This is a genomic window from Streptomyces sp. NPDC054770, assembly GCF_053611985.1.
Genome location: NZ_JBSHBL010000071.1, coordinates 1 through 52,375, shown reverse-complemented (window position 1 = coordinate 52,375; position 52,375 = coordinate 1). Strand labels below are relative to the sequence as shown.

Sequence of the window (52,375 nt, the reverse complement as noted above, 5' to 3'; positions counted from 1 at the left end):
ACCGCCGACGGCTGACGGCGGCTGGCCCCTGACAGTTGACGCCCGACGCCCGACGGCTGCCCCCCCCTGGCCCCTGACAGTTGACGGCGGCTGACGGCTGGCCCCTGACGGCTGACGCGGACGGCTGGCGGCCAGCCGTCCCTGGCGCGCCGCAAGCCGCCGACGGCGGGCACCCCCGCAGGTCGCTCGACCTCTCTGCCTACTGGGACGGGCGGTGCGCGGGTGGGAGGACTCCCCGGGTGGTGCAAACCACGCCGCACGGCGTACGCATATGCCCATACGCCCCTACACCGTGACCAGCGGAGCGCCCACGCGTTGGTCAAGAGAGAGTTGACCACAACGGGCCGCAACGCGGCCCATTCCTTTCAACGCCGGTTCGAGAGGCTTGTTCATGGCCGACCACGCAACCCACGACGCCCAGGCCCGGGCCAGCCTGCACTTGCTGGTGCGGGACATCGAGCGGGTCCGCCGCCAGGTGGACGCACTACGCACGCTCACCGCCCAGTTGGGCAACGTCTACCGCCCGCGCCGCTCCGGCCCGTCCACGGGCTTCGTCGTCTACGGGCGCGCCCCCGCCCCGACGGTCCGTCTCGCCCAGGAACTCCGGGACAGTGTCGAAACCCTGGTCACGGCCGCCGTGGACTTCGACCGTTCACTCGGCTTCTCGTGGGACGCGGTGGGCTCCGCCCTCGGAGTGACCAAGCAGGCGGTGCACCGCCGTTACGGCGCCCGCCGCGCCACCGCTCAGACCACGACCACGACCACGGTCACCGCCGATCCCGACCGGCCCACGGAACCGTCGGGCACCCGCACGATCAACGTGGCCACCGGCCTGCCCGCCGTGCCCACGGTCCCGGCCGCCCGCTCCATGCCGACCCAGCCGACCGCGGGCAGCCCCACCCTCCGCGACGAGGCCAGGCCGACAGCCTTCCCCGGCCCACGCAACGGCTGACGCACGCAGCGCCTGACACAGCGTCTGACGCAGCAACCGACGCAACGGCTGACCTCAAGGGCTGACCCGCCCGCCCCTGCCCTCCCGGCAAGCATCCGGGAGGGCAGCCGTCTGTCAGGTCACCCGATGTCCGGCGGATCGATCCGCACCCGAACCGCCTCCCCACTCCCACTCCCGCCGCTCCCACTCCCCCGCGCCATCCGCGCCGCCTGAGCCGACTTCAGCGCGGAGGCGAGCGCTGCCCCGCTCCCCGGCGGCACCCGTACCAGCGCGCGCTCCCAGTGCTCCCCCGGCGGCGGCGCACCCGCCCGCCGAGGCGCCCCGGCCCGCACCACGGGCACCGGCACCGGCCCCAACACCTCGGCATCCGAGGGAAGTTCGGCCGTACCGAGGAATTCCGCGAGCGCCTCCGCCGGCCCCGCGACCGCCGCCATCCGCGACACCGGCGGAAACCCCAGCTCCGCCCGCTCGGCCAGCTCCCGTACCGCATGCCCGACGGGATCCCACCGCACCAGCGCCTGCACGGGCCGCAGTGTCGGCTCCGCGACGACGACCACGGTCCCGCCGTCCCCCTGCGGCCGCACCAGCGCACCCGCCGCGATCCACCGGCGCAGCGCGTCCTCACCGGCCCGCAGATCAGGCCGCCCGAGCATGGCCCAGCCGTCCAGCAGCAGGGCCGCCGCATAGCCACCCTCGGCGACCGGCTCGGCGCCCGGGGTGCTCACGACCAGCGCGGGCGTCCCGGGCACGGTGTCCAGCACCTGTTCGCGGCCCGAGGTCCGTACGGGTACCGCGGGAAAGGCCCGCCCCAGCTCCTCGGCGGTCCGCCGGGCCCCGACCACCTGGGCACGCAGCCGGAATCCCCCGCACTCGGGGCAGTGCCAGTCGCTCTCCGCACGCCCGCACCACGCGCATCCCAGCGCCCCGGCGTCCCGCCCCTCCAACGGACCGGCGCAGTGCCGGCAGCGCGCCGGCGCCCGGCACTGTGCGCAGGCCATCCGCGGCACATAGCCCCGCCGGGGCACCTGCACCAGCACCGGCCCGTGCCGCAGTCCGTCCCGGACGGCCTGCCAGGCGAGCGTCGGCAGCCGCGCGGCGCGCGCCGCCTCGTCCCGCGCGAGGTCGCCGTCCCCGACCGTCCGCACCAGGGGCGCACTCCGCCGCACCTGCTCCCGCCCCGCCACCAGGGGCCGCGCCCAGCCGTTCTCCACGAGCTGTGCGGCCTCCACCGTGCAGCTCCAGCTCCCGAGCAGAAACCCGCACTTGTCGAGTGCCGCCCGCAGCAGCAGCACATCCCGCGCATGCGGCTGCGGCGCGTGCTGTTCGCTGTGGCTGTCGTCCCCGTCGTCCCAGATCGCGACGAGCCCGAGATCCCGCACGGGCGCGAACATGGCCGCCCGGGTCCCCACCACCGCCCGCACCGAGCCGCGGTTGACGGCGAGCCACTGCGCGTACCGCTTCTCGGGCCCGGCCTCGGCCGTGAGCAGCGCGTGCCGTCCTTCGCCCAGCACACCGGCCAGCGCGGCATCGACCCGCGCGGCCGCCCGTCCGTCCGGTACGACGACGAGCGCACCGCGTCCCGAGGCGAGCGTGGCGGCGACGGCCCGGGCGATCTCCTCGCTCCACTCGGGCCCCGGCAGGGCGTTCCACACCGCACGCGGCGCACCGCCGGAGGCCAGCGACTCGACGAAGGCGGCCCCGTGCTCGTACCGCGACCAGCTTCCGGGGGCCGGCACGGGCGGGGGCGGCAGCGGCTCGGGCGAAGGCCTCTTCTCGGCTCTCGCGCTGCGTGGCGGCACGGCCAGTTGCAGCACATCCGCGAGGCTTCCCGCGTACCGGTCGGCGACCGCCCGTGCGAGCCGCAGCAGTTCCTCACTCAGGACCGGCTCGGGCGACACCACCTGGGCCAGCGCGGCCAGCGGCCCCGAGTAGTCGGACTCGGCGAGCCGCTCCACCAGGAACCCGTCGATGAGCCCCCCGCCCTCCCGGCGCCCGTCCCGCACCCGGTGCCGTCCGGCCCCGAACCGCACCCGGACCCGCACCCCCGGCTGCGCGTCGGCGTCCAGCTCGGCGGGGACGGCATAGTCGAAGTACCGATCCAGATGCAGCACGCCCTTGTCCACGAGCACCCGCGCGACCGGCAACCGCTCGGCCAGCGCGGCCCCCCGCCAGGTCCGCGGCTTGGCCCGGGGCGCCTTGGCCCCGCGCACGCTCTCCCGAATGAGCGCGAGCTGCTCCGGCGGCGCCCCTCCGGCGCCCCCGCCCCCCTGCTCGTTCTCGCTGCTCACCCTTGCATTCTTACCAAACGCCACTGACAACCGGCGCCGCCCGAGATCACTCCGGCCACGGAACGCCGTACGGCGGTCTTCTGCCTTGGACCACTCGGCCATACCGGTCCGAAAACCGGCAGCAGGATTCGAACCTGCGAGGGAAACACCCGGAAGGAAGGATCCGAGACCCGCACACCGGACGACACCGGCCTCCCGAGATCAGTCCGGCAGCGGTCGAAACACACCAGCTTCACCGCGCGCCCATGGGCGCACTCCACGGAAGTAACCGCGGCCATCGCACCGGGAGGACACCACCGTACTGATCACCCCGTCTCGGCAGCCAGCCGATTTCCACGGCGCCGGGACACGGCGAAGGCCCGGCTTCCCCGAGGGGAGACCGGGCCTTCATCGTGGTGGCTCGGGTTACAGGCCCGCGGCCTTGCGCAGGGCATCCACGCGGTCCGTCTTCTCCCAGGTGAAGTCGGGGAGCTCGCGGCCGAAGTGGCCGTACGCGGCGGTCTGGGCGTAGATCGGGCGGAGCAGGTCGAGGTCGCGGATGATGGCGGCCGGGCGCAGGTCGAAGACCTCGTCGATCGCCTTCTCGATCTTCTCGTGGTCGATCTTGGCGGTGCCGAACGTCTCGACAAAGAGGCCGACGGGCTCGGCCTTGCCGATGGCGTAGGCGACCTGGACCTCGCAGCGGGCGGCCAGGCCGGCCGCGACGACGTTCTTGGCGACCCAGCGCATCGCGTAGGCGGCCGAGCGGTCGACCTTGGACGGGTCCTTGCCGGAGAAGGCACCGCCACCGTGGCGGGCCATGCCGCCGTAGGTGTCGATGATGATCTTGCGGCCGGTCAGGCCCGCGTCACCCATCGGACCGCCGATCTCGAAGCGGCCGGTCGGGTTGACCAGGAGGCGGTAGTTCTCCGTGTCCAGCTTGATGCCGTCGTCCAGGAGGGCCTTCAACTCCGGCTCCACCACGAACTCGCGGATGTCGGGGGCGAGCAGCGACTCCAGGTCGATGTCCGAGGCGTGCTGGCTGGAGACGACCACCGTGTCGAGGCGGACGGCCTTGTCGCCGTCGTACTCGATGGTGACCTGCGTCTTGCCGTCCGGGCGCAGGTAGGGGATGGTGCCGTTCTTGCGGACCTCGGAGAGGCGCTTGGACAGGCGGTGCGCCAGGAAGATCGGCAGCGGCATCAGGGTCGGCGTCTCGTCGGTCGCGTAACCGAACATCAGGCCCTGGTCGCCCGCGCCCTGCTTGTCGAGCTCGTCCTCGTCGCCCTCGACCCGGTTCTCGTAGGCCGTGTCCACGCCCTGGGCGATGTCCGGGGACTGCGCGCCGATCGACACCGACACGCCACAGGAGGCTCCGTCGAAGCCCTTCTTCGAGGAGTCGTAACCGATCTCGAGGATCTTGTTGCGGACCAGCGTCGCGATGTCCGCGTACGTCTTGGTCGTGACCTCACCGGCCACGTGCACCAGGCCGGTGGTGATCAGCGTCTCGACGGCGACCCGGGAGGTGCGGTCCTCGCGCAGAAGCGCGTCGAGAATGGTGTCGCTGATCTGGTCAGCGATCTTGTCGGGGTGACCCTCGGTCACGGACTCCGAGGTGAACAGGCGACGGGACACAACGCTCCCTGGGGTTGCAGCGGCTGCTGGCTGATCATTGGCGGACAACACGGGGGCTGCACCCGGGCGTCGTCCGAGAACAGTTTATCGGTCGCACTCGGCCGCCGGCCCACCTGTCTCGACACTCGGGAGTGCTGTGACCTGCGGCACGGGCATTCTGCCCAATCGTCGGCGGCCTTGACCAGAGCCACCGCACCGTAATGTCGGACCTGAGAAAGTTGACATATGGCTGAAATAAGTTAAGCCAAACGGGCCGCCACCAGATCCCAGACGGTGTCGGCGAGCGCCTCCTTCGGGCCGTGCGGCACCGGCGTCTCGCTGCCGTCGGCGCCCAGCACCAGGGCCTCGTTCTCCTCGGAACCGAAGGTCTTGTGCTCTCCCACCTCGTTCACCACGAGCAGGTCGCAGCCCTTGCGGGCCAGCTTGGTCCGCCCGTTGGCGAGGACGTCGTCGGTCTCCGCGGCGAAGCCGACGATCACCTGTCCGGACCGCGCCCGGTCGGCCGAGATCTCCGCGAGGATGTCCGGATTCCGCACCAGGACGATCGGCTCGGGATCCTGCCCGTCCCTTTTCTTGATCTTCCCGGCCGCGTAGACCGCGGGGCGGAAGTCGGCGACGGCGGCGGCCATCACCACGGCGTCGGCGTCGGCGGCCGCCTTCAGCACCGCCTCGCGCAACTGCACGGCCGTACCGACCGGCACGACGTCCACACCGGCCGGGTCCGGCAGGCCGGTGGTGTTCGCGGCGACCAGCGTCACCCGGGCGCCCCGCGCGGCGGCCGTGCGTGCGAGGGCGTAGCCCTGCTTGCCGGAGGAGCGGTTCCCGAGGAAGCGCACGGGGTCGAGGGGCTCGCGGGTGCCGCCGGCGGAGACGACCACGTGGCGGCCGGCCAGGTCGGGCTCCCGCACTCCCCGTGCGAGGACGCGGCGGCAGGCCTCGAAGATCTCCGCCGGGTCGGGCAGCCGGCCCTTGCCGGTGTCGACGCCGGTGAGGCGGCCGACCGCCGGTTCGATCACGACGGCGCCGCGGCGGCGCAGCGTGGCCACGTTCTCCTGGGTGGCCGGGTGCTCCCACATCTCGGTGTGCATCGCGGGCGCGAAGACGACGGGGCAGCGGGCCGTCAGGAGGGTGTTGGTGAGCAGGTCGTCGGCGAGGCCGTGGGCCGCCTTGGCCAGCATGTCGGCGGTGGCGGGGGCGACCACGACCAGGTCGGCGTGCTGGCCGATGCGGACGTGCGGGACCTCTTCGACGTGGTCCCAGACCTCGGTGGAGACGGGGTTGCCGGAGAGGGCGGACCAGGTGGCGGCGCCGACGAAGTGCAGCGCGGAGGCGGTGGGCACGACCCGGACGTCGTGGCCCGACTCGGTGAACCTTCTCAGCAGCTCGCAGGCCTTGTACGCGGCGATGCCGCCGCTGACCCCCAGCACGACCTTCGGCTTGTCCACGTCACTCCCCGCACTCGGCTCCCGCACACCGGCTCCGGCGCACGACTCCATCACACACCACAGGCCCGGCAGTCGGTTGCCGGGCCTGTGGATAAATCAACTGCAATACGAAAGTACTACTGCGCCGGGCCTTCGATGGCCTCGGAGGTCAGCAGACCCGCGTTGATCTCGCGCAGTGCGATGGAGAGCGGCTTCTCGTGGACGTGGGTGTCGACGAGCGGACCGACGTACTCGAGGAGGCCCTCGCCGAGCTGCGAGTAGTACGCGTTGATCTGGCGGGCACGCTTGGCCGCGTAGATCACCAGGCTGTACTTCGAGTCGGTGGCCTCAAGAAGCTCGTCGATCGGAGGGTTGATGATGCCCTCGGGCGCGGTGATGGAAGAGGACACGCTCTGCCTTCCGATGGATGGGAAAGAAAGAATCACTGTCGACGATCGGTGACGATCACACGACATCCATCAAGGCTAGCAGCTCGCGTGCCACGTCCTCGACGGAGGTGTTGACCAGCGTCTCGTCGAACTCCGGCTCGGCCGCGAGTTCGATCTTGGCCGCGTCCAGGCGGCGCTCGATCACCTCGGGCGCCTCGGTGCCGCGGCCGGTGAGCCTGCGCACCAGCTCCTCCCAGGAGGGCGGGGCCAGGAACACCAATCGGCCGTCCGGCATGGTCTCGCGGACCTGCCGGGCGCCCTGGAGGTCGATCTCCAGCAGGACCGGCACACCGGCTTCGAGGTGCTCCAGCACCGCGGCGCGCGGGGTGCCGTAGCGGTTGCCCGCGAATTCGGCCCACTCCAGGAGCTCGCCGTTGGCGATCAGTTTGTCCATCTCCTCGTCGGAGACGAAGAAGTAGTGGACGCCGTGCTTCTCGCCCGGGCGGGGCCTGCGGGTGGTCGCCGACACCGACAGCCAGACCTCGGGGTGTTCCTTGCGCATATGAGCGACGACCGTACTCTTGCCGACCCCGGAGGGGCCGGAGAGCACGGTCAGCCGCGGACGTACGTCCGGGGGCTCGGGGGTCGTCCCCCGGAATGTTGCAGCCATGCAGCGATTATTCCAGCAATCGCGGGCTGCCCGGGACGGGTGTCCCGGACGGCCCGGCGATCAGGAGCCGGTGCTGCCGAACTCGCGCTCCAGGGAGGCGATCTGGTTGGAACCGAGGCCACGCACTCGACGGCTCTCGGAGATCCCGAGTCGCTCCATGATCTGCTTGGCGCGGACCTTGCCCACGCCCGGCAGGGACTCGAGCAGGGCGGAGACCTTCATCTTGCCGATGACGTCGTTCTCCTGGCCCTGCTTGATGACCTCGTGAAGAGAGGCACCGGAGTGCTTGAGTCGATTCTTGACCTCGGCCCGCTCCCGGCGAGCCGCGGCGGCCTTTTCGAGCGCGGCTGCGCGCTGTTCAGGGGTAAGGGGCGGAAGAGCCACGCCTACGTCACCTCGGATGTCGAACTGTCGGATACGGACCGGTGAGGAACCTAGTCGCCCCACACCTGGGGAGCTACGAGCAACACGCTTGCCCGTTGACTCTGCTCGGAGACTAGCGGGCAAGTCCGCCGGAGTCAGCGAGAACAGCGGAAAAGTCCTGGTCAGCCTCCGTCAGGACAGACATTTCAGACATACTGCCCCGGATTTGAGGATGTATTCACGTTCGGGCAGTCGCCGAAGCGCCCGCCGCGGCACTCCTCGGAGTCCTCACCGACCTGCGACGACGTCCCGGATCTCGCCCGCGAACCGCTCCGCGGCCGCCCGCAGGGCCCCCACGTCGGGACCGTGACGCAAAACACCTCGGCTCACGTTTGGAACCACGTTGCGCACCGCAGCCCCGAAGACCGCGGGGAGGTCGGCCGCCGTCGCCCCCTGCGCGCCCACGCCCGGCGCGAGGAGCGGCCCGTTGATGTCGAGGTCGTACGACGACAGGTCGCCGACGGTGGCACCGACGACGGCGCCGAAGGAGCCCAGCGGCTCCTCCCCCGCGTTCTCGGCGGCCAGGTGGGCCAGCATGGTGGCGCCGACCGTCCGGCCGTCGGCACGCACCGCGTGCTGCACCTCGGGGCCCTCCGGGTTGGAGGTGAGCGCCAGCACGAACAGGCCGGCCCCGCTCTCCCTGGCCAGCGCGACGGCCGGGCTGAGCGAGCCGTAGCCGAGGTACGGCGAGACGGTCAGGGCGTCCGAGAACAGCGGGGCGTCCTTGCTCAGGAAGGCCTCCGCGTACCCGGCCATGGTCGAGCCGATGTCGCCCCGCTTGGCGTCCATCACGACCAGCGTCCCGGCCGCCCGCGCCTCCTCGACCACCCGCTCCAGGACGGCGATCCCGCGTGAGCCGAACCGCTCGAAGAACGCGCTCTGCGGCTTCATCACGGCGACCCGGTCGGCCACCGCCTCGACGACGGTACGGCTGAACCGCTCCAGGCCCGCCACGTCGTCGTTCAGACCCCACTCGGAGAGCAGCGAGGCGTGCGGGTCGATGCCGACGCACAGCGGACCGCGCTCGTCCATCACACGGCGCAACCGCGCGCCGAAGGGCTCCAACGGGCTCATACGGTCTTCCTCACATCGGCGCCGACCGCGTCGGCGAGGGTGGCGTACGGGCTGGTGCGCAGGCGCGCCGCGAGGCCCTTGTGGATGGCCCGGCCCCAGAAGGGCCCCTGGTAGATGAAGGCGCTGTAGCCCTGGACCAGCGTGGCACCGGCCAGGATGCGCTGCCAGGCGTCCTCGGCGCTCTCGATGCCGCCGACGCCCACCAGGGTGATCCGGTCGCCCACGCGCGCGTACAGCCGCCGCAGGACCTCCAGGGAGCGCGCCTTGAGCGGCGCCCCGGAGAGCCCGCCGGTCTCCTGCACCAGGCCGGGATCGGAGCGCAGCCCCAACTCGTCCCGCGCGATGGTGGTGTTGGTCGCGATGATCCCGTCGAGACCCAGCTCGACGGCCAGGTCGGCGACGGCGTCGACGTCCTCGTCGGCGAGGTCCGGCGCGATCTTCACCAGCAGCGGCACCCGGCGGTTCGCCGCCACGCGGTCGGCGGCCTCGCGCACGGCCGTCAGGAGCGGACGCAGCTGGTCAACCGCCTGGAGATTGCGCAGGCCCGGCGTGTTCGGGGACGACACGTTCACGACCAGGTAGTCGGCGTACGGCGCGAGCCGCTCGGCGGACTTCACGTAGTCGCCGACGGCCTCGGCCTCCGGTACGGCCTTGGTCTTGCCGATGTTCACGCCCACGACGGTCCTGAACACGGCCTCACGGGTCGCCAGCCGCGCGGCGACGGCCAGCGAACCGTCGTTGTTGAAGCCCATGCGGTTGATCAGCGCCCGGTCGGCGACGAGCCGGAACAACCGCTTCTTGGGATTGCCGGGCTGCGCCTCACCGGTCACGGTCCCGATCTCGACGTGATCGAACCCGAGCATCGACATCCCGTCGATCGCGACGGCGTTCTTGTCGAACCCGGCGGCCAGCCCGAACGGCCCGTGCATCCGCAGCCCGAAGGCCTCGGTACGCAGCTCCTTGTAGCGGGGCGCGAGGGCGGCGGCGACGAAGGTACGCAGCACGGGAATGCGGGCGGCGAGCCGGATCCACCGAAAGGCGAGGTGGTGGGCGGCTTCGGGGTCCATCCGCCGGAAGATGAGCCGAAAAAAGATCTTGTACATGACGTCCTCATGCCAAGGGGGACACCGACGTCCGGTGCCCCCCTCATCAACAGCTGGGCAACGCGCCCCGTCAGGGGCGCGGGGCAGTAATCAATGTGCGGCTCCGCCGCGTGGGCGCGACCAGCCACAACCGGCCCGCAGCCGAACCACGGCCTCTCAGTCCCTCGCGGCCGTCAACGTCTGCGCATGCTCCTGGAGCGACCGCACGCCCACATCCCCGTGGTTCAGCGCGTCGATCCCCTGCACAGCCGCCGCCAGCGCCTGCACGGTCGTCAGACACGGCACCGAGCGGGCCACCGCGGCCGTCCGGATCTCGTACCCGTCCAGGCGACCCCCGGTGCCGTACGGCGTGTTGACGATGAGGTCGACCTCGCCGTCGTGGATGAGCTGGACGATCGTCCGCTCGCCGTTCGGCCCGACACCGTCGGACTGCTTGCGCACAACCGTCGCGTTGATCCCGTTGCGCTTGAGCACCTCGGCCGTGCCGGAGGTGGCCAGCAGCTCGAAGCCGTGGGCGACCAGCTCGCGCGCCGGGAAGATCATGGAGCGCTTGTCGCGGTTGGCGACGGAGATGAACGCGCGGCCCTTGGTGGGCAGCGGCCCGTACGCCCCGGCCTGCGACTTGGCGTACGCCGTGCCGAAGACGGAGTCGATGCCCATGACCTCGCCGGTGGAGCGCATCTCCGGGCCGAGCACCGTGTCGACGCCCCGTCCCTGGATGTCGCGGAACCGCGACCACGGCATGACCGCCTCCTTGACGGAGATCGGCGCGTCGAACGGCAGCTCGCCGCCGTCCCCGTGGGCCGGCAGCAGCCCCTCGGCGCGCAGTTCGGCGACGGTCGCGCCCAGCGAGATCCGGGCGGCGGCCTTGGCCAGCGGCACCGCGGTCGCCTTCGAGGTGAAGGGAACCGTACGGGACGCGCGCGGGTTGGCCTCCAGCACGTAGAGGATGTCGCCGGCCATGGCGAACTGGATGTTGATCAGGCCGCGGACACCGACACCCTTGGCGATGGCCTCGGTCGAGGCCCGCAGCCGCTTGATGTCGAAGCCGCCCAGCGTGATCGGGGGCAGGGCGCAGGCCGAGTCGCCGGAGTGGATGCCGGCCTCCTCGATGTGCTCCATGACGCCGCCGAGGTAGAGCTCCTCGCCGTCGTACAGCGCGTCGACGTCGATCTCGATCGCGTCGTCCAGGAACCGGTCGACGAGCACCGGCCGGGAGGGGCTGATCTCGGTGGACTCGGCAATGTAGGTGGCGAGGCGGGTCTCGTCGTAGACGATCTCCATGCCGCGGCCGCCGAGCACGTACGACGGCCGGACGAGCACCGGGTAGCCGATCTCGTCGGCGATGGCCTTGGCCTCGGCGAACGTGGTCGCGGTGCCGTGCTTGGGAGCCGGCAGGCCCGCCTCCGCGAGCACCCGCCCGAAGGCGCCCCGGTCCTCGGCCGCGTGGATGGCCTCCGGGGAGGTGCCCACGATCGGCACGCCGTTGTCCTTCAGCGCCTGCGCCAGGCCCAGCGGGGTCTGGCCGCCCAGCTGCACGACCACGCCGGCGACCGGACCGGCCTGCTGCTCGGCGTGCACGATCTCCAGCACGTCCTCCAGCGTCAGCGGCTCGAAGTAGAGGCGGTCGGAGGTGTCGTAGTCGGTGGAGACGGTCTCGGGGTTGCAGTTGACCATCACCGTCTCGTAGCCCGCGTCGCTCAGTGCGAAGGACGCGTGCACGCACGAGTAGTCGAACTCGATGCCCTGGCCGATGCGGTTGGGACCGGAGCCCAGGATGATGACGGCCGGCTTCTCGCGCCGCGCGACCTCGGTCTCCTCGTCGTAGGAGGAGTAGAAGTACGGCGTCTTCGCGGCGAACTCGGCGGCGCAGGTGTCGACCGTCTTGTAGACCGGGCGCACTCCCAGCGCGTGCCGGACCTCGCGGACGACGTCCTCGCGCAGGCCGCGGATCTCGGCGATCTGCTGGTCGGAGAAGCCGTGCCGCTTGGCGTCGACGATCAGCTCGGCGCTCAGCTCCGGCGCCTCGGCCAGTTCGTCGGCGATCTCCTTGATCAGGAAGAGCTGGTCCACGAACCACGGGTCGATCTTCGTGTACTCGAAGACCTCCTCGGGCGTGGCGCCCGCGCGGATGGCCTGCATGACGGTGTTGATCCGGCCGTCGGTGGGCCGTACCGCCTCGTGCAGCAGCGCTGCCTTGTCGCCGGGCTCGCCGACGAAGGTGAACTGGCTGCCCTTCTTCTCCAGCGAGCGCAGCGCCTTCTGGAAGGCCTCGGGGAAGTTGCGGCCGATGGCCATCGCCTCGCCGACCGACTTCATGGTGGTGGTCAGCGTGGAGTCGGCCTGCGGGAACTTCTCGAACGCGAAGCGCGGGGCCTTGACGACCACATAGTCGAGCGTGGGCTCGAAGGAGGCCGGGGTCTCCTGCGTGATGTCGTTGGGGATCTCGTCCAGGGTGTAGCCGACGGCAAGCTTCGCCGCGATCTTCGCGATCGGGAAGCCGGTCGCCTTGGAGGCGAGCGCGGAGGACCGCGACACGCGCGGGTTCATCTCGATGACGATGACCCGGCCGTCCTCGGGGTTGACCGCGAACTGGATGTTGCAGCCGCCCGTGTCGACACCGACCTCGCGGATCACGGCGATGCCGATGTCGCGGAGGATCTGGTACTCGCGGTCGGTCAGCGTCATCGCAGGCGCGACGGTGATCGAGTCGCCGGTGTGCACGCCCATGGGGTCGAAGTTCTCGATGGAGCAGACGACCACGACGTTGTCGTGCTTGTCGCGCATCAGCTCCAGCTCGTACTCCTTCCAGCCGAGGATGGACTCCTCCAGGAGCACCTCGGTGGTCGGGGAGAGCGTGAGGCCCTGGCCGGCGATCCGGCGCAGCTCCTCCTCGTCGTGGGCGAAACCGGAGCCGGCGCCGCCCATGGTGAAGGAGGGGCGGACGACGACCGGGTAGCCGCCGCCGAGCTGCTCGACGCCGGCGATGACCTCGTCCATGGTGTGGCAGATGACGGAGCGGGCCGACTCGCCGTGGCCGATCTTGCGGCGGACCTCCTCCACGACCTCCTTGAAGAGGTCGCGGTCCTCGCCCTTGTTGATGGCTTCCACGTTGGCGCCGATGAGCTCGACGCCGTACTTGGCCAGGACGCCGTTCTCGTCGAGCGAGATGGCGGTGTTCAGGGCCGTCTGGCCGCCCAGGGTGGGCAGCAGGGCGTCGGGGCGCTCCTTGGCGATGATCTTCTCGACGAACTCGGGCGTGATCGGCTCGACGTACGTGGCGTCGGCGATCTCCGGGTCGGTCATGATCGTCGCCGGGTTGGAGTTGACCAGGACGACCCTGAGGCCCTCGGCGCGCAGGACGCGGCAGGCCTGGGTGCCGGAGTAGTCGAACTCGGCGGCCTGGCCGATGACGATCGGGCCGGAGCCGATGACCAGGACGGACTGGATATCGGTGCGCTTAGGCACGCTGGCCCTCCATCGGGACTGTACTCATCAAAGACGTGAAGCGGTCGAACAGGTAGGCGGCATCGTGCGGGCCGGCTGCCGCTTCGGGGTGGTACTGGACGGAGAAGGCCGGCTGGTCGAGCAGCTGCAGCCCCTCCACGACGCCGTCGTTCAGGCAGACATGGGAGACCTCGACACGGCCGAACCTCGTCTCGCTGACCTTGTCGACCGGCGCGTCCACGGCGAACCCGTGGTTGTGCGCGGTGACCTCGACCTTGCCGGTCGTACGGTCCTGGACCGGCTGGTTGATGCCCCGGTGGCCGTACTTCAGCTTGTAGGTGCCGAAGCCGAGCGCGCGGCCGAGGATCTGGTTGCCGAAGCAGATGCCGAAGAGCGGGGTCCTCCGCGCCAGCACGGCGGTCATCAGGGCCACCGGGCCGTCGGCCGTGGCCGGGTCGCCGGGGCCGTTGGAGAAGAACACGCCGTCCGGGGAGACGGCGTACACGTCGTCCTCGGTGGCGGTGGCGGGCAGCACGTGCACCTCGATGCCGCGCTCGGCCATCCGCTGCGGGGTCATGCCCTTGATGCCGAGGTCGATGGCGGCGACGGTGAATCGCTTCTCCCCGACCGCCGGGACGACGTACGCCTCCTTGGTGGCGACCTCCTCGTACAGCGAGGCGCCCTTCATGTGCGGCTGGGCCTGCACGCGCGCGACGAGCTCGGCGTCGGCGGCGATCGCCTCGCCGGAGAAGACGCCGGCGCGCATCGAGCCGCGCTCGCGCAGGTGCCGGGTGAGGGCGCGGGTGTCGATCCCGGAGATGCCGACCACGCCCTGCGCGACCAGCTCGTCGTCCAGGGAGCGCTTGGCGCGCCAGTTGGAGGGCACGCGCGCGGGGTCGCGCACGACGTAGCCGGAGACCCAGATGCGGCTGGACTCGTCGTCCTCGTCGTTCCACCCCGTGTTGCCGATCTGGGGGGCGGTGGCAACCACGATCTGGCGGTCGTACGACGGGTCGGTCAGGGTCTCCTGGTAGCCGGTCATACCGGTGGAGAACACGGCCTCGCCGAAGGTCTCCCCCACGGCCCCGTAGGCGCGGCCGCGGAAGATCCGGCCGTCCTCCAGGACGAGTACGGCGGGAACCTTGTCGGCTCCCCTTGTGGAGGTCGTCATCGTTCGGCGCCTTCCGTGCTGGGTGTCTTGATCATGGAGTTGATGGCGTCGACCCACTCGGTGTGCTCGGCCGCGTGGTCGGAGCGGAAACCGGAGTCGATCAGCTTGTCGCCGTGCGCCCAGGTCACCACGAGGAGTCCGCCCTCGGTGAGGACCTTGCCCGCGATGCCCTTGCCGAGCAGGGCCTCGCGGAGCGCGTCGGCGGGGATGAAGAAGTCGGTCGCGCCGGGGCGTACGACGTCCAGGCCCGCGTCGGTCAGGGTGAGCTCGACCCGGCTGCGGGAGCCGAGGCCGCGGGCCACGATGCGGTCCAGCCACTGCCCGGCGGTGGTGGAGCCGTGGTAGCGGCCGCTCATCGTCAGTCTGGCCTCGCCGAGGTCGTCCGGCGCGGTGGGGAGCTCCGGCAGGTCGCCCTGGAGGGTGCCGCGCCACTTCCAGCCCTCACGCATCAGCCAGTAGACGAGCGCGACGAAGAGGGCGAGGCCGACCAGCCAGCCGATGCGGGCGGACCAGTCGGTGACCGCGGCCGACTTCTTCTCGTCGGCCAGCAGGATCAGAGGTGTCACGTCAGCTTCCCGTCCACGAGCGTCGCCTTGCCCCGCAGCCACGTGTGGGTGACACGGCCCGGCAGCTCGCGTCCCTCGTACGGGGTGTTGCGGCTGCGCGAGGCGAAGCCCGCGGGGTCCACCTCGCCACGGTATTCCGTGTCGACGAGCGTGAGGTTGGCGGGCTCACCTGCCGAGACGGGACGGCCGTGACCGGCGGCCTGTCCGATCCGCGCGGGCTTGACGGACATCCGGTCGGCGACGCCGGCCCAGGTCAGCAGGCCCGTGTCCACCATGGTCTCCTGGACCACCGACAGCGCGGTCTCCAGGCCCACCATCCCCATGGCGGCGGCGGCCCACTCGCAGTCCTTGTCCTCGTGCGGGTGCGGGGCGTGGTCGGTGGCGACGATGTCGATCGTGCCGTCGGCGAGGGCCTCGCGCAGCGCTAGCACGTCCCGCTCGGTGCGCAGCGGCGGGTTGACCTTGTAGACCGGGTTGTACGACCGCACAAGCTCGTCGGTGAGGAGCAGGTGGTGCGGGGTGACCTCGGCGGTGACGTCGATGCCCCGGGACTTGGCCCAGCGCACGATCTCGACGGAGCCGGCGGTGGAGAGGTGGCAGATGTGGACGCGGGAGCCGACGTGCTCGGCGAGCAGGACGTCCCGGGCGATGATCGATTCCTCGGCCACCGCGGGCCAGCCGCCCAGCCCGAGCTCTGCCGAGACGACGCCCTCGTTCATCTGGGCGCCCTCGGTCAGCCGGGGCTCCTGGGCGTGCTGGGCGACGACCCCGCCGAAGGCCTTCACGTACTCCAGGGCGCGGCGCATGATCACGGCGTCGTCCACGCACTTGCCGTCGTCGGAGAAGACCGTGACCCCGGCGGCCGACTCGTGCATGGCGCCCAGCTCGGCGAGCTTCCTGCCCTCCAGGCCGACCGTGACCGCGCCGATGGGCTGCACGTCGCAGTAGCCGTGCTCCTGGCCGAGCCGGTAGACCTGCTCGACCACGCCGGCGGTGTCGGCGACCGGGAAGGTGTTGGCCATGGCGAAGACGGCCGTGTAGCCGCCGCTCGCCGCCGCGCGGGTGCCGGTGAGGACGGTCTCGGAGTCCTCGCGGCCCGGCTCGCGCAGATGGGTGTGCAGGTCGACCAGGCCCGGCAGCAGCACCTTGCCGGCGGCCTCCACGACCTCTGCGCCCTCGGCGGACAGACCGGAACCCACCGCCTCGATCGTCTCGCCGTCGATCAGGACGTCCTGCGGCTCACCGCCGAGCACCCTCGCACCACGGATCAGGATCTTGCTCATGGGTCTTACTTCTCCTCGGTGGTACGGGCGTGGCTGACGGCGGGTTCGTTGCCGCCGAGCAGGAGGTACAGAACGGCCATCCGGATGGAGACTCCGTTTGCGACCTGCTCGACTACGGTGCAGCGCTCGGAGTCGGCGACCTCGGCGGTGATCTCCATGCCGCGGACCATCGGCCCGGGGTGCATCACGATGGCGTGCTCTGGCATCTTCGCCATGCGCTCGCCGTCGAGGCCGTAGCGCCGCGAGTACTCGCGCTCGGTCGGGAAGAACGCGGCGTTCATGCGCTCGCGCTGCACGCGCAGCATCATCACCGCGTCGGACTTGGGCAGCACGGCGTCCAGGTCGTACGACACCTCGCAGGGCCACCGCTCGACGCCGACCGGCACCAGGGTGGGCGGGGCGACCAGGGTGACCTCGGCGCCGAGGGTGTGCAGCAGGTCGACGTTGGAGCGGGCGACGCGGCTGTGCAGGACGTCGCCGACCAGGGTGATGCGCTTGCCGGCCAGGTCCTGCCCTATCCCGGCGTCCCGGCCGACCAGGCGGCGGCGCATGGTGAAGGCGTCCAGGAGGGCCTGGGTGGGGTGCTGGTGGGTGCCGTCGCCGGCGTTGATGACGGCGGCGTCGATCCAGCCGGAGTTGGCGAGGCGGTAGGGCGCTCCGGAGGCGCCGTGCCGGATGACGACGGCGTCGACGCCCATCGCCTCCAGGGTCTGGGCGGTGTCCTTCAGGGACTCGCCCTTGGAGACGCTGGACCCCTTGGCGGTGAAGTTGATGACGTCGGCGGAGAGGCGCTTCTCGGCGGCCTCGAAGGAGATCCGGGTCCGGGTCGAGTCCTCGAAGAAGAGGTTGACGACGGTGCGGCCGCGCAGGGTCGGCAGCTTCTTGATCGGCCGGTCGGCGACCCGGGCCATCTCCTCGGCGGTGTCGAGGATCAGGACGGCGTCGTCGCGGGTGAGGTCGGCGGCCGAGATGAGATGACGCTGCATCTGTCAGGCTCCGTAAGGCAGTTCACATATCGGGAGATTGCGGGCAGGCGTGGGCGCACCTGGGCGGTGCGGGCCCCTCGGCCTGCTACGAGGCCGGCTTCGCGCCGAGCAGCACGGTGTCGCGACCGTCCTCCTCGGCGAGCAGGACCTTGACCGTCTCCCGCAGCGACGTGGGGAGGTTCTTGCCGACGTAGTCGGCGCGGATGGGCAGTTCGCGGTGCCCGCGGTCGACGAGCACCGCGAGCTGGACCGCGCGGGGGCGCCCGATGTCGTTCAGGGCGTCGAGGGCGGCGCGGATGGTGCGACCGGAGAAGAGCACGTCGTCGACGAGGATCACCAGCCTGCCGTCGATGCCGTCACCGGGGATCTCGGTGCGGGCCAGCGCCCGCGGCGGGTGCATGCGCAGGTCGTCGCGGTACATGGTGATGTCGAGCGAACCGACGGGCGTCCTGCGGTCGGTGATCTGCTCCAGCTTGGCGGCGAGCCGCTGGGCGAGGAAGACGCCGCGGGTCGGGATGCCGAGGAGTACCACGTCGTCCGCGCCCTTGGCGCGCTCGACGATCTCGTGGGCGATGCGGGTCAGCACCCGCGCGATGTCCGGGCCCTCCAGAACGGGCCGCGCATCGGAGGCCTGCGCCGCGGCGTCAGACCTTTCCTGCTGGTCCAGCTTTTCCTGCTTGTCCATACGAAACGGACCCCCTTCTCCGCCTCACGGGACGGACTTTAAAGGACGTCGGATTTGCGCCATCCACGGTAGCAGGTGGCGGAGAGGCCCCTGATCACCCCCCTGGCGCAATGGGTCGTCGCTACCACGGAAGAGTCGGTGCGGACCATTCGGCTTGACGCAGCAGAGTAACGCTGCGTAACCTCACAGTGAGTTACCAGCCGCGCGGCGGGACAAAGGCCGGCCGCGTCGACACAGTGTCCGGGGAGCTATATGTCCAGCGAATACGCCAAACAGCTCGGGGCCAAGCTCCGGGCCATCCGCACCCAGCAGGGCCTTTCCCTCCACGGTGTCGAGGAGAAGTCCCAGGGTCGCTGGAAGGCCGTGGTGGTCGGTTCGTACGAGCGCGGCGACCGTGCCGTGACCGTACAGCGCCTTGCAGAGTTGGCGGATTTCTACGGGGTTCCGGTGCAGGAGCTGCTGCCTGGCACGACCCCGGGCGGTGCCGCCGAGCCCCCGCCGAAGCTGGTCCTCGACCTGGAGCGGCTGGCCACCGTGCCGGCCGAGAAGGCGGGCCCGCTCCAGCGCTACGCAGCGACGATCCAGTCCCAGCGCGGTGACTACAACGGCAAGGTGCTGTCGATCCGCCAGGACGACCTGCGCACACTGGCCGTCATCTACGACCAGTCCCCCTCCGTCCTCACCGAGCAGCTGATCAGCTGGGGCGTCCTGGACGCGGACGCCCGCCGCGCGGTGGCCACCCACGAAGAGGCCTGAGCCACCGGACATACTGCGCAGAAACGTCACTACCAGGGGCGGAGCCGAGGGGCTCCGCCCCTGTGGCGTTGCTGCGGCGGTCTCGACCGCGCAGTGACCGATGGTCCGTCCCCGCGAATCCCCCACCCCGTGCCCCCCGTCTGTGCCACGATCCTGCGAGCTGCGCCGATGACGGAGTGGGGGGGTACTCATGTCGGTGAGTGACGAACGGGACGAGGTGCTGGACGCCTTGATCGGTCTGGTGCGGGACGTCCACGCGGGCCATCTCGGTGAGGACGCCGCGGATCAGCAGATACGGTCCGCCGAATGGCCGGTGGACGAGGAGCGGGCGCGCCTTCTGGTCGGGTTCGGTCTGCACCATGTCCGGGCCGGAATCCCGTCCACCGCCTATCTGGTGGCCCGGCTGCTCATGGCGCTGTCCGAGGAGCGCTGGGGCCGGGGCATGTCCTCCCCGTGGTGGCAGGCCGCCGACCTGCTCGTGGAGGCCGTACGGCTCGACCTGGTGGAACGCCCGAGCGGCAGCCGGCTGCGCCTTGCCTGCGCGGTCGCCGACGAGCAGCTGGAGACCCTCCGGCAGGCACGCGAGCTGGACGAGCTGGCCGAGACCATGTACGCGGCGGGCATCCTGCGGGTCCATCCGCACATCGCGGGGCCCGTGCTGGACGACGCCGTAGCCATCCGGGACCGGCAGCTCCGCGGCCAGTTGCGCGGCCGTCTGTTCGGTGCCGACTCCGTCGGCCTGGACCCCGACTCCCCCGACTCCCTCGACGCCCTGCCGCATCCGGTGGACGCCGCGCTGGAAGCGCTGCCCTACCTCTACGGCGCGGCCGGCCTGAGCAGCGGGCATCAGCGGGCCCGCTGCCTGAACGCCGTGAACGAGGCGTTGGCCCTGCTCATGAACGACTCCGAGGCCGGGAACTGGCTGATGGATTCCTGGCTGGCGAACAGCCGCAGCGCCGCGGCCCTGATCGACCCGGCTCGGGACCCGGTGAACGCGGTCCGGCTGCGACGGATTCTCGCCACCTACGACGGCCGGCCCGCCCCGGACACGCTCCAGGAGCTGCTGCCGATGCCGCTGCCCGAGCTGGTGCGGCTGCGGGGCGAACGGGAGACCTGGGGAGTGATGCACCAGGCCCTGCCGTTGCTGCGGGAGACCGGCCGCCGCGATCTGCTGCGGGAACTGCTGGCCGCCGTCCACGCCGAGCTGCCCGAGCCCCGGGACCGGGAGGGGCTGTGGGAGGTGTGGCAGAGCCGGCTCCACGTGCTGCCCGGCGACCCGACGCCCTGCCCCACCGAGGACACCGAGGCGGAGATCAAGCGCGCGTTCGGTGAAACCGTCACGCCACAGCATCACGGGACCGCGACCCTCCTGCACCTGGCGACCCATCTGCACCAGAGCGGCGCCGCCCGCGCCGCCTGCGCCCTGCTGGACGGGCTGCCCGACTATCTGCCGGACGCGGGACCCGAGGTCGCGCGCGCCGTCCGGTGCCTGCTGGGCAGTGCCTCCGCCACGGCGGCCGCCGAGCACCTGCGGGCCGGGGAGCTGTCGCAGGCGATCGACCGGCACGCGCTCGCCGCCCGCCACTACTCCGTCCTCGGCTTGCACAACCAGGTCCTGCGTGAGATGGAGCTGATGGTCGACTGCACCGACGCGGGCGGCCCGGACGAGGTGACCCGCGCGGCCGTGCTGCTGCGGATGGGAGTCGCTCCGCGGCTGGAGGCGGGCCTCGAAGAGCCCACCGCCTTCGCTCTGATCGCGGCGACCCAGAAGCTCGGCAGCCGTACCACCGAGGGCCGGCAGTCGGGGGCCGCGGTGCTGATGCTCCACGCGGCCGCCAAGGGGCTCGACTTCTCGCGCGCGCTGGAGGCCCCCGGTCCGCGGCGCCCGTTCCAGGTACTGGTGGAACTCCGGGACCGCGTCGAGGAGTTGGAGAACCGACTCGGCGAAGCCCCGCCCCCGCGGCTGGGCGACGTCGGCGAGGATCTGGAGATGCTCAGCTACGCGGGCTCCCAGGAACACGCGGCCGGCGACAACGAGCACGAGCGGCTCGGCAACCTGCGGCGGTCCTTCGACCGCCAGCTCTCCCGCAGTCTGTACCTGCCGAACCCGACGGAGACCCCCTCCGCGTACCCGGACCTGGACGACGTCGTCGCCGCCCTGCCCGACGAGACCGTGCTGATCTCGCTGTGGATCGCCCAGCAACCGCGCGCCATGGAGCCGGCCGGACCGGACGGTCAGCCCGCCGCCGCGCTGCATCTGATCACGGTCACCTCGGAGGGCATCCAGGACATCCGGGTGCAGCCGTTCGCCGGGATGCCCGGCGGGGTGATGCAGGTGAGCAAGGACGGCTATCGGCAGACCATGCATCCCTTCGCGTACGAGGTGGCCACGGCCCGCTCGGTCGCCCGCGCGGACCCCCTGCACCGGGAGGTCACCCGGATCGGCGAGGAGGAACTGGACTTCGGCTCCTTCTTCGGCGGGCTGGACGACGTGCTGACCCGCCTGCACGCCGGGGGCAGGCGTCACCTCTGCTTCTGGGCCCACGGCCCCTTCCACTACCTGCCCTTCCCGCTCCTGCGGCGGGCGGGGCGGCCGCTGGCGGACGACTGGACCGTGACCACCGTGCCGAGCCCGGTCTGTGTCACCGGGCCCCGGGACCCCGCACCGCGCTCGGGTACCGGACTGGTGTCGCTGGGCGCGGCACTGGGCGGCACACCCTGGGGGCTGCGCGCGGAGCCGGTCCTGGACGAGCACGCGGCGGCGGTGGCCGCGGTCGCCGACGGGGTCACCCTGGTCGGCCCCGACGCCACCCCGGTGTCGTTCCTCAGCCGTGCCGAAGGCGCCCGCTACATCCATGTCGCCGCGCACGGCGCGCACAGCCAGGACGCCTCCTGGTTCCAGTGCCTGTATCTCAATCCGCCCGCGGGCGGCGGGGACGGGCGGCTGTTCGGGCACGAGGTGCTCGCCCACGACCTGCGGGGCGTGGACCTGGTCACCCTCGCCGCCTGTGAATCGGCGCTCGGCCGGTTCGACCTCGCCGACAACCCGCGAGGGCTGCCCACCGCCTTCCTGCTGGCCGGGGCGCGGGCGGTGGTCGGCTGTCTGTGGCCGGTCCGCACCGACACGGCCACCTGCTTCTTCGGCGAGCTGTACACGCGTCTCGCGGACCACCAGGACACCCTGCGCGCGTTCCGCGAGGCCCAGACGGCCACCCGCGCCCGCTTCCCCCAGTACCGCGACTGGGGCGCCTTCGCCTACCACGGCGGCTGGCTCCACCCCGACCGGAGGAACCTCTGATGCCCCTCGAACTGCCGCCGCTCACCACGTACGACGTCGATCTGGTCGTTCCCGCCACCCTCCAGGGAAACACCACCGAGGAGCGCATCCGCCGACGGCTGACCGTCACCGAGCCGTACGTCACCCGGCTCACTCTTGAGCAGCTGTACGAACTGGGGGTGAATCCGGCCCTGCTGTCGGCGTCCTCACCCGACGACGACTACTTCCTGCTGGCGTTCGGCTGCGCGTTCCGGCCGGACCCCGGCGGCGATTCCGCGCCGTTCAAGGACGCGAACATCGGGATCATGCTCAAGGCGCCCGACAGCCCGAGGCCGCCCGTCGCGCTGGCCCTGTCCCCCGACACGGCGAGCGTGACGAACGGCAGCAGCAGCTTCCGGATCGCGCTGTCCGTGCCGCTCGGTGTGGCGGAACCGTCCGTGGAGTACGCGGCGGAGGGCCCGAGGCAGGAGCGGTACATCACCGCGTACGGCCTCGGTGGCGACAACCCCGAGTGGCAGTTCCAGGAGCAGCCGGGGCATCCGCTCGCCGGGGACACGCTGCTCGCGCTGGTGGTGTGCGTACCGGCCGGCGTTCCCGTGGTCGCCGAGGTCGTCGTGGCGGCCTCGCTGCGGAAGTGGAAGATCCTGCGCAGCCGGGCGGAGCTGCCGCCGCGCCTGCACACGATCGATCTGGCGGCACGCGCCCCCCGTACGCTGCCCGGCGGCCCGGCGGCCGGGGCGCTGCCCCAGGGGGCCGGTCAGTAGACGCGAAGGGCCCGTGGACGGATCCACGGGCCCTGCAACGGCGCGGAAAGGGTCAGGCCCCCTCGCGGCGCAGCGACGGCTTCAGCTCCTTCAGACGCCCCAGCAGTCCGTTCACGAACGAGGGTGACTCGTCCGTCGAGAACTCCTTGGCGAGCTGCACCATCTCGTCGAGGACGACGGCGTCCGGCGTCTCGTCGACCCAGATCAGTTCGTACGCGCCCAGGCGCAGGATGTTGCGGTCGACGACCGGCATCCGGTCCAGCGTCCAGCCGACCGCGTACTGCGCGATCAGCTCGTCGATGCGGGTGACGTGCTCGGCGTAGCCCTCGACCAGCTGCATCGTGTACTCGCTCACCGGCGGCTGCCGGGTGTCGTCCCGGGACAGCCGGATCCAGTCCGCGAGGACGGTCAGGACGTCTGCCCCGCGCTGGTCGCCCTCGAAGAGGATCTGGAAGGCACGCTTGCGGGCCGTGTTGCGGGCAGCCACGGTTAGCTGTTCACCCGGCCGAGGTAGTCGCTCGTGCGGGTGTCGACCTTGATCTTCTCACCGGTGGTGATGAAGAGCGGGACCTGGATCTGGTGACCGGTCTCCAGGGTGGCGGGCTTGGTGCCACCGGTGGAGCGGTCGCCCTGGACACCCGGCTCGGTCTCGGCGATGACCAGCTCGACGGCGGCCGGCAGCTCGACGAAGAGCACCTCGCCCTCGTGCTGCGCGACGGTGGCGGTGAAGCCCTCGATCAGGAAGTTCGCGGCGTCGCCGACGGCCTTCCGGTCGATGTGCAGCTGGTCGTAGGTCTCCATGTCCATGAAGACGAAGTACTCGCCGTCCATGTACGAGAACTGCATGTCGCGCTTGTCGACAGTGGCCGTCTCGACCTTGACGCCGGCGTTGAAGGTCTTGTCGACCACCTTGCCGGACAGCACGTTCTTGAGCTTGGTGCGCACGAAAGCGGGGCCCTTGCCGGGCTTGACGTGCTGGAACTCGACGACGGACCAGAGCTGGCCGCCTTCGAGCTTGAGCACCAGGCCGTTCTTGAGGTCGTTCGTGGAAGCCACGGTTGCGGAATCTCCTGGACTGACGTGGACGACCCCGGGGCGCGCACCTTGCCTAGAGTGCGAGCAGCTCCTTGGTCGTGATGGTGAGTAGCTCGGGTCCGCCGTCCGCCTCGGGGCGCACGACGAGCGTGTCATCGATCCGGACGCCGCCCCGGCCCGGGAGGTGGACCCCCGGTTCGACGGTGACCGGCACGCAAGCGTCCAGTTTACCCATGGCTGAAGGGGCGAGCTGCGGGTCCTCGTCGATTTCGAGTCCGACACCGTGTCCGGTGAGGGGCTGGAGGCCTTCCGCATACCCCGCGGAGTCCAGTACCTGGCGGGCTGCGCGGTCGACGTCGCGGTGGGCGGCGCCGGGCACGAGGCTCTCCCGGCCGGCCCGCTGGGCAGCGAAGACGAGGTCGTAGAGCTCGATCTGCCAGTCGGCGGGCGAGGTGCCGATGACGAAGGTACGGCCGATCTCGCAGCGGTAGCCGCGGTAGGTGGCGCCGAGGCAGACGGAGAGGAAGTCGCCCTCCTCGACCCGTCGATCGGTGGGGCGGTGGCCGCGGCGGCCGGAGTTCGGGCCGGTGGCCACGGAGGTGGGGAAGGCCGCGCCGTCGGCGCCGTGGTCGACCAGGCGGCGCTCCAGTTCCAGGGCGAGGTGCCGTTCGGTACGGCCGACGAGGATCGACTCCAGCAGCTCGCCGAGGGCCTGGTCGGCGATCTCGGCGCCGATGCGGAGGCAGGAGATCTCCTCCTCGTCCTTGACGACCCGGAGCTGCTCGACGGCACTGCCCAGGTCGCTCAGGCGGAGGCCCGGGGCGACGGAGGCGAGGGCGCGGTGCCGGGCCACGGTGAGGTGGTGCTCCTCGACGGCGAGGATGTCGGCGCCCTGGGCGGCGGCGAGGTCGGCGGCGGCGACGGCGGGGTCACCGCCGGGGCCTTCCAGGGGGTGCGGCCGCAGGGACTCGTCGGGGCGGGCCTCGCCGGAGCGGTCGTCGGGCGGGCCGGGGCAGACGAGGAGGTCCTCGCGTTTGCCGAGGAGCAGGACGGAGCCGTTGGGTGCGGCGCCGGCGAGGTATCTCACGTTGGCCGGGTGCGAGATGACGGCGGACTGGCTGCCGGCCGCGTGGCAGCGTTCCCTCAGCCTGGTTCGGCGGGCCGCGTACACGTCTGACATGAGTCGAGCGTAGGAGGGGTGGGCGTTTTGTGCCGGTTGAGAGGGGCCGAGTGGGGTGGTGGGGCGGCGTTGCCGGGTGCGGGTTCGTGGGACTTGTTGCGCAGTTCCCCGCGCCCCTGAACAGACAGGCTGTCGTGCGGCTGCGGGCCGGTGGGGGTGTTTCGCGCCCGCGCGGCGGAGCCGCAAATCGGCACAGCCCCGCGCCCCCAAGAACGTGGGTGCAGTACCCCCATTTACCAGTTCGGGGGGCTGGCTATCGCTCTTGCCAGGACGTCGTCCAGGACTCGGGCTGTGGTGGGGATGTCCAGTTGGGAGTTGTCGATGATGGGGAGGCCCGAGCCGTACCAGCCCGCCATGCGGCCGTGGATGCGGGCCACCTCCTCGTCGGTGAGGCGGCGGTTGCCGATGCGTTCGGCGTTGCGTTCCAGGACGATGTCGAGGCCGGGGAGGAGGACGACCGGGAGGAGGCCGGGGCCGACGTGCCGCTTCCAGCCGCCGAGGCCGACGACCGGGCGGTCCGGGAAGACCGCGTCGTCGAGGATGCACGAGATGCCGTTGGCCAGGAAGTTGCGGGCGGCGAAGCCGCAGGTGCGGCGGGCCAGGCGGTACTGGGCCTCGGAGTGCTCGTTCCAGCCGGACTGGGGGTCGGCGAAGCCCGAACGGACCCACTCGCGGACGTCGTCGAGGCTGATGTGGGCGGTGGGGACCCGGCGGTGGTCGGCCCAGTACTTGGCCACGCTGGTCTTGCCCGCGCCGGCCGGCCCGATGAGCAGGACCGCCAGGGTGGTGGTGGTCGGGTCGGGCGCGGTGGTCGCGGCCGGGGGCGCGGTCGGGATGCCCACCGGGGCGCCCGGCGGCAGCGGGACGTGGCCCGTGGTGTCGGGCGGCGGCGGAGAGGAGGGAGGCGGGGGAACCGGCGGCTGCGGCGGTGGGGGTGGCACGGGCGCGGGACCGTGCGGTGCTCCCGGATGGTGTGCGGCCGGCTGCCAGCCGGTCGGTCCCTGCCCCGGCTGATGGGGCGGCGGCAGCGGAGATCCCACTGCGTGCTGCATCCGGTGCCACTCCGTCTCGTCATGTTCGGCCGCGCTCGTTACCGAACGGTACCGCCCCCGGTCGTCCTTTGGTGAAACGGCCGGGGGCGGTCCGAAGTGCCCGTCCCGCGAGGTGGATCGGGCGGAAGGAACAGCGGCGGACCTACTGCCCGACCTCGCCGTACGCGGCGAGCAGCACGGCCGGGTCCGGGCCCTCCAGGACCGTCGGCTTGGCCAGGCCGTCCAGGACGATGAAGCGGAGCAGGTCGCCGCGGGACTTCTTGTCGACCTTCATCGTCTCGACCAGCTTGGGCCACTGGTCGTAGCGGTAGTGCAGCGGGAGGCCGACGGACTCCAGGATCGTGCGGTGGCGGTCGGCCGTCGCATCGTCCAGGCGGCCGGCCAGCCGGCCCAGTTCGGCGGCGAAGTGCATGCCGACCGCGACCGCGGCGCCGTGCCGCCACTTGTAGCGCTCGTTCTTCTCGATGGCGTGGCCGAGCGTGTGGCCGTAGTTCAGGATCTCGCGCAGGCCAGATTCCTTGAGGTCGGAGGAGACGACCTCGGCCTTGACCCGGATGGAGCGCTCGATCAGCTCGGCCGTGTGCGGGCCCGCCGGGGTGCGGGCGGCCTCGGGATCGGACTCGATGAGCTCCAGGATCACCGGGTCGGCGATGAAGCCGGCCTTGATGACCTCGGCGAGCCCGGAGACGTAGTCGTTGACCGAGAGGGAGTCGAGCGCCGCGAGGTCGCAGAGGACTCCGGCCGGCGGGTGGAAGGCCCCCACCAGGTTCTTGCCCTCGGCCGTGTTGACGCCGGTCTTGCCGCCGACCGCCGCGTCCACCATGGCGAGGACGGTGGTCGGGATGGCGATCCAGCGGACCCCGCGCAGCCAGGTGGCGGCCACGAAGCCGGCCAGGTCCGTGGTCGCGCCGCCGCCGACGCCGACGACGACGTCGGAGCGGGTGAAGCCGGACTGGCCGAGCGCCTTCCAGCAGTAGGCGGCGACCTCGGCGGTCTTGGCCTCCTCCGCGTTCGGCACCTGGATGGCGACGGCCTCGTAGCCCTGCCCGGCCAGGTCGGCGCGGAGCGCGTCGCCGGTCTCGGCGAGCGCCTCGGGGTGCACGACGGCGACCCGCTTGGCCTTCTCGCCGATCAACCCGCCCAGCTCGCCGAGGAGTTGCCGGCCCACCAGGACCTCGTACGGCTCGGTGCCCGCCGTGCCGCCGACCTGGATCCGGGTGACTGCCTCGCTCATGCTTCCTTCAACTCCAGTGCATCCAGGGCTGCTTGGGTGACCTCTTCGGGGGTACGGTCGTCGGTCGCCACGACGGCCGTGGCGACCTCCTCGTACAGGTGCCGGCGCGCCTCCATCAGCTCGCGCCACTGCTTGCGCGGGTTGATGGCGAGCAGCGGCCGGGCCGCGTTCAGCCCGGTGCGCTTGACGGCCTCCTCGACATCCATCGAGAGGTAGACCACCTGCCGGCCGGCGAGCAGGCCGCGGGTCTCCGCGTCGAGGATCGCGCCCCCGCCGAGCGCGAGGACCCCCTCGTGCTCGTCCAGCGCCACCCGCACCGCCCGCTTCTCGATCGCCCGGAACGCCGGCTCGCCCTCGGCCACGAAGATGTCCGCGATCGTGCGGTCCTCGGCGGCGACGATGTCCTCGTCGGTGTCCCGGTAGCCGACGCCGAGCCGCTCGGCGAGCAGCTGCCCGACCGTGGACTTGCCCACCCCCATCGGCCCGACCAGCACCACCCTCGGCGTGCCGGTCACCGGATCGCCAGGTGGTCGAGGTACGACCGCACGTTCCGGCTGGTCTCGGCGACCGAGTCGCCGCCGAACTTCTCCGCGACCGCGTCCGCGAGGACGAGCGCGACCATCGCCTCGGCGACGATGCCGGCGGCCGGCACGGCCGAGACGTCGGAGCGCTGGTGATGGGCCTGGGTGGCCTCGCCGGTGGCGACGTCGACGGTCTGCAGGGCGCGCGGCACGGTCGCGATCGGCTTCATCGCGGCCCGGACCCGGAGCAGCTCACCGGTGGACAGACCGCCCTCGGTGCCGCCGGCCCGGCCGGAGACCCGGCGGATGCCCTCGGGCGTGTTCACGATCTCGTCGTGGGCCTTGGAGCCGGGCACCCGGGCCAGCTCGAAGCCGTCGCCGATCTCGACGCCCTTGATCGCCTGGATGCCCATCAGGGCCCCGGCGAGCCGGGCGTCCAGCTTGCGGTCCCAGTGGACGTGGGAGCCGAGGCCGACCGGTACGCCGTACGCGACCACCTCGACCACACCGCCGAGGGTGTCGCCGTCCTTGTGGGCCTGGTCGACCTCCGCGACCATCGCCTTGGACGCGTCGGCGTCCAGGCAGCGCAGCGGGTCGGCGTCCAGCTTCTCGACGTCGGCCGGGGTGGGGTAGACGCCGGCCGGGGCCTTCACCGAGCACAGCTCGACGACGTGCGAGACGATCTCGATGCCCGCCGTCTCCTTCAGGTACGACCGGGCGACGGCACCGAGCGCCACCCGGGCCGCGGTCTCCCGGGCGGAGGCCCGCTCCAGGACCGGCCGGGCCTCGTCGAAGCCGTACTTCTGCATGCCGGCGAGGTCGGCGTGGCCGGGACGCGGCCGGGTCAGCGGCGCGTTGCGGGCGAGGCCGGCGAGGATCTCCGGGTCGACCGGGTCGGCCGCCATGACCTGCTCCCACTTGGGCCACTCGGAGTTGCCCACCATGATCGCGACCGGAGAGCCGAGGGTGAGACCGTGCCGGACACCGCCGAGGAAGGTGACCTCGTCACGCTCGAACTTCATACGCGCACCGCGGCCATAACCCAGCCGCCGCCGCGCCAGGTGGTCGGCGACCATCTCGGTCGTGATCGGCACGCCGGCGGGAAGGCCCTCCAGCGTCGCCACAAGAGCCGGACCATGGGACTCCCCCGCGGTCAGCCAACGCAGCCTGCTCAACGATGCTCCTCAGTGCTCGCGCCCTGGTACTGCCCTGCGTACACGCGTCCTCGCGTACGGCGACGCCGACCGGGTGCGCGGGCTCCGGTCCGCCATGTCCGATCCTCCCACGTCCGGGCGCCGGACCCGGTCCCCGGTCCAGCAGACGGACGCGGATTTGTCAGGGCGGCCTCCGTTCCGTAACGGCTGACCGGCCCTCAGCGCTCGGCGAGCGCCTTCTCCCCGGCCCGGCGCATGGCGTCCAGCGGGGCCGGGGTGCGCCCGGTCATCTGCTCGACCTGGAGCACGGCCTGGTGCACCAGCAGGTCGAGGCCACTGACCACGGCGCCCCCGAACATGGACCAGTGGGCGGCCAGGGCGGTGGGCCAGGGGTGGTAGAGGACGTCGAAGAGGGTGGTGGGGCGTTCGGGCACGGCGGTGGCGAGGGCGTCGGTGGTGCCGGCGGGGGTGGTGGCGATCACCAGCGGAGCGTGCAGGGCCTGCTCGGCGTCGGCCCAGTCTGCGGTGCGGACCTCGACGTCGAGCCGCTCGCCCCAGTGCCGCATCTCGGCGGCGCGCTCCTCGCTGCGGACGTAGGCGACGACCTCGCCGGTGCAGATCCGGGAGAGTGCGGCCAGCGCGGAGGAGGCGGTGGCGCCGGCGCCCAGGATGGCGGCGGAGTCGACCTGTTCGATGCCGTGCTCGCGGAGCGCGGCGACCATGCCGGGGATGTCGGTGTTGTCCCCGATCCGGCGACCGCCCTCCTTGAAGACGACGGTGTTGACCGCGTCCACCGAGGCGGCCGTCTCGCTGATCTCGTCGAGCAGCGGTATGACCGCCCGCTTCAGCGGCATGGTCAGTGACAGCCCCGCCCACTCAGGCCCCAGCTCCGAGAGGAAACCGGGCAGTCCGGCCTCGTCGACCTCGAAGCGCCCGTACGACCAGTCGGTGAGCCCGAGTTCGTCGTACGCGGCCCGGTGCAGCACCGGGGAGAGGGAGTGGGCGATGGGCTTACCGAGCACGGCGGCCCGGCGGGCATCAGTTGCCCGAGTTGGCATTGAATTTTTCCTTGAGCTTCTCGAATTCGGCGTTGGTCTTGGCGAATTCGGTATTGTTCACGCCGTCGGTCGCCACGAAATACATCCAGCCGTCGTCGGTCGGATTCAGTGCGGCCTTCACCGCGTCCTCGCCGGGGTTGCCGATCGGACCGGGCGGAAGACCCTTCTGCGTATACGTGTTGTACGCGTCCCTGTTGCTGTTGATCTCCGACTCGCTGATGTGGATGTTGCTGGTGCCCTTCAGATAGTTGAAGGTCGAGTCGAATTGCAGCAACTGGTTGGTCTCGGTGTTCGTCGGCTTGAGACGGTTGTAGACCACTTCCGCCATCTTGCGGAAGTCGTCGTGCGTCTTTCCTTCGGCCTGGACGAGGCTCGCGACCGTGATGACCTGCAACGGGTTGTCCAGGTCGAACTTCTTGGCCTGCGCCACCAGGTCGTAGTTGGCGTACTCCTCCTTGGCCGCCGCGACCATCTGTTTCAGGATCGCGTCGGGCTTCATACCCTTGGCCGCGGGATAGCTGCCCGGATAGAGGAAGCCCTCCAGAGGGTCCATGATCTTGCTGTTGGTGTTCGCGTAGCTCGGCAGACCGAGGTTCTTGTATTCGGCCTTGGCGACCTTCTTCGACGTACCGGCGGAAAGGCCGAGTTTCTTGTCGAGGGCCACGTATACGGCCCCCGCGCGCTCACCCGGGGTGACCACCACGTTGGCCTGGCTGCTCGGGTCGAGCATCAGCAGCACACAGCTCGCGGCGGACATCTCCTTCTTGAGGGTGTAGGCGCCCGCCTGGATCGTGTCACCCTTCGAATTCTGCGTCTGCGCGTGGACGAACGCGTCGACGCTCTTGACGACGCCGGCCTCCTTCAGCCGCTGGCCGATCTCGTATCCGCCCGCGCCCTTGGGGATCTGGACGGTCACGGTCTCGCTGGAGCCGCTGCCCGCGTAGTCCGGGGCCGGGCCGAAACGATTTTGGTAGAAATGCCAGCCGAAGTAGCCGACGGTTGCCGCGCCGCCGCCGAAGACCAGGCAGACCACCAGGCAGGCGCAGCCGCTGCGGCGCTTCTTGGTGCCCTTGCCGCCCTTTGCCTCCTTGCCGCGGCCACCACCGCGGCGTCCTTTCGGATCGTCATCGTCTTCGTCGTCATCGTCGGCGCCCGTGAAGAAGGGGTGCTGCTCTTCCTCCTCCTCGGCCGCGGGCTCCGGCTGCGGTTCCGGCTCGGGGCGCCGGCGGCCGGGCGGCTCCGGCGGCGGGTAGGCGTCCTCGGTGCCGTAGAAGTCGGGCTGCTCGGTGCCGTAGGCCACCGGCTGCTGGCCGTAGGGGTCGCCCGGGTCGGCGGCATAGGGAACGTGACCGTGGGTGCCGGTCGCGTCCCAGCCGCCCTGCTGCTGGTACTGGGGTGGGGCATGGCCGACGTACTGCTGGCCGTACTGCTGCTGACCGTATCCGTCGGCGTACTGGAGTTGGCCATACTCGTCGTAGTAGGCGTACTGCTGCTGGTCGTACCCGCCCTGCGGCTGCTGGCCCCAGTCGCCGTACTGCTGCTGCGGCTGCTGCGGGTAGTGCTGCGGCTGACCGCCGTAGGGGGACTGCTGACCCACGTGGGCCTGCTGTCCCTCCCATCCGTCGTCCCCGTACAACGGGTCCTCCGGATGCCACGGTTCGGAGCCTGGGCTCCGGCCATACTCAGTCATCGATCCCCTAGAGCCGCGAGGCGGCGCGTCACGCGGCTGGTGGGCCGGTTGACCGTTCCGCCTCTTGCTGTGCGGTGGCTGTTCGAAAACCATCGCATCGCGCGGAACGTTACCGTATCGCGATCAGATGACTACTTCGACGCCCTCGCCGGGTGGTTTACCTGACACCCGTTCGGATTCCAACGCCTGCTGGAGGATAATCACAGCGGCGGCCTGGTCGATGACCGAGCGCCCCTTCTTGGACTTGACCCCTGAGGCGCGCAGTCCCTGACTGGCCGTCACGGTCGTCATCCGCTCGTCGACCAGCCGGACCGGCACCGGTTTGATGCCCTTGGCGATCTCCTGGGCGAAGGCCCGCACCTTGACGGCGGCCGGGCCCTCGCCTCCCTGGAGGGAGCGCGGGAGCCCGACGACGACCTCGATCGGCTCGTACTCCTCGACCAGTTGCCGCAGCCGGCGGTGGGCCGCAGGGATGTCCCGGCCGGGGACGGTCTCGACCGGGGTGGCGAGGATCCCGTCGGGGTCGCACGAGGCGACCCCGATCCGGGCGTCCCCGACGTCGATCGCGAGCCGACGTCCTCTGCGCATCTCCGACCGTTTCCTTACTTGGCGGTCTCGTCGACGAGGCGCTCGACCGCGTCGATGGCGTCGCCGACGGCGGCCGGGTTCTGGCCGCCGCCCTGGGCGACGTCCGGCTTGCCGCCACCGCCGCCGCCGAGGGTCTTGGCGGCGGTGCGGACCAGGTCACCGGCCTTCAGGCCGCGGTCGCGGGCGGCGTCGTTGGTGGCGATGACCGTGAGGGGCTTGCCGTTGTTGACCGTGAACAGGGCGACCACGGCGGCGCGTCCGCCCTGGATCCGGCCCCGCACGTCGAGGACCAGCTTGCGCAGGTCGTCCGGGGTCGTGCCGTCCGGGACCTGCCCGGTCACCACGGCGATCCCGCGGACGTCCTTCGCGGAGTCGACCAGACCGCCGGCGGCCTGCAGCACCTTCTCCGCTCGGAACTTCTCGATCTCCTTCTCGGCGTCCTTCAGCTTGCCGAGCATGGCGGAGACCTTCTCCGGGAGCTCCTCCGGACGGCCCTTGATCAGCTCCTGGAGCTGGGCGACGACCGTGTGCTCACGGGCCAGGAAGTTGTAGGCGTCGACACCGACGAGGGCCTCGATACGGCGCACGCCCGAGCCGATCGAGGACTCGCCGAGCAGCTTCACCAGGCCCAGCTGGGAGGTGTTGTGCACGTGGGTGCCGCCGCACAGCTCCTTGGAGAAGTCGCCGATGGTCACCACGCGGACCCGCTCGCCGTACTTCTCGCCGAACTCGGCGATGGCGCCCTGCTTCTTGGCCTCGTCGATGCCCATGATGTCGGCGCGCACGTCGAGGTCGCGGGCGAGCACCTCGTTGATCTTCTGCTCGACGTCGGTCATCACGGCCGTCGGCACGGCGGACGGCGAGCCGAAGTCGAAGCGGAAGCGGCCGGGCTGGTTCTCGGAACCGGCCTGGGCGGCCGTCGGGCCGAGCGCGTCGCGCAGGGCCTGGTGCGTGAGGTGGGTGGCCGAGTGGGCGCGGGCGATGGCGGTCCGGCGCCGGGAGTCGATCGAGGCGTGGGCCTTGGCGCCCACCGTCACCTCGCCGACCTGGACGACGCCCTTGTGCACGTACACGCCGGGGACCGGCTTCTGGGTGTCGCGGATCTCGATGACGGCACCGGAGTCGACCCTGATCCGGCCGGTGTCGCCGATCTGGCCGCCGCCCTCGGCGTAGAACGGGGTGCGGTCCAGGACGATCTCGACCTCGTCGCCCTCGCTGGCGGCCGGGGAGGAGACGCCGTCGACCAGGATGCCGACGATCGTGGTCTCGCCCTCGGTGTCCGAGTAGCCGATGAAGTCGGTCTCGCCGGTCTTGTCGGCGATCTCACGGTAGGCGCCGGCACCGGCGTGCCCGGTCTTCTTGGCCTGGGCGTCGGCCTTGGCGCGGTCCCGCTGCTCCTTCATCAGGCGGCGGAAGCCCTCCTCGTCCACCGAAAGGCCCTGTTCGGCGGCCATTTCGAGGGTGAGGTCGATGGGGAAGCCCCAGGTGTCGTGGAGCAGGAACGCCTTGTCGCCCGCGAGGATCTGGCCGCCGGTCTCCTTGGTCTCGGTGACGGCGGTGTCGAGGATGTTGGTGCCGGCCTTCAGCGTCTTGAGGAAGGCGTTCTCCTCGGCGACGGCGACCTTCTCGATCCGCTCGCGGTCGGTGACCAGTTCCGGGTACTGCTGCCCCATCATCCGGATCACGGTGTCGATCAGGTCGAGCACGACCGGGCCGGTGGCGCCCAGCAGGCGCATGTTGCGGATGGCGCGGCGCATGATGCGGCGCAGGACATAGCCGCGGCCCTCGTTGCCGGGGGTCACGCCGTCGCCGATGAGCATGACCGACGTACGCATGTGGTCGGTGACGACGCGCAGCGAGACGTCCGAGCCGTGGGCGTCGCCGTAGTGGACGCCGGTCAGCTCGGTGGCCTTCTCGATGACGGCCATGGAGGTGTCGATCTCGTACATGTTCTGCACGCCCTGCAGAATCATGGCGAGACGCTCCAGGCCGAGGCCCGTGTCGATGTTCTTGCTGGGCAGTTCGCCGAGGATCTCGAAGTTGTCCTTGCCGATGCCCTCGCCGCGTTCGTACTGCATGAAGACCAGGTTCCAGATCTCCACGTACCGCTCGTCGTTGACGGCGGGGCCGCCCTCGACGCCGAACTCGGGGCCGCGGTCGTAGTTGATCTCGGAACAGGGGCCGCAGGGGCCGGGGACGCCCATGGACCAGTAGTTGTCCTTCATGCCGAGGCGCTGGATGCGCTCCTTCGGCACGCCGACGACGTCGTGCCAGATGCGCTCGGCCTCGTCGTCGTCCTTGTACACGGTGATCCAGAGCCGCTCCGGCTCCAGGCCGTAACCGCCCTTGTCCTGGGGGCTGGTGAGCAGCTCCCAGGCGTACTTGATGGCGCCTTCCTTGAAGTAGTCGCCGAACGAGAAGTTGCCGCACATCTGGAAGAACGTGCCGTGCCTGGTGGTCTTGCCGACCTCTTCGATGTCCGGGGTGCGCACGCACTTCTGCACGCTGGTGGCACGGTCGAAGGGCGGCTTGACCTCACCCAGGAAGTAGGGCTTGAAGGGCACCATGCCAGCCGGGACGAGGAGCAGAGTCGGGTCGTCCGCGATGAGCGACGCCGAAGGGACGACGGTGTGCCCGCGCTCCTCGAAGAAGCTCAGCCAGCGGCGGCGGATCTCAGCCGACTCCATCAGTGGTCCTCATTCCGGTTGTACGAGTACGTCGTCCTGTCATCGGCGTACTTCGGGTTGCTGCGGTTCTCGATGGCGGCGAGCCGCCTGGGCGCGGGGAGTTCGGGGTCCGCGTTGATGCCCAGCGCGTCGCCCAGCTCTTCCTCCCGCTGGGCCATGTTGTCGCGGACGTCGAGCGCGAAGCCGACCGCCCGGTCCTTGATCCGGTGGCCCGTCTCCAGCGCCTTGTTCGCGGCGGTCGCGGCGAGGCTCTCGGGAGTCAGCTGCTTCAGCTTGCGGTTGACCTTGGTGGTGGCCCAGACACCGGCGGCGACACCGGTGGTGAACCAGAAGGTACGGCGGAACATATGGCCTGGCTCCTACTTTCCCCGGTTCTTCCGCCGTGCGGCCGGGACCGTCCGGCCCACGATCACCGTACGCCTGGGCTCCTTCACGGGCACGTCCGCCTTGCGGCCTGCCAGTGCCCGGCGCACGCCGTAGCCGAAGGCCGCGACCTTGACCAGCGGGCCGCCGAAGGTGGAGGCGACGGTGGTGGACAGCGCGGAGGCGTTGGACGTGACCTCCTGGACGTCGGACGCGATCGCGTCGACGCGGTCGATCTGGGTCTGCGCGGAGCGCACGGCCGCGGAGGCGTCGGCGAGCAGCGGGACCGCCTGGTCGGTCACGTCCGACACGAGCTTGGTGGTCGCCCTGAGCGTCTGGGCCAGCCTCACGAGAGCCACCGCGAGGAAGGAGACCAGGATCGCCCAGAAGACGGCCACCAGGATCCCGGCCACCTCTCCACCGGACACCGCGCGCACCCGCTCCCTGTCTCGTGCCTGAACAACGTGCCTGAACATCGAAAAGTCTGCACCGAGCCTATCGCGCCGGGGGTGGGACTCCGTACCGGATTACCGCGCGCGGACGGCGGAGTTGCGGGAAGCGATTGTACGGAACGAACACGGTTAAGTACGCTCCGTGTCCCATGCGAGGTCCTCAGCGCCCCGGCCCTTCGGCGGACGGCAATCTGCCCCTGGAACTGACCGCCTTCGTGGGCCGCTCCGCCGAACTCGGCGAGCTGTCCCGGGCCCTGGGGTCCGGCCGGCTGGTGACGGTGACCGGGCCCGGCGGGGTCGGCAAGTCCCGGCTGGCGGCCCGGGCGGCGGCCGGTGCGGTGCCCCGGGACGGGGTGTGGCGGGTGGAGCTGGCGCCGGTACGCGATCCGGAGTTCGTGGACTACGCGGTCGTGGAGGCGCTCGGCCTGACCGACCACACCACCCGGCTGCCGCGCGAGACGCTCCTCGCACATCTGGCCGGTCGCCGGATCCTCCTGGTCCTGGACGGGTTCGAGCATCTGGTCGACGCGTGCGCCGAGCTGGTGGCCGAGCTGTTGCGGCGGCTGCCGGACCTGACCGTGCTGGCGGCGGGCCGGCGGCCGCTCGGGGTGGCCGGCGAGCGGCTGTTCCCGCTGGCGCCGCTCGGCGAGGACGAGGCGGTGGAGCTGTTCGCCGAGCGTGCCGGGCGGCAGGGGCTGGACGTGCGGGACTGTGCGGAGGCGCGGGAGGTCTGCCGGCGCCTGGACGGGATCCCGCTGGCGGTCGAGCTGGCCGCGGGGCGGCTGCGGGCGCTGTCGCCGGGGCAGTTGCTGGAGCGGCTCGACGACCGGTTCCGGCTGCTGACCGGCGGCGGGCAGGACGCGCTCCCCCGGCACCGGACGCTGCGCACGGCGATCGGCTGGAGCCATGAACTGTGCACGCCCGCCGAGCGGTTGCTGTGGGCGCGGCTGTCGGTGTTCGCGCAGACCTTCGACCTGGAGGCCGCCGAGTACGTGTGCAGCGGGGACGGGCTGGCCGCCGAGGAGGTTCTGGAAGTGCTGGCGGAGCTGCTCGCCCAGTCGGTGGTGTCCCGTGAGGAGACGGTCTCGGGCGTGCGCTACCGGATGCTCGACACCGTGCGGGCGTACGGCGCGGACTGGCTGGCGGCGACGGGGGACGCGAGTCGGCTGCGGCGCCGGCACCGGGACTGGTTCATGGGGCTGGCGACCTGGTGCGAGCTGGAGTGGTTCTCGCCGCGGCAGGGCGGGGTGGCCGCGCGGGTCGAGGCCGAGCTGCCGAATCTGCGGACGGCTCTGGACCACTGCCTGACCGAGCCGGACGAGGCGCATCTGGGCCAGTGTCTGGCGGGTTCGCTGTGGTTCTGCTGGGCGGGCTGCGGGCGGCTCTCGGAGGGGCGGCGCTGGCTGGAGCGGAGTCTGGAGCTGGACTCGGAGTATCCGCAGTCCCGGCTGAAGGCCCTGTGGGTGCTCGGCTATGTGGCGATCCTCCAGGGCGACGCGGTGTCCGCGCTCGCCGCGCTCCAGGAGTGCCGTGCGGAGGCCGAGCTGGCCGCCGATCCGACGGCGGTGGCGTACGCGGAGCACCGCACCGGCTGTCTGGCCCTGGTCACGGATGACATGGCGCGTGCGGAGACGCTGCTGCGCTCGGCCCTCGGCCGCTACCAGGAGATCGGCGAGCTCAACAGCAATGTCCTGATGGGTCAGGTCGAGCTGGCGATGACCAGGGCGTTCCTCGGCGACCTGCCGGACGCGGTGCGGCTGTGCGAGGACGTGCGCCGGGTGTGCGAGGACCACGGCGAGCGGTGGGCCCGCTCGTACGCGCTGTACGTGCTGGCGTACGCGGCCTGGCAGGGCGGCGACCACGCGGTGGCCCGGGAGCTGCTGACCGACTGCCTGGGCCATGCGCACGGATTCCGGGATCTGCTCGGCTCGGTTCTGTCGATCGAGCTCCTGGCCCTGGTGACGGTGGCGCAGGGCGATCCGGCGGAGGCCGCGGTGCTGCAGGGCGCGGCCGGCCGGATGTGGCCGTCGGTGGGACTGCCGCTGTTCGGATCCGCCTACTACAACGCCCCGCACGAACTGTGCGAGGCGACGGCCCGGCGGGCGCTGGGCGACGAGCGGTACGCGGAGTGCGTACGGCAGGGGGCGCTGCTGGACCGGGAGGCGGCGGTGGCCCGGGCGCTGGAGTACTTGGGGGTACGGCCGCTGGACGCGCTGCCGGCGCCGCGCGGGCCGGTACGGCAGCGGCGGGACGGCGCGGACATGCGGAAGCCCGCCGCCTCGCCCACCCGGAAGGGCGGGGAGACGGCGGGCTGACGCTGAGGTGCTACACCCGGCCGGTGATCAGCGGGCGTAGTACTCGACGACGAGCTGCTCGTCGCAGATGACCGGAACTTCCTTGCGGTTCGGCTCGCGGTCCAGGCGGAAGGCCAGGGCGCGGAGGTTCACCTGGAGGTAGCGCGGGGTCTCGCCGTCGGGGGCGAAGCCACCCTCACGGGCGATCTGGAAGAGCGTCTTGTCCTTCGAGCGGTCGCGGACCTGGATGACGTCGTCCGGACGCACGCGGTAGGACGGCTTGTCGACCTTCTGGCCGTTGACCTGGATGTGGCCGTGCACGACCATCTGGCGGGCCTGGTAGATCGTGCGGGCGATGCCCGAACGCAGGACCAGCGCGTCGAGGCGGCGCTCCAGCTCGATGATCAGGGCCTCACCGGTCTTGCCCTGGACCTTGGAGGCACGCTCGTAGGCGCGGACGAGCTGGCGCTCGGACACGTCGTACTGCGCGCGCAGACGCTGCTTCTCCAGCAGACGGACCTTGTAGTCCGAGTTCTGCTTGCGGCCGCGGCCGTGCTCACCCGGCGGGTAGGGGCGGGCCTCGAAGTACTTGACGGCCTTCGGGGTCAGCGCGATGCCGAGGGCACGCGACTTCTTGACCTTGGGGCGGGACTGGTTCGCCACTGTCTCTTTCTTCCTTCTGATATTCGGCTTGTCAGGGTTGAGGGAGGTCGCAATCCGCAGCCGGGGAAACCCGCCGGAACCCGTTGCCGGGCCTGGTGGGCAGCCGCTCCCCTGGTCTGGGCACATACGTGCAGCACGCGAGTGGCCCACCGACCGGTCCCGCCGTGCGGCGGATGGTGGTGGGCTGCCCGCGACACCGATCGACGGTGCGCGACGCTCCTGGATCCCCCTGACGGGGGTTCCGGCCGACTGTCCCGCTCTGACTGCGCGGGACTCGGCGCTTCGAGGGATTCTACAGGCTGCTCAGGACCGCCTGCGACCGAGGTGCTTCCTGGTCCACTCGACGGCGTCGGCGTAGCGGGCCTCGGAGCCGTGCCGGGTCGGGGTGTAGTACTCGCGGTCCCTGACGGTGTCCGGGGCGTACTGCTGCTCGGCGATGCCCTCGGGCAGGTCGTGCGGGTAGACGTAGCCCTGCGCGTGCCCGAGTTTGGCGGCGCCCTTGTAGTGGCCGTCGCGCAGGTGCGGGGGCACCTGTCCGGCCAGGCCCTTGCGGACGTCCTCCAGGGCGGCGCCGATCGCGGTGGTCGCGGAGTTGGACTTGGGGGCCAGGGCGAGGGCGATGGTGGCGTGGCTGAGGGTGAGGGCGGCCTCGGGGAAGCCGATCATGGCGACGGCCTGGGCGGCGGCCACGGCTATGGGCAGGGCGTTCGGGTCGGCGAGGCCGATGTCCTCGCTCGCCGAGATCATCAGGCGGCGGGCGATGAAGCGGGGGTCCTCGCCGGCCTCGATCATGCGGGCCAGGTAGTGCAGGGCCGCGTCGACGTCGGAGCCCCGGATGGACTTGATGAGGGCGCTGGCGACGTCGTAGTGCTGGTCGCCGTCGCGGTCGTACTTCACCGCGGCCCGGTCGACGACCTCCTCCAGGGTCCCCAGGCCGATCTCCGTCTCGCCCTTGTCGAGGGCGGCCCCGGCGGCGGCCTCCAGGGCGGTCAGGGCGCGGCGGGCGTCGCCGCCGGCGATGCGCAGCAGGTGCTCCTCGGTGTCCGCGGGGAGGGTGACGGAGTCCTTCAGGCCGCGCTCGTCGGTCAGGGCCCTTCTCAGCAGCCCCCGGACGTCGTCGTCGGTGAGCGGTTCGAGGGTGAGGAGCAGGGAGCGGGACAGCAGGGGGGAGATCACCGAGAAGTACGGGTTCTCGGTGGTCGCGGCGATCAGGGTGACCCAGCGGTTCTCGACGGCCGGGAGCAGGGAGTCCTGCTGGGCCTTGCTGAAGCGGTGGATCTCGTCCAGGAAGAGGACGGTCTCCTTGCCGTAGCCCCCGGTGGCGCGGCGGGCGCCGTCGATGACCGCGCGGACCTCCTTGACGCCGGCGGTGATCGCGGAGAGCTCCACGAACCGCTTGTCGGTCGCCTTGGAGACGACGTACGCGAGGGTGGTCTTGCCGGTGCCGGGCGGCCCCCAGAGGATCACGGACGACGGTCCGGCCGGGCCGCCGGAACCCTCGCCGACCAGTCTGCGCAGGGGTGAGCCGGGCTTCAGCAGGTGCTGCTGGCCCACCACCTCGTCGATGGTGCGCGGGCGCATCCGCACCGCCAGGGGACTGCCGGTCGGGTCCTTCTCCTGGCGTTCTTCTGCGGCGGCGGTGAACAGGTCGGGTTCCACGCTGAAACCCTAAGTCACGGCACTGACAATCCCGCCCGGGCCGTCTGCGGCCCCGGTCGTCAGCTGGTCCAGAAGTCCCACCAGCGGGTCAGGACCAGCATGCCGATGATGCCGATGTGCAGGACCGGCAGCACCCAGGTGAACTCGCCGAAGAAGGACTTCAGCCACTTCGGGGCGGGCAGGAAGCCCTTGCGGATGTTGAAGGAGGTCACGTACCAGAACATGGTGATCGTGGCGACCCAGGCCAGCGAGCACCACAGGCACAACGCGTTGATCCGGTACAGGGACTGGAACTGCAGCCAGGTGCAGAAGCCGACGCCGAAGAGCGTGCCGAAGTTGAAGGTCAGCCAGTACCAGCGCGGGAAGCGGGCGCCGGTCAGCAGGCTCATGCCGACGCAGATGACGATGCCGTAGCAGACCAGGCCGAGCATCGGGTTCGGGAAGCCGAAGGCGGCGGCCTGCTTGGACTCCATGACGCTGCCGCAGGAGACCACCGGGTTGAGGCTGCACCCGGGGGTGTACGACGTGCCCGCGATCTTGGCTTCCAGCAGCTTGAACTTGTCGAACGTGATGACCCACGCGGCCAGCAGGCCGGCGGCGCCCGTGATGACCAGCAGCAGCGCGAAGGCGAGACTGCCGCCCTCCGTGCGCGGTGCGGCGGAGGCGTGCTCCGGCTCGGGCTCGGTGGAGACGTCCTTGACTGTCGTCTTGCTCATCACGCCGATTCCGTCTGTTTGAGAGTTGGAACTCCTTCGGGCAGGGGCCATTGTGCCGCACGGGGCGCCCTGTCCACCGTTCGGTGGACATAAGGAAGTACGCACGGTCGTCCCGGAGAGTTCGGTTCCGGCCGATGATCGGGGCCATGACAGCACACGGACACGAACTCGCGGTGGACGTCCGCGGACTGCGCAAGCAGTACGGCGACGTGACCGCGGTGGACGGCATCGACCTGGGCATCCGGCGGGGCGAGGTGTTCGGCCTGCTCGGGCCCAACGGGGCGGGCAAGAGCACGACGGTGGAGATCCTCCAGGGCAACCGGACCCGGGACGCGGGCGAGGTGTCGGTCCTGGGCGCCGACCCGGCGACGGGCACGCGCGCGTGGCGGTCCCGGGTGGGAATCGTCTGGCAGGACGAATCGGCGCCCGCCGAGTTGACGGTCCGCGAGACGGTGCGGCACTTCGCGCACTACTACCCGAGGCCGCGCGACCCGGAGCAGGTGATCGGGCTGGTCGGTCTGGAGGCCAAGGCGGACAGCCGGATCAAGTCCCTCTCGGGCGGCCAGCGGCGCCGCCTGGACGTGGCGCTCGGCGTGATCGGCGACCCGGAGCTCCTGCTCCTTGACGAGCCGACGACCGGCTTCGACCCGGCGGCCCGGCGCCGGTTCTGGGACCTGATCCGGCTGCTCGCGGACGAGGGCACGACGATCCTGCTCACCACCCACTACCTGGAGGAGGCGGAGGCGCTCGCGAACCGGCTGGCGATCGTCGCCCGGGGCCGGGTGGTCGCCGAGGGCGAGCCGCAGGCGCTGCGGGACCGCTTCGGCACCGGCGCCACCGTCGAGTGGACCGAGCCCGACGGCACGACGCGCACCGAGCACACCGAGACCCCGACCAGGACGGTCGCCGAGCTGATGCGCCGCTTCGACGGCGAGATCCCGGGGCTGCGGGTGAGCCGCCCCACCCTGGAGGACGTCTACCTCCGCCTGACCGGACAGGAGACCGCACGATGACCACCACGACCACCGTGTCCGTACGGGCCCGCAGCGGCGACGCACGGCTGCCCGGCGCCTGGACCCTGGGCCTGCGCCGGGGCGCCCTGGAGATCAGGCAGTTCTTCCGCCAGCGCGACCAGGTGGTCTTCACCTTCGCCTTCCCGGTCGTCTTCCTCTTCCTGTTCGCGTCGATCTTCCACGACGACGTCAAGGGCAGCGGCGTCACCGCCTCCCAGCTCTACGTGCCCGCCATGATGGCCTCCGGGATCATGTCCACCAGCTTCCAGTCGCTGGGCATCTCGATCGCGGTGGAACGCGACGAGAAGGTGCTGCGCCGGCTGCGCGGGACGCCGATGCCGCCGTCGGCGTACTTCCTGGGCAAGATCTGGCTGGTTCTCTGCACCGGCGTGCTGGAGACGGCGATCCTGCTCGCCGTGGGCACGACGCTGTACGACGTCTCGCTGCCCACGTCCGCGACCCGCTGGCTGGACTTCGTGTGGATCTTCGTGCTGGGGCTGACCGGGTGCGCGCTGCTCGGCATCGCGATCAGCTCGGTGCCGAAGTCGGCGAAGAGCGCCAGCTCGGTGGTGGTACTCCCCTTCCTGGTCCTCCAGTTCATCTCCGGGGTGTACATCTCGGTCGACACCATCCCCGGCTGGATGCTGGACGTCGGCGCCCTGTTCCCGCTGAAGTGGATGTGCCAGGGGCTGCGCGGGGTGTTCCTGCCCGACTCGGCGAAGGTCCTGGAACAGGCGGGCGACTGGGAGTTCGGACGGATCGCCCTGGTGCTGGCCGCCTGGTGCGTCGGAGGATTGGTGCTGTGTCTGCTGACCTTCCGCTGGAAGACCCGGCGCGACGGATGACCGGCCGGGGCGTGGCGCGCGACGCCCACGCCTGGGACCGCACGATCCGGACCTGGGACGTGTACTTCGCGATCGCCTGGGCGGCGACCCTGGCCTTCGTGCTCGGCATGGAGTACCCGGGGCGGCCGGTCCGGCTGGCCGCGGCGCTGCTGCTGGTGCCGCTGGTGCCCTGGTACGCGGCGGTCGGGCGGGCGCTGATCCAGCAGGACCACCCCGACGAACGGCCGGCGGTGCGCTATCTCGCCGGGGCGATGGCGCTGTACCTGCCCTCCGCGGTGCTGGTCGGCGAGGCCCGGCTGATGTCGTTCGCGCTGATCCCCCAGTGCTTCATGACCCTGCGCAGGCGCCGGGCGCTGATCACGGTCACCGTGATCAACCTGGCCCCGGTGGCGGGCTGGGCCCTGCTGTGGCGGCCGCGGCTCCCCGACCTCTTCGCCAACTCCCTCTCCTCCCTGGTGAGTCTGGTCTTCTCGGTGGTGATCGGCAGCTGGATCATCCGCATCATCGAGCAGAGCGAGGAACGGGCCGAGCTGATCGCCGAGCTGGACGCCAGCCGGCACGAGATCTCCCGGCTGTCGGCGGCGCACGGGGCGCTCACGGAGCGGGAGCGGATGGCACGCGAGATACACGACACCCTCGCCCAGGGGTTCACCAGCCTGCTGATGCTGGTGCAGGCGGTGGAGGCGGAACTGGACGACGACCTGCCGCAGGCCCGCCGCCATCTGGCCCTGATGGACGAGACGGCCCGGCAGAACCTCGCCGAGGCGCGTGCGTTGGTCACCAGCGGCACACCCGCCGATCTGGACGGCGCCTCGCTGCCGGACGCGCTGCGCCGGCTGGTCGACCGGCACGGGGCGGCCACGCTGGCGGTGACCGGGCCGGTACGGCGACTCCCCGCCGGCACCGAGGTGGTGGCCCTGCGCTCCTGTCAGGAGGGCCTGACCAACGCACGCAAACACGCGGGGAGTTCGGTGCCGGTCGCCATCCACCTCCGCTACACGGACGCATCGCTCACCGTCGCCGTCCACGACGACGGCCGCGGGTTCGACCCGGCCGCCGAGTGCTCCGGCTACGGTCTGGCGGGGCTGCGGGCGCGGGCGGCGGAGGCGGGCGGTACGGCGACGGTACGCAGCGCGCCGGGCGACGGCACGACGGTGACGGTACGACTGCCGGTGGGAGGTGATCCGCGGTGATCCGGATCGTGCTCGCCGACGACCATCCCGTCGTCCGCGAGGGGCTGCGCGCGATGCTCAGCGCCGAGCCGGACCTGGAGGTGGTCGCCGACGCGTCCAACGGGCCGCAGGCGGAGGCGCTGGCGGCGGAACTCGGCCCCGACATCGTGCTGATGGACCTGCGGATGCCGGGCGGCGGGGGCGTCGACTCGATCGTGCGCATGTCGGAGGCGGGACTGCGCTGCCGGGTGGTCGTGCTGACGACGTACGAGAACGACCGGGACATCCTGCGCGCGGTGGAGGCCGGTGCGGCGGGCTACCTGCTCAAGGACCTGCCCCGGGGCGAACTGGCGGACGCGGTACGGGCCGCTGCGCGGGGCGAGACCGTGCTGGCCCCGTCGGTCGCGGCGAGGCTGGTGGACCAGCTGCGGGTCCGGCCGGAGCGACCGCGCCTGTCCGACCGTGAGGTGGCGGTACTGCGGCTGGTGGCGGACGGCTGCACGAACGCGGAGATCGGGCGCCGGCTGTTCATCGGGGAGTCGACGGTGAAGACGCATCTGCTGCGGGCGTTCGCCAAGCTGGGGGTGGACGACCGAACGGCTGCGGTCACGTACGCGATGAGGCTGGGCCTACTGGACTGACCCCCCTCGCCCACCCGCCCACCCGACTCGGTCAGTCGAAAAGCGAGGTCGAGACCCCCACTCGCCCACCCGCCCACCCGACTCGGCCTGTCGAAAAGCGAGGTCGAGACGCCCCTTGCCCACCCACCCACCCGACTCGGTCGGTTGAGGAGTGAGGTGGAGAGGCCCCTCGAACCGCCTCTCCCTCGTGTCTGGCCCCGTTTCCCACCCCGCTTCCCGCCTCGCCTCTCGGGTGACCGAGTCGGGTGGTGGGTGGGGGGGCAGGTCGGGGTTGAAGGGGTCGAGCCCCTGGAGATGGGACGGGTAGGGGCGGCGGGGGCGATGAACGCCCCGGCGCCGCCCCGGGCCGGCCTCTCGCGGGCGTCTCAGCCCAGCCGGGACTCCAGTTCCGCCACGATCTCGTTCACGCCGATCGCCGACTGCTCGCCCGACGCCATGTCCTTCAGCTGGACGACGCCCTCGGCGAGGTCCCGCTCACCGGCGACGATCGTGTACCGGGCACCGCTGCGGTTGGCGTTCTTCATGGCGCCCTTGAGCCCCTTGGCGCCGTAGGAGAAGTCCGCCGCGATGCCGACCCGGCGCAGCTCCGTGACCTTGGCGAAGAGCACGCGCCGCGCCTCCTCGCCGAGCGGTACCGCGAAGACGCTGGTGGCGGACGGGATGTCGAGCTCGACCCCCTCGGCCTCCAGGGCGAGGACCGTGCGGTCGACGCCGAGGGCCCAGCCCACCGACGGCAGCGCGGGGCCGCCGATCATCTCGGAGAGGCCGTCGTAGCGGCCGCCGCCGCCCACCGCGGACTGGGAGCCCAGGCCGTCGTGGACGAACTCGAAGGTGGTGCGGGTGTAGTAGTCGAGACCGCGGACCAGCTTCGGGTCGTCCTCGTAGGAGACGCCCGCGGCCGTGATGAGCTCGCGGACCTCCTCGTGGTACGCCTTGCAGGCGTCGCAGAGGTAATCGCGCAGGAGAGGGGCGTCGCCCAGCTGCTTCTGGACCGACTCCCGCTTGTCGTCCAGGACGCGGAGCGGGTTGATCTCGGCCCGGCGCAGGGTGTCCTCGTCCAGGTCCAGGCCGCGCAGGAAGTCCTGGAGGGCCGCGCGGTACACCGGGCGGCACTCCTTGTCGCCCAGGCTGTTGAGCAGGATGCGGAAGTTGCTCAGGCCCAGCGAGCGGTAAGCCTGGTCGGCCAGGATGATCAGCTCGGCGTCCAGGGCCGGGTCCTCGGCGCCGATCGCCTCCGCACCGACCTGGGAGAAGTGGCGGTAGCGGCCCTTCTGCGGGCGCTCGTAGCGGTAGTACGAGCCGGAGTACCAGAGCTTGACGGGGAGGTTGCCCGCCTTGTGCAGGTTCGCCTCCAGCGCGGCACGCAGCACCGACGCCGTGCCCTCGGGGCGCAGCGCCAGCCGGTCGCCGCCCTTGGTCTCGAAGGCGTACATCTCCTTGGTGACGATGTCGGTGGACTCGCCGACACCGCGCGCGAAGAGCTCGACGTTCTCGAAGCCCGGGGTCTCGATGTAGCCGTAGCCGGAGTTGCGCAGCGGCGCGGCGATCGCCTCGCGGACGGCGAGGTACTTGGCGCTCTCCGGCGGAATCAGGTCGTACGTGCCCTTGGGGGCCTGAAAGGTGCTCACGGAAGGTCTCTCGTCACATTCCTCGTCGGGGAGCCTGGGGTGCTCCCTGGCCGTCGGCGGCCACCTGCAGCAGATAGGGGTTGGTGGCGCGCTCCTGGCCGATGGTCGTCTGGGGGCCGTGGCCGGACAGCACCACGGTGGAGTCGTCGAGCGGCAGGCACACGCGGGCCAGCGAGCCCAGCATGTCGTCCATGGAGCCGCCCGGCAGATCCGTGCGTCCGATGGAGCCGGCGAAGAGCAGATCGCCCGAGAAGAAGACCGAGGGGATCTCGGCCGTCTCCGGCATCTGGAAGGTCACCGACCCCCTGGTATGGCCCGGCGCGTGCGCGACGGAGAATTCGAGTCCGGCCAGCTCCAGCCGCACGCCGTCGGTCAGTTCGAACACGTCGTCCGGCTCCCCCACCGTCAGCTCGCCCATCAGCGGCATGCCGATGGACCGGCCGAGCGCCTTCTCGGGGTCGCTCAGCATGTACCGGTCCTCGGGGTGGATCCAGGCCGGTACGTCGTGTGCTCCGCAGACGGGGACGACCGAGGCCACGTGGTCGATGTGGCCATGGGTGAGGACGACGGCGACGGGCTTGAGCCGATGCTTCTTCAGTGCTTCCTCGACGCCTTCGGCGGCCTGGTGGCCGGGGTCGATGATCACGCACTCCGCACCGGCGGCGGGGGCGACGAGATAACAGTTCGTCCCCCAGGCCCCGGCGGGGAACCCGGCAATGAGCACGATCGTCCTTCGTTGTGTCGATTCGGGTGGCTACAAGCTGTGGTCCAGAGCCTACCGGCGCTGCCGTTTCCTCAGCGAACCCATATACGGTACGGGGCTACACGCAGCGGTCGGCTCACACAGCGCACAGGACGCACGCGTACCGGTCGACACACGACAGGCATGAGGAGAGAACCCGGTGGTCAGCCAGGAGCAGCGGCGGCGTCAGCTCGCCCGGGAGAAGTTCTTGCGGCAGCAGCAGCGGCGCACCAGCGCACGTCGCAAGTCACGCATGCGCAACTCCGTGATCGCGTCCGTGCTCGGCGTGATCGTGATCGGCAGCATCGTGTTGTACACGACCAATTTCCTGAAGGGCGACGACAAGGCGAACGCCAGCTCGCAGACGACGCCCAGCGCCACGCCCAGTGCCAGCAAGGCGCCGGACCCGTGCGAGAAGGCCGCGGCCGGCAAGGTGAAGAAGCTGAGCTGGAAGAAGGAGCCGGCGATGACGATCGACACGTCCGCCGCCTACACGCTGAAGCTGGCGACGACGTGCGGTGACATCGGCATCGCACTGAAGACGGCGGCGGCCCCGCACACCGCGAACTCGTTCAACTTCCTCGCGTCGCAGGGCTTCTTCGACCACACCAAGTGCCACCGGCTCACCACCAACGGCATCTACGTGCTCCAGTGCGGCGACCCGACGGGCACCGGAAGCGGCGGTCCCGGGTACACGATCCCGGACGAGAACCTCAAGGACAAAAGCCTGAAGGGCGGCGTCTACCCGGCGGGCACGGTCGCGATGGCCAACACGGGCCAGAAGCACACCGGTGGCAGCCAGTTCTTCCTGGTGTACCAGGACAGCCAGTTGCCGGCCAGCTACACCCCGTTCGGCACTGTCGACGCGGCCGGACTGAAGGTTCTGAAGAAAATCGCCGCCGCGGGAGAGAACACCGGTCAGGGCGACGGAGCCCCGAATGCAACGGTCGTGATCAACAAGGCCACGGTCACGAAATCCTGACCACCAACTGCGAAATTTCGGTCGCGCGGGATGCGGACAGGCAACCCGCCGGTCGCCTATGTTGGCCGTGACGAAACTGTGGACGATGCCCGGGGGCGCTGAGGCCCCTCGCGGGCATCATGTGGAGGAGGCGCTGTGAGCAGCGACCCGTGGGGCCGCGTCGACGAGACGGGGACCGTGTACGTGCGTACGGCCGACGGCGAGCAGGTCGTCGGTTCCTGGCAGGCCGGCTCCCCTGAGGAGGCGCTGGCCTACTTCGAGCGCAAGTACGAGGGCCTGGTTGTCGAGATCGGCCTCCTCGAAAAGCGAGTACAGACCACCGACCTGTCGGCGAAGGACGCCCAGGCCGCCATCGACCACCTGCGCGAGCAGGTGGAGGCGCACCACGCGGTCGGTGATCTGGAGGCGCTGCGGACCCGGCTCGGCGGGCTGGTGAAGACCGTGGAGTCGCGGCGCGAGGAGCGTCGGGCGCAGCGTGCCAAGCAGTCCGACGAGGCCCGGCAGGCCAAGGAGGACCTGGTCGTCGAGGCGGAGCAGCTGGCCCAGTCCGACCAGTGGCGGGCGGCCGGTGAGCGGCTGCGGTCCCTGGTGGACACCTGGAAGGGCCTGCCGCGCCTGGACCGCAAGTCGGACGACGAGCTGTGGCACCGCTTCTCGCACGCCCGGTCGGCGTTCTCCAAGCGCCGCAAGGCGCACTTCGCGCAGCTCGACGCGCAGCGCGAGGACGCCCGCAAGGCCAAGGAGAAGCTGGTCGCCGAGGCCGAGGCGCTGTCGGACTCGTCGGACTGGGGTCCGACGGCCGCGCGTTACCGCGAGCTGATGGCCGAGTGGAAGGCCGCCGGCCGCGCCCAGCGCGAGCACGAGGACGACCTGTGGAACCGCTTCCGCGGCGCCCAGGACGTGTTCTTCGCGGCGCGCGGGTCCGCCTTCGCCGAGCGGGACGCGGAGCAGACGGAGAACCTGAAGCTGAAGGAGGAGCTGGCCGCCGAGGCCGAGAAGCTCCTGCCGATCAGCGACCTGAAGTCCGCTCGGTCCGCCTTCCGCTCGATCAACGAGCGGTGGGAGGCCATCGGTCATGTGCCGCGCGACGCGCGTCCGAAGGTCGAGGGCCGGATGCACACGGTGGACCGGGCCATCCAGGAGGCCGAGGAGGCCGAGTGGCGCCGGACCAACCCGGAGGCACGCGCGCGTGCCGCGGGTCTGACCGGCCAGCTGCAGGCGGCCGTGGACAAGCTGAGGGCGCAGATCGAGCAGGCCCGCGCCCAGGGCAACACGTCGAAGGCGGAGAAGCTGGAGCGTGAGCTGGAGGGCCGCCAGGCGCTCCTGGAGCAGGCTCTGAAGGGCCTCCAGGAGTTCGGCGGCTAGGAGTCCCAGCACACCGAGAGGGGCCCCGTACACGGCGTACGGGGCCCCTCTCGGTGTATGCCCGGGCGGTGCTACGACCGGTTGCGCGCCGAGGTGACCCGGTAGACGTCGTACACGCCCTCCACGCCCCGGACCGCCTTCAGGACGTGGCCCAGGTGCTTGGGGTCGCCCATCTCGAAGGTGAAGCGGGAGGTGGCCACCCGGTCGCGGGAGGTCTGGACGGCCGCGGAGAGGATGTTGACGTGCTGGTCGGACAGGACGCGGGTGACGTCGGAGAGGAGCCTGGAGCGGTCCAGCGCCTCGACCTGGATGGCGACCAGGAAGACCGAGGACTGGGTGGGCGCCCACTCGACGTCGAGGATGCGCTCGGGCTCGCGGGACAGTGACTCCACGTTGACGCAGTCGCTGCGGTGAACCGATACACCGCTACCGCGTGTGACGAAGCCGATGATCGGGTCGCCCGGCACCGGCGTACAGCAGCGGGCCAGCTTGACCCAGACGTCGTCGACGCCCTTCACGACCACACCGGGGTCCTGGTTGCTGCGCCGCTTGCGGCCGCGGGTGCGGGACGGCGGGACCGCCTCGTCGATCTCCTCGGTGGCCGCCTCCTCGCCGCCGAGCGCCTGCACCAGCTTATGCACGACGTTCTGCGCGGCCACGTGGCCCTCGCCGATCGCCGCGTACAGCGAGGAGATGTCCGGGTAGCGCATCTCGTGGGCCAGCGTGACCAGCGAGTCGCCGGTGAGGATGCGCTGGATCGGCAGGTTCTGCTTGCGCATCGCGCGGACGATGGCGTCCTTGCCCTGCTCGATGGCCTCGTCCCGGCGCTCCTTGGAGAACCAGCCGCGGATCTTGTTGCGGGCGCGCGGGGACTTGACGAAGCCGAGCCAGTCGCGGGACGGCCCGGCGCCGGTTGCCTTGGAGGTGAAGACCTCGACCAGGTCGCCGTTGTCCAGCGTCGATTCGAGCGGGACGAGACGGCCGTTGACCCTGGCCCCTATCGTCCGGTGGCCGACCTCGGTGTGGACCGCGTACGCGAAGTCGACCGGGGTGGCGCCGGCCGGGAGCGCTATGACGTCGCCCTTGGGCGTGAAGACGAAGACCTCGTTGCGGGACAGGTCGAAGCGCAGGGACTCCAGGAACTCGCTGGGGTCCTCGGTCTCCTTCTGCCAGTCCAGCAACTGCCGCAGCCAGGCCATGTCGTTGAGGTGGTCGTCCTTGCCCTTGCCGGACGACTTCGGCACGTCGGTGCGGACCTTGGAGGCGCCGGCCACGGCCTCCTGCTTGTACTTCCAGTGCGCGGCGATGCCGTACTCGGCGCGGCGGTGCATGTCGAAGGTGCGGATCTGGAGTTCGACCGGCTTGCCGTTGGGCCCGATGACCGTCGTGTGCAGCGACTGGTACATGTTGAACTTGGGCATCGCGATGTAGTCCTTGAAGCGCCCCGGAACCGGGTTCCAGCGCGCGTGGACGGTGCCCAGGGCCGCGTAGCAGTCGCGGACGGTGTCCACCAGGACGCGGATGCCCACCAGGTCGTAGATCTCCGCGAAGTCCCGGCCGCGGACGATCATCTTCTGGTAGACGCTGTAGTAGTGCTTCGGCCGGCCGGTGACGGTCGCCTTGATGCGGGCGGCGCGCAGGTCGGACTGGACCTCGTCGGTCACTATGGCCAGGTACTCGTCGCGCTTGGGGGCGCGCTCGGCGACCAGCCGGACGATCTCGTCGTACATCTTGGGGTAGAGGATCGCGAACGCGAGGTCCTCCAGCTCCCACTTGATGGTGTTCATGCCCAGGCGATGGGCGAGCGGCGCGTAGATCTCCAGGGTCTCGCGCGCCTTCTTCTCCTGCTTCTCGCGCTTGAGGTAGCGCATGGTGCGCATGTTGTGCAGGCGGTCGGCGAGCTTGATGACCAGGACGCGCGGGTCCTTGGCCATGGCGACGACCATCTTGCGTACGGTCTCGGCCTGCGCGGCCTCGCCGAACTTGACCTTGTCCAGCTTGGTCACGCCGTCGACGAGCAGCGCGACGACGTCGCCGAAGTCGCGGCGCAGGTCCTCCAGGCCGTACTCGGTGTCCTCGACGGTGTCGTGCAGCAGGCCCGCCATCAGGGTCGCCGGGTCCATGCCCAGCTCGGCGAGGATCGTGGTCACCGCGAGCGGGTGCGTGATGTACGGGTCGCCGCTCTTGCGCTTCTGGCCGCGGTGCCAGCGCTCGGCGACCTGGTAGGCGCGCTCGATCTGGCGCAGCGTGGCGTTCTCGATCTTGGGGTCGTTGCTGCGGACTATGCGCAGCAGCGGTTCCAGGACCGGGTTGTACGGGTTGGCGCGCTGCACGCCGAGGCGGGCCAGGCGGGCGCGGACGCGGTTGGAGGAGCCGGAGCGCGCGGGCTGGCCGGAGTTCGGACGGACCGCGGGCGGCGTCGCGGTGCGCTCGGGCGGGGCCGGCTTGGGGCGCGACTGCTCGGCCGACTTGTCGACGGGCCCGGACTGGGCATGCTCGACCGGCCCGCGGGCGTCGTTCTTCGCATGCGGCGTGCTCGGCGCGGGCTTGTCCGCAGCCGCCGAGGCGGACTCGGGCTTGGCGGCGGTCAGGTGCTGGGCCTCGTCTGGCAAGAGGACTCCTCGTGCGCGATCCGGGTCCCCCGGTCAGGCTCCGGATGACCCATGGTAGCGATCCCGGGCTCCGGGATCGCCTTCAGGCCGATGTGAGAGCGGTCCATCGGGTTAACACGGGCGGCTGCCACCGGATTCCCTGTCCCTTCAACAGAGC

At 71.0% G+C, this 52,375-nt stretch carries 44 protein-coding genes; 11 read left to right on the top strand and 33 right to left on the bottom strand.

What is annotated here, in order from left to right:
• The first annotated feature begins 391 nt into the window (after window positions 1-391).
• On the top strand, window positions 392-952 hold the full coding sequence (locus ACWGKQ_RS40590) for a hypothetical protein (RefSeq protein WP_453297083.1): 561 nt from the start codon (window positions 392-394) through the stop codon (window positions 950-952).
• A 119-nt stretch (window positions 953-1,071) separates the two neighbouring features.
• Here ACWGKQ_RS40590 and ACWGKQ_RS40585 read toward each other — a convergent pair whose 3' ends face one another.
• From ACWGKQ_RS40585 to pyrR, 14 genes are all read right to left on the bottom strand, one after another.
• Window positions 1,072-3,240, bottom strand: coding sequence for a primosomal protein N' (locus ACWGKQ_RS40585; RefSeq protein WP_453297082.1), 2,169 nt, complete (start codon window positions 3,238-3,240; stop codon window positions 1,072-1,074).
• A 405-nt stretch (window positions 3,241-3,645) separates the two neighbouring features.
• Complete coding sequence (gene metK / locus ACWGKQ_RS40580) at window positions 3,646-4,854, bottom strand: methionine adenosyltransferase (protein ID WP_453297081.1); 1,209 nt, start codon at window positions 4,852-4,854, stop codon at window positions 3,646-3,648.
• 239 nt (window positions 4,855-5,093) lie between these two features.
• The gene (gene coaBC / locus ACWGKQ_RS40575) at window positions 5,094-6,299 is read right to left on the bottom strand and encodes a bifunctional phosphopantothenoylcysteine decarboxylase/phosphopantothenate--cysteine ligase CoaBC (protein WP_453297080.1); all 1,206 of its coding nucleotides are present in this window, start codon (window positions 6,297-6,299) and stop codon (window positions 5,094-5,096) included.
• 116 nt (window positions 6,300-6,415) lie between these two features.
• Window positions 6,416-6,688 carry a DNA-directed RNA polymerase subunit omega gene (rpoZ, locus tag ACWGKQ_RS40570; protein ID WP_005319902.1) on the bottom strand — a complete coding sequence of 91 codons (273 nt, stop codon included), beginning with the start codon at window positions 6,686-6,688 and terminating at the stop codon, window positions 6,416-6,418.
• 55 nt (window positions 6,689-6,743) lie between these two features.
• Window positions 6,744-7,337 carry a guanylate kinase gene (gene gmk, locus ACWGKQ_RS40565; RefSeq protein ID WP_217553261.1) on the bottom strand — a complete coding sequence of 198 codons (594 nt, stop codon included), beginning with the start codon at window positions 7,335-7,337 and terminating at the stop codon, window positions 6,744-6,746.
• Window positions 7,338-7,397: 60 nt separating this feature from the next.
• Entirely contained in the window at window positions 7,398-7,721 is a 324-nt protein-coding gene (locus ACWGKQ_RS40560) for an integration host factor (protein ID WP_003977346.1), read from the bottom strand.
• A 267-nt stretch (window positions 7,722-7,988) separates the two neighbouring features.
• Complete coding sequence (pyrF, locus tag ACWGKQ_RS40555; RefSeq protein ID WP_453297079.1) at window positions 7,989-8,834, bottom strand: orotidine-5'-phosphate decarboxylase; 846 nt, start codon at window positions 8,832-8,834, stop codon at window positions 7,989-7,991.
• The gene (locus tag ACWGKQ_RS40550; protein ID WP_453297078.1) at window positions 8,831-9,937 is read right to left on the bottom strand and encodes a quinone-dependent dihydroorotate dehydrogenase; all 1,107 of its coding nucleotides are present in this window, start codon (window positions 9,935-9,937) and stop codon (window positions 8,831-8,833) included. Before ACWGKQ_RS40550 ends, pyrF begins: the two co-directional genes overlap by 4 nt.
• 156 nt (window positions 9,938-10,093) lie before the next feature.
• Window positions 10,094-13,405 carry a carbamoyl-phosphate synthase large subunit gene (gene carB / locus ACWGKQ_RS40545; protein ID WP_453297077.1) on the bottom strand — a complete coding sequence of 1,104 codons (3,312 nt, stop codon included), beginning with the start codon at window positions 13,403-13,405 and terminating at the stop codon, window positions 10,094-10,096.
• The gene (carA, locus tag ACWGKQ_RS40540; protein WP_453297076.1) at window positions 13,398-14,555 is read right to left on the bottom strand and encodes a glutamine-hydrolyzing carbamoyl-phosphate synthase small subunit; all 1,158 of its coding nucleotides are present in this window, start codon (window positions 14,553-14,555) and stop codon (window positions 13,398-13,400) included. The genes carB and carA overlap by 8 nt, the downstream gene beginning before the upstream one ends.
• On the bottom strand, window positions 14,552-15,121 hold the full coding sequence (locus tag ACWGKQ_RS40535) for a PH-like domain-containing protein (protein ID WP_453297075.1): 570 nt from the start codon (window positions 15,119-15,121) through the stop codon (window positions 14,552-14,554). Before ACWGKQ_RS40535 ends, carA begins: the two co-directional genes overlap by 4 nt.
• Entirely contained in the window at window positions 15,118-16,404 is a 1,287-nt protein-coding gene (locus ACWGKQ_RS40530) for a dihydroorotase (protein ID WP_453297074.1), read from the bottom strand. Before ACWGKQ_RS40530 ends, ACWGKQ_RS40535 begins: the two co-directional genes overlap by 4 nt.
• 5 nt (window positions 16,405-16,409) lie before the next feature.
• Window positions 16,410-17,390 carry an aspartate carbamoyltransferase catalytic subunit gene (locus ACWGKQ_RS40525; RefSeq protein ID WP_046726572.1) on the bottom strand — a complete coding sequence of 327 codons (981 nt, stop codon included), beginning with the start codon at window positions 17,388-17,390 and terminating at the stop codon, window positions 16,410-16,412.
• 85 nt (window positions 17,391-17,475) lie between these two features.
• On the bottom strand, window positions 17,476-18,075 hold the full coding sequence (gene pyrR / locus ACWGKQ_RS40520) for a bifunctional pyr operon transcriptional regulator/uracil phosphoribosyltransferase PyrR (protein WP_453297073.1): 600 nt from the start codon (window positions 18,073-18,075) through the stop codon (window positions 17,476-17,478).
• Between the two features lie 252 nt (window positions 18,076-18,327).
• Between pyrR and bldD the strand changes: the two genes are divergently transcribed.
• The 3 genes from bldD (at window position 18,328) to ACWGKQ_RS40505 (ending at window position 22,872) form a co-directional block, all read left to right on the top strand.
• On the top strand, window positions 18,328-18,831 hold the full coding sequence (gene bldD / locus ACWGKQ_RS40515) for a transcriptional regulator BldD (protein ID WP_014671524.1): 504 nt from the start codon (window positions 18,328-18,330) through the stop codon (window positions 18,829-18,831).
• A 190-nt stretch (window positions 18,832-19,021) separates the two neighbouring features.
• Window positions 19,022-22,129, top strand: a complete 3,108-nt coding sequence (locus ACWGKQ_RS40510; protein ID WP_453297072.1) for a CHAT domain-containing protein — start codon at window positions 19,022-19,024, stop codon at window positions 22,127-22,129.
• Entirely contained in the window at window positions 22,129-22,872 is a 744-nt protein-coding gene (locus ACWGKQ_RS40505; protein ID WP_453297071.1) for a hypothetical protein, read from the top strand. The genes ACWGKQ_RS40510 and ACWGKQ_RS40505 overlap by 1 nt, the downstream gene beginning before the upstream one ends.
• A gap of 52 nt (window positions 22,873-22,924) precedes the next feature.
• Here the strand turns inward: ACWGKQ_RS40505 and nusB are convergent, their stop codons facing one another.
• The 13 genes from nusB to ACWGKQ_RS40440 all read right to left on the bottom strand — a co-directional run bounded on the left by nusB (window position 22,925) and on the right by ACWGKQ_RS40440 (window position 35,871).
• Window positions 22,925-23,359, bottom strand: a complete 435-nt coding sequence (nusB, locus tag ACWGKQ_RS40500; protein WP_453297070.1) for a transcription antitermination factor NusB — start codon at window positions 23,357-23,359, stop codon at window positions 22,925-22,927.
• 2 nt (window positions 23,360-23,361) lie between these two features.
• Entirely contained in the window at window positions 23,362-23,928 is a 567-nt protein-coding gene (gene efp, locus ACWGKQ_RS40495; protein WP_189264622.1) for an elongation factor P, read from the bottom strand.
• Window positions 23,929-23,980: 52 nt separating this feature from the next.
• Window positions 23,981-25,087, bottom strand: a complete 1,107-nt coding sequence (locus ACWGKQ_RS40490) for an aminopeptidase P family protein (protein WP_453297069.1) — start codon at window positions 25,085-25,087, stop codon at window positions 23,981-23,983.
• A gap of 233 nt (window positions 25,088-25,320) precedes the next feature.
• A complete protein-coding gene (locus ACWGKQ_RS40485; RefSeq protein WP_453297068.1) occupies window positions 25,321-26,139 on the bottom strand; it encodes a Pro-rich N-terminal domain-containing protein in 819 nt (272 codons plus the stop codon).
• 142 nt (window positions 26,140-26,281) lie between these two features.
• Window positions 26,282-27,373, bottom strand: coding sequence for a 3-dehydroquinate synthase (gene aroB, locus ACWGKQ_RS40480; RefSeq protein ID WP_453297067.1), 1,092 nt, complete (start codon window positions 27,371-27,373; stop codon window positions 26,282-26,284).
• Window positions 27,370-27,852, bottom strand: coding sequence for a shikimate kinase (locus ACWGKQ_RS40475; protein WP_453297085.1), 483 nt, complete (start codon window positions 27,850-27,852; stop codon window positions 27,370-27,372). Before ACWGKQ_RS40475 ends, aroB begins: the two co-directional genes overlap by 4 nt.
• Window positions 27,853-27,884: 32 nt before the next feature.
• Window positions 27,885-29,069 (bottom strand): chorismate synthase, encoded by a 1,185-nt coding sequence (gene aroC, locus ACWGKQ_RS40470; protein WP_453297066.1) that lies wholly within the window; start codon window positions 29,067-29,069, stop codon window positions 27,885-27,887.
• A 197-nt stretch (window positions 29,070-29,266) separates the two neighbouring features.
• Window positions 29,267-30,106 (bottom strand): shikimate dehydrogenase, encoded by an 840-nt coding sequence (locus ACWGKQ_RS40465; RefSeq protein ID WP_453297065.1) that lies wholly within the window; start codon window positions 30,104-30,106, stop codon window positions 29,267-29,269.
• Window positions 30,087-31,796, bottom strand: coding sequence for an endolytic transglycosylase MltG (mltG, locus tag ACWGKQ_RS40460; RefSeq protein WP_453297064.1), 1,710 nt, complete (start codon window positions 31,794-31,796; stop codon window positions 30,087-30,089). The genes ACWGKQ_RS40465 and mltG overlap by 20 nt, the downstream gene beginning before the upstream one ends.
• Window positions 31,797-31,919: 123 nt before the next feature.
• Window positions 31,920-32,384 carry a Holliday junction resolvase RuvX gene (gene ruvX / locus ACWGKQ_RS40455; RefSeq protein WP_453297063.1) on the bottom strand — a complete coding sequence of 155 codons (465 nt, stop codon included), beginning with the start codon at window positions 32,382-32,384 and terminating at the stop codon, window positions 31,920-31,922.
• Between the two features lie 14 nt (window positions 32,385-32,398).
• Complete coding sequence (gene alaS / locus ACWGKQ_RS40450) at window positions 32,399-35,071, bottom strand: alanine--tRNA ligase (RefSeq protein WP_453297062.1); 2,673 nt, start codon at window positions 35,069-35,071, stop codon at window positions 32,399-32,401.
• On the bottom strand, window positions 35,071-35,418 hold the full coding sequence (locus ACWGKQ_RS40445) for a hypothetical protein (RefSeq protein ID WP_453297061.1): 348 nt from the start codon (window positions 35,416-35,418) through the stop codon (window positions 35,071-35,073). Before ACWGKQ_RS40445 ends, alaS begins: the two co-directional genes overlap by 1 nt.
• A 12-nt stretch (window positions 35,419-35,430) precedes the next feature.
• Window positions 35,431-35,871, bottom strand: coding sequence for a DUF948 domain-containing protein (locus ACWGKQ_RS40440; RefSeq protein WP_453297060.1), 441 nt, complete (start codon window positions 35,869-35,871; stop codon window positions 35,431-35,433).
• 164 nt (window positions 35,872-36,035) lie between these two features.
• Between ACWGKQ_RS40440 and ACWGKQ_RS40435 the strand changes: the two genes are divergently transcribed.
• Window positions 36,036-38,201 carry an ATP-binding protein gene (locus tag ACWGKQ_RS40435; RefSeq protein WP_453297059.1) on the top strand — a complete coding sequence of 722 codons (2,166 nt, stop codon included), beginning with the start codon at window positions 36,036-36,038 and terminating at the stop codon, window positions 38,199-38,201.
• A 27-nt stretch (window positions 38,202-38,228) separates the two neighbouring features.
• Here ACWGKQ_RS40435 and rpsD read toward each other — a convergent pair whose 3' ends face one another.
• The 3 genes from rpsD to ACWGKQ_RS40420 all read right to left on the bottom strand — a co-directional run bounded on the left by rpsD (window position 38,229) and on the right by ACWGKQ_RS40420 (window position 41,218).
• Window positions 38,229-38,843, bottom strand: coding sequence for a 30S ribosomal protein S4 (rpsD, locus tag ACWGKQ_RS40430; protein WP_089103239.1), 615 nt, complete (start codon window positions 38,841-38,843; stop codon window positions 38,229-38,231).
• Window positions 38,844-39,146: 303 nt separating this feature from the next.
• Window positions 39,147-40,502, bottom strand: a complete 1,356-nt coding sequence (locus tag ACWGKQ_RS40425; RefSeq protein ID WP_453297058.1) for a replication-associated recombination protein A — start codon at window positions 40,500-40,502, stop codon at window positions 39,147-39,149.
• 59 nt (window positions 40,503-40,561) lie between these two features.
• On the bottom strand, window positions 40,562-41,218 hold the full coding sequence (locus tag ACWGKQ_RS40420; protein WP_453297057.1) for a vitamin K epoxide reductase family protein: 657 nt from the start codon (window positions 41,216-41,218) through the stop codon (window positions 40,562-40,564).
• A gap of 146 nt (window positions 41,219-41,364) precedes the next feature.
• Here ACWGKQ_RS40420 and ACWGKQ_RS40415 point away from each other — a divergent pair, with 146 nt between their 5' ends.
• The 4 genes from ACWGKQ_RS40415 to ACWGKQ_RS40400 are packed head-to-tail and all read left to right on the top strand — an operon-like array spanning window position 41,365 to window position 44,889.
• On the top strand, window positions 41,365-42,231 hold the full coding sequence (locus ACWGKQ_RS40415; RefSeq protein ID WP_453297056.1) for an ABC transporter ATP-binding protein: 867 nt from the start codon (window positions 41,365-41,367) through the stop codon (window positions 42,229-42,231).
• Window positions 42,228-43,076, top strand: coding sequence for an ABC transporter permease (locus ACWGKQ_RS40410; protein ID WP_453297055.1), 849 nt, complete (start codon window positions 42,228-42,230; stop codon window positions 43,074-43,076). The genes ACWGKQ_RS40415 and ACWGKQ_RS40410 overlap by 4 nt, the downstream gene beginning before the upstream one ends.
• Window positions 43,073-44,269, top strand: coding sequence for a sensor histidine kinase (locus ACWGKQ_RS40405; protein ID WP_453297084.1), 1,197 nt, complete (start codon window positions 43,073-43,075; stop codon window positions 44,267-44,269). The genes ACWGKQ_RS40410 and ACWGKQ_RS40405 overlap by 4 nt, the downstream gene beginning before the upstream one ends.
• Entirely contained in the window at window positions 44,266-44,889 is a 624-nt protein-coding gene (locus ACWGKQ_RS40400) for a response regulator (protein ID WP_453297054.1), read from the top strand. The genes ACWGKQ_RS40405 and ACWGKQ_RS40400 overlap by 4 nt, the downstream gene beginning before the upstream one ends.
• A gap of 365 nt (window positions 44,890-45,254) precedes the next feature.
• Here ACWGKQ_RS40400 and hisS read toward each other — a convergent pair whose 3' ends face one another.
• Entirely contained in the window at window positions 45,255-46,517 is a 1,263-nt protein-coding gene (gene hisS, locus ACWGKQ_RS40395; protein WP_453297053.1) for a histidine--tRNA ligase, read from the bottom strand.
• A 13-nt stretch (window positions 46,518-46,530) separates the two neighbouring features.
• Window positions 46,531-47,241 (bottom strand): MBL fold metallo-hydrolase, encoded by a 711-nt coding sequence (locus tag ACWGKQ_RS40390; RefSeq protein WP_453297052.1) that lies wholly within the window; start codon window positions 47,239-47,241, stop codon window positions 46,531-46,533.
• Window positions 47,242-47,419: 178 nt separating this feature from the next.
• Here ACWGKQ_RS40390 and ACWGKQ_RS40385 point away from each other — a divergent pair, with 178 nt between their 5' ends.
• Complete coding sequence (locus ACWGKQ_RS40385) at window positions 47,420-48,241, top strand: peptidylprolyl isomerase (RefSeq protein WP_453297051.1); 822 nt, start codon at window positions 47,420-47,422, stop codon at window positions 48,239-48,241.
• Window positions 48,242-48,376: 135 nt separating this feature from the next.
• Window positions 48,377-49,606 carry a DUF349 domain-containing protein gene (locus tag ACWGKQ_RS40380; RefSeq protein ID WP_453297050.1) on the top strand — a complete coding sequence of 410 codons (1,230 nt, stop codon included), beginning with the start codon at window positions 48,377-48,379 and terminating at the stop codon, window positions 49,604-49,606.
• 71 nt (window positions 49,607-49,677) lie between these two features.
• On the opposite strand, the gene ACWGKQ_RS40375 is transcribed toward ACWGKQ_RS40380, so the two are convergent.
• Window positions 49,678-52,218 carry a RelA/SpoT family protein gene (locus tag ACWGKQ_RS40375; RefSeq protein ID WP_453297049.1) on the bottom strand — a complete coding sequence of 847 codons (2,541 nt, stop codon included), beginning with the start codon at window positions 52,216-52,218 and terminating at the stop codon, window positions 49,678-49,680.
• Window positions 52,219-52,375 lie beyond the last annotated feature (157 nt).

What these genes read in the sequence shown, in the direction of transcription:
- ACWGKQ_RS40445 (WP_453297061.1), bottom strand. Translation starts at nt 35,418, where the DNA reads ATGTTCCGCCGTACCTTCTGGTTCACCACCGGTGTCGCCGCCGGTGTC.
- ruvX (WP_453297063.1), bottom strand. Translation starts at nt 32,384, where the DNA reads ATGCGCAGAGGACGTCGGCTCGCGATCGACGTCGGGGACGCCCGGATC.
- ACWGKQ_RS40530 (WP_453297074.1), bottom strand. Translation starts at nt 16,404, where the DNA reads ATGAGCAAGATCCTGATCCGTGGTGCGAGGGTGCTCGGCGGTGAGCCG.
- ACWGKQ_RS40405 (WP_453297084.1), top strand. Translation starts at nt 43,073, where the DNA reads ATGACCGGCCGGGGCGTGGCGCGCGACGCCCACGCCTGGGACCGCACG.
- ACWGKQ_RS40420 (WP_453297057.1), bottom strand. Translation starts at nt 41,218, where the DNA reads ATGAGCAAGACGACAGTCAAGGACGTCTCCACCGAGCCCGAGCCGGAG.
- ACWGKQ_RS40415 (WP_453297056.1), top strand. Translation starts at nt 41,365, where the DNA reads ATGACAGCACACGGACACGAACTCGCGGTGGACGTCCGCGGACTGCGC.
- ACWGKQ_RS40435 (WP_453297059.1), top strand. Translation starts at nt 36,036, where the DNA reads ATGCGAGGTCCTCAGCGCCCCGGCCCTTCGGCGGACGGCAATCTGCCC.
- alaS (WP_453297062.1), bottom strand. Translation starts at nt 35,071, where the DNA reads ATGGAGTCGGCTGAGATCCGCCGCCGCTGGCTGAGCTTCTTCGAGGAG.
- ACWGKQ_RS40475 (WP_453297085.1), bottom strand. Translation starts at nt 27,852, where the DNA reads ATGGGGGTGGGCAAGTCCACGGTCGGGCAGCTGCTCGCCGAGCGGCTC.
- ACWGKQ_RS40550 (WP_453297078.1), bottom strand. Translation starts at nt 9,937, where the DNA reads ATGTACAAGATCTTTTTTCGGCTCATCTTCCGGCGGATGGACCCCGAA.
- ACWGKQ_RS40505 (WP_453297071.1), top strand. Translation starts at nt 22,129, where the DNA reads ATGCCCCTCGAACTGCCGCCGCTCACCACGTACGACGTCGATCTGGTC.
- pyrR (WP_453297073.1), bottom strand. Translation starts at nt 18,075, where the DNA reads ATGGACAAGCAGGAAAAGCTGGACCAGCAGGAAAGGTCTGACGCCGCG.
- ACWGKQ_RS40590 (WP_453297083.1), top strand. Translation starts at nt 392, where the DNA reads ATGGCCGACCACGCAACCCACGACGCCCAGGCCCGGGCCAGCCTGCAC.
- ACWGKQ_RS40510 (WP_453297072.1), top strand. Translation starts at nt 19,022, where the DNA reads ATGTCGGTGAGTGACGAACGGGACGAGGTGCTGGACGCCTTGATCGGT.
- ACWGKQ_RS40485 (WP_453297068.1), bottom strand. Translation starts at nt 26,139, where the DNA reads ATGCAGCACGCAGTGGGATCTCCGCTGCCGCCGCCCCATCAGCCGGGG.
- ACWGKQ_RS40490 (WP_453297069.1), bottom strand. Translation starts at nt 25,087, where the DNA reads ATGTCAGACGTGTACGCGGCCCGCCGAACCAGGCTGAGGGAACGCTGC.
- aroB (WP_453297067.1), bottom strand. Translation starts at nt 27,373, where the DNA reads ATGAGCGAGGCAGTCACCCGGATCCAGGTCGGCGGCACGGCGGGCACC.
- carA (WP_453297076.1), bottom strand. Translation starts at nt 14,555, where the DNA reads ATGACGACCTCCACAAGGGGAGCCGACAAGGTTCCCGCCGTACTCGTC.
- ACWGKQ_RS40465 (WP_453297065.1), bottom strand. Translation starts at nt 30,106, where the DNA reads ATGCCAACTCGGGCAACTGATGCCCGCCGGGCCGCCGTGCTCGGTAAG.
- ACWGKQ_RS40410 (WP_453297055.1), top strand. Translation starts at nt 42,228, where the DNA reads ATGACCACCACGACCACCGTGTCCGTACGGGCCCGCAGCGGCGACGCA.
- bldD (WP_014671524.1), top strand. Translation starts at nt 18,328, where the DNA reads ATGTCCAGCGAATACGCCAAACAGCTCGGGGCCAAGCTCCGGGCCATC.
- pyrF (WP_453297079.1), bottom strand. Translation starts at nt 8,834, where the DNA reads ATGAGCCCGTTGGAGCCCTTCGGCGCGCGGTTGCGCCGTGTGATGGAC.
- ACWGKQ_RS40525 (WP_046726572.1), bottom strand. Translation starts at nt 17,390, where the DNA reads ATGCAGCGTCATCTCATCTCGGCCGCCGACCTCACCCGCGACGACGCC.
- mltG (WP_453297064.1), bottom strand. Translation starts at nt 31,796, where the DNA reads ATGACTGAGTATGGCCGGAGCCCAGGCTCCGAACCGTGGCATCCGGAG.
- gmk (WP_217553261.1), bottom strand. Translation starts at nt 7,337, where the DNA reads ATGGCTGCAACATTCCGGGGGACGACCCCCGAGCCCCCGGACGTACGT.